This is a genomic window from Microcoleus sp. FACHB-SPT15 (assembly GCF_014849525.1).
Taxonomy (GTDB): Bacteria; Cyanobacteriota; Cyanobacteriia; order Cyanobacteriales; family Coleofasciculaceae; genus Symplocastrum; species Symplocastrum torsivum.
The window spans coordinates 57,672-115,342 of the sequence record NZ_JACJNU010000047.1; the positions used below are offsets into that span (position 1 = coordinate 57,672).

General features: G+C 46.9%; 41 protein-coding genes (2 of these 41 cut by a window edge). 23 read left to right on the forward strand and 18 right to left on the reverse strand.

What is annotated here, in order from left to right; translation table 11 throughout:
• On the reverse strand, positions 1 to 628 hold the beginning of the coding sequence (locus tag H6F98_RS32790) for a non-ribosomal peptide synthetase (protein WP_199348538.1). It extends 4,883 nt beyond the left edge of the window; only the first 628 of its 5,511 coding nucleotides appear in the window; the start codon lies at positions 626 to 628; its stop codon lies beyond the left edge, outside the window.
• Between the two features lie 885 nt (positions 629 to 1,513).
• On the opposite strand from H6F98_RS32790, the gene H6F98_RS15435 reads away from it, so the two are divergent.
• The 4 genes from H6F98_RS15435 (at position 1,514) to H6F98_RS15450 (ending at position 9,036) form a co-directional block, all read left to right on the forward strand.
• Positions 1,514 to 4,252: a TonB-dependent receptor domain-containing protein gene (locus tag H6F98_RS15435; RefSeq protein ID WP_192219588.1), complete on the forward strand. Its 2,739-nt coding sequence runs from the start codon at positions 1,514 to 1,516 to the stop codon at positions 4,250 to 4,252.
• Positions 4,230 to 5,492 carry an ABC transporter substrate-binding protein gene (locus H6F98_RS15440; protein WP_192219589.1) on the forward strand — a complete coding sequence of 421 codons (1,263 nt, stop codon included), beginning with the start codon at positions 4,230 to 4,232 and terminating at the stop codon, positions 5,490 to 5,492. The genes H6F98_RS15435 and H6F98_RS15440 overlap by 23 nt, the downstream gene beginning before the upstream one ends.
• On the forward strand, positions 5,492 to 6,817 hold the full coding sequence (locus H6F98_RS15445; RefSeq protein WP_242058555.1) for an MFS transporter: 1,326 nt from the start codon (positions 5,492 to 5,494) through the stop codon (positions 6,815 to 6,817). Before H6F98_RS15440 ends, H6F98_RS15445 begins: the two co-directional genes overlap by 1 nt.
• 89 nt (positions 6,818 to 6,906) lie before the next feature.
• Positions 6,907 to 9,036: an acylase gene (locus H6F98_RS15450; protein WP_192219590.1), complete on the forward strand. Its 2,130-nt coding sequence runs from the start codon at positions 6,907 to 6,909 to the stop codon at positions 9,034 to 9,036.
• Here the strand turns inward: H6F98_RS15450 and H6F98_RS15455 are convergent.
• The 5 genes from H6F98_RS15455 to H6F98_RS15475 form a co-directional block, all read right to left on the reverse strand.
• Complete coding sequence (locus H6F98_RS15455; protein WP_192219591.1) at positions 9,014 to 10,669, reverse strand: AarF/ABC1/UbiB kinase family protein; 1,656 nt, start codon at positions 10,667 to 10,669, stop codon at positions 9,014 to 9,016. The two genes, H6F98_RS15450 and H6F98_RS15455, sit on opposite strands and share 23 nt — an antisense overlap.
• A 122-nt stretch (positions 10,670 to 10,791) precedes the next feature.
• A complete protein-coding gene (locus tag H6F98_RS15460; protein ID WP_192219592.1) occupies positions 10,792 to 12,168 on the reverse strand; it encodes an aldehyde dehydrogenase in 1,377 nt (458 codons plus the stop codon).
• A 233-nt stretch (positions 12,169 to 12,401) separates the two neighbouring features.
• On the reverse strand, positions 12,402 to 12,611 hold the full coding sequence (locus H6F98_RS15465; RefSeq protein WP_192219593.1) for a hypothetical protein: 210 nt from the start codon (positions 12,609 to 12,611) through the stop codon (positions 12,402 to 12,404).
• A gap of 134 nt (positions 12,612 to 12,745) precedes the next feature.
• A complete protein-coding gene (locus H6F98_RS15470) occupies positions 12,746 to 13,000 on the reverse strand; it encodes a hypothetical protein (RefSeq protein WP_192219594.1) in 255 nt (84 codons plus the stop codon).
• 246 nt (positions 13,001 to 13,246) lie between these two features.
• A complete protein-coding gene (locus tag H6F98_RS15475; protein WP_192219595.1) occupies positions 13,247 to 14,422 on the reverse strand; it encodes a PAS domain S-box protein in 1,176 nt (391 codons plus the stop codon).
• Between the two features lie 442 nt (positions 14,423 to 14,864).
• Between H6F98_RS15475 and H6F98_RS15480 the strand changes: the two genes are divergently transcribed.
• Complete coding sequence (locus H6F98_RS15480) at positions 14,865 to 15,119, forward strand: DUF1830 domain-containing protein (protein ID WP_192219596.1); 255 nt, start codon at positions 14,865 to 14,867, stop codon at positions 15,117 to 15,119.
• Positions 15,120 to 15,330: 211 nt separating this feature from the next.
• Positions 15,331 to 15,669, forward strand: coding sequence for a hypothetical protein (locus H6F98_RS15485; protein ID WP_192219597.1), 339 nt, complete (start codon positions 15,331 to 15,333; stop codon positions 15,667 to 15,669).
• A 67-nt stretch (positions 15,670 to 15,736) separates the two neighbouring features.
• Here H6F98_RS15485 and H6F98_RS15490 read toward each other — a convergent pair whose 3' ends face one another.
• Positions 15,737 to 17,113 carry a proton extrusion protein PcxA gene (locus H6F98_RS15490; protein WP_192219666.1) on the reverse strand — a complete coding sequence of 459 codons (1,377 nt, stop codon included), beginning with the start codon at positions 17,111 to 17,113 and terminating at the stop codon, positions 15,737 to 15,739.
• A gap of 115 nt (positions 17,114 to 17,228) precedes the next feature.
• On the opposite strand from H6F98_RS15490, the gene H6F98_RS15495 reads away from it, so the two are divergent.
• The gene (locus tag H6F98_RS15495) at positions 17,229 to 19,418 is read left to right on the forward strand and encodes a recombinase family protein (RefSeq protein WP_192219598.1); all 2,190 of its coding nucleotides are present in this window, start codon (positions 17,229 to 17,231) and stop codon (positions 19,416 to 19,418) included.
• Here H6F98_RS15495 and H6F98_RS15500 read toward each other — a convergent pair.
• Both H6F98_RS15500 and H6F98_RS15505 read right to left on the reverse strand, forming a co-directional pair.
• The gene (locus tag H6F98_RS15500; protein ID WP_192219599.1) at positions 19,411 to 20,745 is read right to left on the reverse strand and encodes a serine/threonine-protein kinase; all 1,335 of its coding nucleotides are present in this window, start codon (positions 20,743 to 20,745) and stop codon (positions 19,411 to 19,413) included. The two genes, H6F98_RS15495 and H6F98_RS15500, sit on opposite strands and share 8 nt — an antisense overlap.
• Before the next feature lie 164 nt (positions 20,746 to 20,909).
• The gene (locus tag H6F98_RS15505) at positions 20,910 to 22,100 is read right to left on the reverse strand and encodes a serine/threonine-protein kinase (protein ID WP_192219667.1); all 1,191 of its coding nucleotides are present in this window, start codon (positions 22,098 to 22,100) and stop codon (positions 20,910 to 20,912) included.
• 286 nt (positions 22,101 to 22,386) lie between these two features.
• On the opposite strand from H6F98_RS15505, the gene H6F98_RS15510 reads away from it, so the two are divergent.
• Positions 22,387 to 23,613: an RNA-guided endonuclease TnpB family protein gene (locus H6F98_RS15510; protein ID WP_192219600.1), complete on the forward strand. Its 1,227-nt coding sequence runs from the start codon at positions 22,387 to 22,389 to the stop codon at positions 23,611 to 23,613.
• A 148-nt stretch (positions 23,614 to 23,761) separates the two neighbouring features.
• On the opposite strand, the gene H6F98_RS15515 is transcribed toward H6F98_RS15510, so the two are convergent.
• The 3 genes from H6F98_RS15515 to H6F98_RS15525 all read right to left on the reverse strand — a co-directional run bounded on the left by H6F98_RS15515 (position 23,762) and on the right by H6F98_RS15525 (position 27,397).
• A complete protein-coding gene (locus H6F98_RS15515; protein WP_192219601.1) occupies positions 23,762 to 24,961 on the reverse strand; it encodes a serine/threonine-protein kinase in 1,200 nt (399 codons plus the stop codon).
• 125 nt (positions 24,962 to 25,086) lie between these two features.
• The gene (gene trpD / locus H6F98_RS15520; RefSeq protein WP_192219602.1) at positions 25,087 to 26,148 is read right to left on the reverse strand and encodes an anthranilate phosphoribosyltransferase; all 1,062 of its coding nucleotides are present in this window, start codon (positions 26,146 to 26,148) and stop codon (positions 25,087 to 25,089) included.
• Between the two features lie 160 nt (positions 26,149 to 26,308).
• The gene (locus H6F98_RS15525) at positions 26,309 to 27,397 is read right to left on the reverse strand and encodes an acyl-CoA desaturase (RefSeq protein WP_192219603.1); all 1,089 of its coding nucleotides are present in this window, start codon (positions 27,395 to 27,397) and stop codon (positions 26,309 to 26,311) included.
• Between H6F98_RS15525 and H6F98_RS15530 the strand changes: the two genes are divergently transcribed.
• The 3 genes from H6F98_RS15530 to H6F98_RS15540 all read left to right on the forward strand — a co-directional run bounded on the left by H6F98_RS15530 (position 27,396) and on the right by H6F98_RS15540 (position 31,173).
• On the forward strand, positions 27,396 to 27,575 hold the full coding sequence (locus tag H6F98_RS15530; RefSeq protein WP_192219604.1) for a hypothetical protein: 180 nt from the start codon (positions 27,396 to 27,398) through the stop codon (positions 27,573 to 27,575). The two genes, H6F98_RS15525 and H6F98_RS15530, sit on opposite strands and share 2 nt — an antisense overlap.
• An 84-nt stretch (positions 27,576 to 27,659) precedes the next feature.
• On the forward strand, positions 27,660 to 27,815 hold the full coding sequence (locus H6F98_RS15535) for a hypothetical protein (protein WP_192219605.1): 156 nt from the start codon (positions 27,660 to 27,662) through the stop codon (positions 27,813 to 27,815).
• Positions 27,816 to 28,221: 406 nt separating this feature from the next.
• The gene (locus H6F98_RS15540) at positions 28,222 to 31,173 is read left to right on the forward strand and encodes a PAS domain S-box protein (protein ID WP_192219606.1); all 2,952 of its coding nucleotides are present in this window, start codon (positions 28,222 to 28,224) and stop codon (positions 31,171 to 31,173) included.
• A gap of 72 nt (positions 31,174 to 31,245) precedes the next feature.
• On the opposite strand, the gene H6F98_RS15545 is transcribed toward H6F98_RS15540, so the two are convergent.
• Positions 31,246 to 35,355, reverse strand: a complete 4,110-nt coding sequence (locus H6F98_RS15545) for a filamentous hemagglutinin N-terminal domain-containing protein (RefSeq protein WP_192219607.1) — start codon at positions 35,353 to 35,355, stop codon at positions 31,246 to 31,248.
• Positions 35,356 to 35,362: 7 nt separating this feature from the next.
• On the opposite strand from H6F98_RS15545, the gene H6F98_RS15550 reads away from it, so the two are divergent.
• Positions 35,363 to 35,638: a hypothetical protein gene (locus H6F98_RS15550; protein WP_192219608.1), complete on the forward strand. Its 276-nt coding sequence runs from the start codon at positions 35,363 to 35,365 to the stop codon at positions 35,636 to 35,638.
• Between the two features lie 26 nt (positions 35,639 to 35,664).
• On the opposite strand, the gene H6F98_RS15555 is transcribed toward H6F98_RS15550, so the two are convergent.
• Positions 35,665 to 36,138 carry a hypothetical protein gene (locus H6F98_RS15555; protein ID WP_192219609.1) on the reverse strand — a complete coding sequence of 158 codons (474 nt, stop codon included), beginning with the start codon at positions 36,136 to 36,138 and terminating at the stop codon, positions 35,665 to 35,667.
• Positions 36,139 to 36,403: 265 nt separating this feature from the next.
• Between H6F98_RS15555 and H6F98_RS15560 the strand changes: the two genes are divergently transcribed.
• The 3 genes from H6F98_RS15560 to H6F98_RS15570 all read left to right on the forward strand — a co-directional run bounded on the left by H6F98_RS15560 (position 36,404) and on the right by H6F98_RS15570 (position 43,942).
• A complete protein-coding gene (locus H6F98_RS15560; RefSeq protein WP_192219668.1) occupies positions 36,404 to 40,219 on the forward strand; it encodes an ATP-binding protein in 3,816 nt (1,271 codons plus the stop codon).
• Entirely contained in the window at positions 40,212 to 43,625 is a 3,414-nt protein-coding gene (locus H6F98_RS34460) for a PAS domain S-box protein (protein WP_192219610.1), read from the forward strand. Before H6F98_RS15560 ends, H6F98_RS34460 begins: the two co-directional genes overlap by 8 nt.
• 155 nt (positions 43,626 to 43,780) lie before the next feature.
• Entirely contained in the window at positions 43,781 to 43,942 is a 162-nt protein-coding gene (locus H6F98_RS15570; RefSeq protein WP_192219676.1) for a hypothetical protein, read from the forward strand.
• A 270-nt stretch (positions 43,943 to 44,212) separates the two neighbouring features.
• Here H6F98_RS15570 and H6F98_RS15575 read toward each other — a convergent pair whose 3' ends face one another.
• Complete coding sequence (locus H6F98_RS15575; RefSeq protein WP_192219669.1) at positions 44,213 to 45,580, reverse strand: TldD/PmbA family protein; 1,368 nt, start codon at positions 45,578 to 45,580, stop codon at positions 44,213 to 44,215.
• A gap of 309 nt (positions 45,581 to 45,889) precedes the next feature.
• On the opposite strand from H6F98_RS15575, the gene H6F98_RS15580 reads away from it, so the two are divergent.
• From H6F98_RS15580 to H6F98_RS15610, 7 genes are all read left to right on the forward strand, one after another.
• The gene (locus tag H6F98_RS15580; RefSeq protein ID WP_192219611.1) at positions 45,890 to 47,107 is read left to right on the forward strand and encodes a DUF563 domain-containing protein; all 1,218 of its coding nucleotides are present in this window, start codon (positions 45,890 to 45,892) and stop codon (positions 47,105 to 47,107) included.
• Positions 47,108 to 47,212: 105 nt separating this feature from the next.
• Positions 47,213 to 47,884: a DUF1361 domain-containing protein gene (locus H6F98_RS15585; RefSeq protein ID WP_192219612.1), complete on the forward strand. Its 672-nt coding sequence runs from the start codon at positions 47,213 to 47,215 to the stop codon at positions 47,882 to 47,884.
• 16 nt (positions 47,885 to 47,900) lie between these two features.
• Complete coding sequence (gene gntK, locus H6F98_RS15590; RefSeq protein ID WP_192219613.1) at positions 47,901 to 49,460, forward strand: gluconokinase; 1,560 nt, start codon at positions 47,901 to 47,903, stop codon at positions 49,458 to 49,460.
• Positions 49,461 to 50,067: 607 nt separating this feature from the next.
• A complete protein-coding gene (mraY, locus tag H6F98_RS15595; protein WP_192219614.1) occupies positions 50,068 to 51,183 on the forward strand; it encodes a phospho-N-acetylmuramoyl-pentapeptide-transferase in 1,116 nt (371 codons plus the stop codon).
• A gap of 62 nt (positions 51,184 to 51,245) precedes the next feature.
• Positions 51,246 to 52,235: a glycosyltransferase family 2 protein gene (locus H6F98_RS15600; protein ID WP_192219615.1), complete on the forward strand. Its 990-nt coding sequence runs from the start codon at positions 51,246 to 51,248 to the stop codon at positions 52,233 to 52,235.
• Between the two features lie 55 nt (positions 52,236 to 52,290).
• On the forward strand, positions 52,291 to 52,977 hold the full coding sequence (locus H6F98_RS15605; protein WP_192219616.1) for a response regulator transcription factor: 687 nt from the start codon (positions 52,291 to 52,293) through the stop codon (positions 52,975 to 52,977).
• A gap of 496 nt (positions 52,978 to 53,473) precedes the next feature.
• Positions 53,474 to 54,481: a GNAT family N-acetyltransferase gene (locus H6F98_RS15610; RefSeq protein WP_192219617.1), complete on the forward strand. Its 1,008-nt coding sequence runs from the start codon at positions 53,474 to 53,476 to the stop codon at positions 54,479 to 54,481.
• 19 nt (positions 54,482 to 54,500) lie between these two features.
• Here the strand turns inward: H6F98_RS15610 and H6F98_RS15615 are convergent, their stop codons facing one another.
• On the reverse strand, positions 54,501 to 55,370 hold the full coding sequence (locus H6F98_RS15615; RefSeq protein ID WP_199348544.1) for an FAD-binding domain-containing protein: 870 nt from the start codon (positions 55,368 to 55,370) through the stop codon (positions 54,501 to 54,503).
• A 334-nt stretch (positions 55,371 to 55,704) separates the two neighbouring features.
• Complete coding sequence (locus tag H6F98_RS15620) at positions 55,705 to 56,364, reverse strand: ferritin-like domain-containing protein (RefSeq protein WP_192219618.1); 660 nt, start codon at positions 56,362 to 56,364, stop codon at positions 55,705 to 55,707.
• Between the two features lie 203 nt (positions 56,365 to 56,567).
• On the opposite strand from H6F98_RS15620, the gene H6F98_RS15625 reads away from it, so the two are divergent.
• Positions 56,568 to 57,518, forward strand: coding sequence for a type II secretion system F family protein (locus H6F98_RS15625; protein WP_192219619.1), 951 nt, complete (start codon positions 56,568 to 56,570; stop codon positions 57,516 to 57,518).
• Positions 57,519 to 57,580: 62 nt separating this feature from the next.
• Here the strand turns inward: H6F98_RS15625 and nagA are convergent, their stop codons facing one another.
• Positions 57,581 to 57,671: the end of an N-acetylglucosamine-6-phosphate deacetylase gene (gene nagA / locus H6F98_RS15630; protein ID WP_192219620.1), read on the reverse strand. Its footprint extends 1,127 nt past the window's final position; 91 of the gene's 1,218 nt are visible here — the last part of the coding sequence; its start codon lies off the right edge, out of view; it ends in the stop codon at positions 57,581 to 57,583.

Here is a 57,671-nt window from a genome sequence, read left to right on the forward strand (position 1 = left end):
GCTCCATTACGCGGTAAGTCATGGCGGCATTGTGTAGCAAATTGCCATGACTCAGCATTACCCCTTTGGGTGTTCCTGTAGAACCCGATGTGTATTGCAGAAATGCTAATGTATCTTTTTTTATAAACGGCTCTTGCCAATTCTCTTCTATCCCACTCGCCAGGTTATCCGTCGTCAGCCACTGTAAATTCCCCAAGTCAGCTTTTTCAGTGAGGAGGGATTGCACCTTGGAGTGAACTGCTGTTGTCGTGAGTGCGATCGCCACCTGTGCATCTGCCAAAATCACTTGTATTCTGGGCGTGTTGCGTTGGTTCCGAGGTGGGTAAGCTGGAACCGCGACGACTCCTGCATACAAACACCCGAAAAATGCAGCCAGATAATCGAGTCCTGGGGGATAAAGCAATAAGGCAGGTTCGCCACTTAAACCCAAAGCCTGAAGTTGAGATGCAATCGCTCGACTGCGCCGATCCAATTCTCGATAGGTTAGCTGTTCGCCTTCTGTTTCTCCATCCGGCAAAAAGGTAAAAGCCAGTTGTTCGGGTTGGTATAAAGTTCTTTGGCGCAGAAGATCCACCCAAGTTGAGCCGTTGTGGAGGATTTCTGGATATTCATTGAAAGATTGAGTCATATTACTTTCCGTACTCGACTCGATGCAATCCTGACGTTTTGAATCCGGCGACCTAATTCAACCCAATTCCGTCAAGGCTAAGAAGTATTGATTTAGCGATAGCGAAGCGCTGCTGCGTTCGCGTAGCGTCTCCGACAGGAGAAGCGCAGATCACATTCGCTGGCAGTTATACTATTTCACTTTTAGTGCGCTATACATTTGTCTCGTCAATCCCTTGTATTAAAGGAAAATAAGAAAAGTATCTACAGGAAGTATTTAGTGAATTTGTATCACTGAGCGCAGTGGGAAAATGCCAGAACTGTTAGCAAAAGCTTTTAGCTAAGGCTCCCTACTAGGAACCTGGATGCTTGAACCAGCATTCGGAACAGGTCTTTGTTCACTTCAATATGCTTTAGCTTGGCAGTGTGAGTCTGCAACTCTACGGGGTTGCACTACTGTTGTACTGTTTTTTAGTCTTGTGAACCTATGCAGTCAAGGAAAAACTTGCAAGATAGTGACCTCAGGGTCAAGGTGTTTCCTGATGAGGTTTTTAGTTGAGGTCTTCCATGAGCTTGTTGATAGTTATTTTCGATTAGACTTCGTTAAGATACAGCAATTCTTTTAATCTCGTCAAGGAGTTATCAGAACTTTTATTTTTAACCTATTCAAATTTAGACAAGAAGTTACCGCAAAAGGCAATTGGTACAAGCATTACACACTTTCAAAGGCTGGGTGTACAGATTATAGTTCTTGGCAAAGTAGGGATACTATACAAATCTTCATATCCTTCTCTTGACCTTAGTAACATTACCGTTTTATTCTGAGCGGGTGCTATTGAGAATAATTATTAAAACCTTTAGGGAACAATCAACACTCGATTGCCCCTATTGGGGGTGAGGAGAAGTCATGAAACTGTATCTACCGTTTTCAATCATTGCACTGCTCAGTATTGGCATTATGCCGCCAGTGCTGGCAGAGCCTTTGAGCGTTTCGGCTCAGCCTAATCCCAACCAAGCTTTAGGGACAGCAGTGCCAGATGGGGAGATGGAGAAAAGTTCTCCCCATGCTTCCAGTTCTCAATTCCCAATGACGACGATTCCCCGTCTTAGCGAGATAGAGTTTCCCCTTACCCGTGCGGAGGGGTTATTTCAGGAGTCTGTGCCAAACTCAGCAGGTTCATCACCAGTCGCTCAGGTCGAGTCGGGTGTTGCACAAGTAACAAGTGTACGACTTAACCCAACAGACATCGGCTTTGAAGTCATTTTAGAAACCCAAGATGGAGACTCGCTAGAAGTCGAAACCCGAAGTGAGGGCAATAGCTTAATTGCTGATATCCCCAATGCCGTGCTAGTGCTTCCAGAGGGTGACGAGTTTCGCGCAGACAACCCAGCAGAAGGAATTAGTTCTGTCAGTGTGACTCAGCTCGATGCGAATAGTATCCAAGTTGCCGTCATTGGAGAGACGGGAACGCCGACGGTGGAGGTGATTTCGACTGAGAGCGGTTTGGCTCTAAGTTTGGCTCCAGTGCTAGAGGATGGGGAAGAAGAGCTTATCGGAGATGGGGAAGAAACAGAACTTGAGATTGTAGTCACTGCAACGCGCACGGCACAAGAGTTACCAAAAGTGCCGCGATCGGTGACGGTAATTACCCGTGAGGAGATCGAGCAACAAGCCACCCTTACAAGGGACGTACAAGACATTCTCGCTCAAACCGTTCCTGGCTACGGACCCCCTACGGAAAGGGCTTTCACTGATACAACCGCTTCTTTGCGAGGTCGTGCCCCTCTAGTTTTGATTGATGGTGTCCCTCAAAATACGAATTCTGGTAATTTTGGCAGACAGCTACAAACAATCGATCCAGCTTCCATCGAGCGCATTGAGGTGGTGCGCGGACCAAGTGCGATCTATGGTCAAGGAGCAACTGGGGGTGTCATTAACATCATTACGCGAAAGCCCAATGAGGAGCAACGGCTGAGAACTACGGTAGAAGTTGGTGTCACGGCTGCATTAGGAGAGTTGGAAGCAGAAAGTTTTGGTAACTACCAAGAGTATGGTCTTGAGGTCAATGAAGGCGATGTTGACTTGGTGATTAATCTATCGCGGGACGATGTTGGAGCAAGTTTTGATGCCGAAGGCGATCGCCTTGCCATTAGACAGGGGATAGATGAAAGCGAAACCTTCAACCTACTCGGTAAGGTGGGATGGGACATTAATGACCAACAACGCTTGGAACTGAGTGCTAGTCACTACTCTACTGAACGAGATACCAACGCGATCTCAGACCCTAGTATTAACAATATTCCTGGCATCCAAAAGCCTCGTGCCATCGTTTTTGAAGAGGGCATCGACTTCATTGGAACTTCCCCGCAAAGCGATCGCAATTCTGCCCTCAACCTCAATTACACGAACGAGAATATATTGGGCAGTCGGCTTGGGTTGCAAGCTTACTTCCGAGATAACAAAGTTTACGCAGATGCCCGCGATAGCCGTAGTGCCGATCAGGGTATTAATCAAGGGGTTGTCGAAGCCGAAAATTGGGGAGCACGGTTGCAGATTGAGACACCTTTTAACTCAGAGGAAACGATCAGCCTGCTTTGGGGTGCTGACTACGCAAATGAGGAAAACTTCTTTTTTAGGAATCTTTTCGACCCTGAAGAGTTCGATAGCAGTGGCGGACGGGTATTAGAAAAAATTGGTGAGGTGACTGTCGTTCCCCCTTATGATGTCGAAAACCTAGGTTTGTTTGCCCAACTGCAATGGGACGTGAGCGATCGCGTCGCTCTAAGTGGGGGGGCGCGTTACGATCGTTTTGATGTTAGCGCTCCTAGCTACACTACTCTTTTCGGTGACCAGGCTGAAGGCGGCAAACGTAACTTTGATGATATTGTCTTCAATGTCGGTGCAGTCTATCAAGCCACTGATGAAGTAAGTTTGTATACCAACTATGCTCAGGGCTTTTCAGTTCCCAATCTGGTCGATGTTCTATTTGCTCCACCTGCCGGATTTAACTTTGAAAGCAGCGTGCGGGATCTGGAACCGCAAAAGGTCAACAATTACGAAATCGGGGTACGCGGCAACTGGTCTGAGGTGCAGGTGTCTTTAGCTGGGTTTTTCAACGAATCCGATTTGGGCGGAGTCATCATACCTAACGGTAATATCTTTGAACTTATCCGTGCTCCAGAGCGAGTTTACGGCGTAGAAGCAACTCTCGATTGGCAGCCCGGTGGCGGTTTTTCACTAGGTGGTACGTTGGGTTGGTCAGAAGGAGAGGTCGATCTTCCTGATGATGATGAAGGGTACTTAGCTCTCGGAACCGATCGCATCCAACCGTTGAAGCTGACGGCTTATGTCGAGCATCAAACTACTCCAGGTTGGCGGAATCGGCTTCAGGCTTTGTTAGTTGGCAGTCGTGATCGCGCTTTTGACGACGGAATCGATCGTTCACCCGTCGAGAGCTATGTCGTTTTGGATTATCTTGGCAGCATCCAAATTGGTCCTGGAATGCTCCAAATCGGCATCCGGAATTTGCTCGACAATCAATATTTCCAAGCCTACGACCAATCACTAAGGAGGATCGGTTTTGAGAGTTTTGTCAGTCCAGCCAGTGGCAGAACCATAAGTGTTGGCTACCGCGTTAGCTGGTGATGCAAGGATTGATACCGAGTTGCGTTCAAAGATAGTAGATGGGGATATGGGGAGAAAGAGAAAATTCACGAGAGGTCTGACCCCTCCCCTAGCCCTTCCTCTAAGAGGAGAGGGGAGTTCTGCTCCCCCTTCCCTGCACGGGAAGGGGGTTGGGGGGTTAGGTTTTTCAAATTCGCCAACGGCTTCATGCCATTCGCCAGAGCCTAAATTGACCCTGAGGATTATCCAACTGTGCCTGTTTGCACTGCTTGCCTTTGGGCTAGTCTGTGCTTGCAGCGGCAGTTTATCCCAAGATTCTGTTTCTACTGGCTCGCAGTTATCTGAATCCGTGAAGGCTGCACCCCACGATGGCGATTCTCCAAAGACACAAGAGCGGCTGGAATCTTCCTGCCGAATGGTCAAGCACGCTCTGGGTGAAACTTGTGTCCCCGCTCATCCCCAGCGAGTTGTGGCGCTGGTTAGTAATGCAGTCGTTAATCTTTTGTCTTTGGGCGTTCAGCCTATCGGTGCAGTGTCAAATGTGCCATCATTTGTACTCGACAAACTCAAGGATGTTGAGATTCTCGGCTACAGCGAACAAGTAAACCTTGAGAAAATTCTCCTTTTGAAGCCTGACCTGATTCTGGCTCAAAAATGGAACGCCGAGCCAGTTTACGATAAGCTCTCGAAAATTGCGCCCACTGTTATTACCGATTTCAGAATTGGTGAATGGAAGGAAGCGTTGGCGCTACACGCCGAGGCGCTGGGAATGACCGATAAGGCAAAACAATTGATGGCTCAGTACGACGAGCGTATAGAACGCTTTAAAGCTCAGATGGGAGAGCGGCTGAAGCAAACAAGCGTTTCACTCATCGGTGTTTATCCGGAGGGGATATTCATCTTCTTCCAGAATTCCTTTGGCGGCACAATTTTGCAAGACATCGGTTTACCTCGTCCACCTGCTCAAGTTCGGGACAAGAGCAGATTGATTGGCGAGAGGATTAGCAAGGAGCTGATGCGCTATGGCGATGGGGATGTCATATTGGCGTGGAGTTACAGCGATACTCTAGCAACCGTGCGATCGGCGCGAGAGAATCTGAATCGGCTTAAGTCAGACCCTCTCTGGTTGAAATTGGACGCAGTTGAGCAAGGTAGGGTTTATCAGGTGGAAGACCATTGGACTATTGGTAGCCCTCTGACAGCCAACCTCGTCCTCGACGACTTGTTTAAGTACCTAATCGAGGAGCGAAGCAAGATGTGATGAGGATAACAAGACAGCTTGCTAGTCTGCGTACCTTCCTCATCATCTGGAGCGGTCAGACTGTCTCAATTGTCGGTAGCTACATGACCACCTTTGCCCTTACCCTGTGGGCTTGGGAACTCACGGGGCAAGCAACAGCATTAGCCTTGGTTTATTTCTTTAACCGTCTAGCAAACGTCTTGATTTCGCCCTTGGCTGGGATGATTGTCGATCGCTGGAACCGTAAATTACTGCTTGTTGCTTGTGACGCGGCAGTAGGACTTTCCACACTTATCATCCTCCTGCTCTATCTGACAAACAACCTGCAAATCTGGCATATCTATGTAACCAGCACAATCAACGGTGCGTTTAGTTGCCTTCAGTTACTTGCCTACTCGGCCTCAGTCTCGCTGCTAGTTCCCAAGGAGCAATATAGTCGCGCCAGCAGCTTGGATTTCCTAGCGAGTTACGGTGCCGATATTATTGCCCCTGCTCTGGCAGCGTCTTTCTACTATGTCATTGGTCTGAGCGGAATTTTGTGCATTGATTTCATAACATTTGCGATCGCAGTTACAACACTACTCCTCGTGCCAATTCCCCAACCTCCCCGCACTCCGACAGAACCGCACCCCCAAAAGAACATCCGAAAGGAACTTTTCTTCGGCTTCCGCTACATCTTGGCGCGTCCCAGTCTGATGGCACTGGTTGTAGTAATGTCGGCGTTCCAGCTAGCTCATGACTTTGGCGCTGCTGTCTATTCGCCAATGGTTCTTGCCCGCTCTGATAATAATGCCACCGCATTAGCAAGCGTGTCGATGGCAGCAGGTGTGGGTGGCGTGTTTGGAGCGTCGCTCATGAGTACTTGGGGGGGACCAAAGCGCCGAATCCATGCCGTACTCATGAGCATGGTGGGGGCAGGCTTGAGCAAAACCGTATTTGGATTGGGTCAGAACCTGTCGATTTGGGTTCCAGCACAGTTCTGTTCCTCTTTTAATTTCCCGTTTCTTGGCAGTTGCTCTCAAGCGATTTGGTTGAGTAAGGTAAGACCTGATTGGCAAGGGCGAGTGTTTGCTGCGAGTTCCATGAGCGTGATGGTTACTTCACCCATCGGCTACTTGCTCGGCGGCTCTCTGGCGGATTACGTCTTTGAACCAGCAATGAAGCCGGGAGGAAGTCTCGCTCCCGTGTTTGGTGGACTATTCGGCACGGGGGCAGGTGCAGGGATGGCACTACTATATGTGTTCTGTGCTATCTGCATGTTGCTAATTGGCTTGGCCGGGTATGCTTTCCCAGTGTTGCGGGATGTGGAGAAGGTAATGCCTGACCATGATGCTGCTGTTGGCTAGTGCAGGCTCTTGCCTAATTAATTTCGACACGTAGCTACTGCACAGGAAGTTTAAATTGTCAATTTATATCAAAGATTGTTTAAAAATAAATGTTCTCTGTACTGTCAAAACAAACTGGTTTTAGAAGGCGATCGCTTCGACTCCTCCTGCTTTTTAGTCTCGTCTTTACCTTACTCACAGGCATCCACAGCCTTGCTGCTGAGTCGAAAAAGACAAAAATTCTTTGGGATACTTACGGTGTACCTCATATCTACAGCCAGAATTCAAAGGAACTGTTCCACGCCTTTGGGTGGGCGCAGATGCAAAGTCACGGGAACCTGATTTTGCGTCTCTACGGGCAAGCACGGGGACGAGCAGCAGAATACTGGGGTGAAGATTACTTAGAGTCAGATCGGTGGGTTCAAACAATGGGAGTTCCCGATCGCTCTCGTCAATGGTACGACAGGCAAAGCCTAACCTTTCGCGGCTATCTAGATGCCTTCGCCAACGGGATTAACGCCTATGCCAAAGAACATGCCGAGCTAATTGATGATGAAGTTGAGACTGTGCTGCCAGTGAGTGCAGTGGATATCCTGGCTCACCTCCAGCGGGTGCTTCATTTCACGTTTGTTGTCAATCCCGATGACATAGAAGACATTAGCGAAGAGCAGTCTGCTAGATCTGCGTCTGAGCAAAAAATGGGTTCTAATGGTTGGGCGATCGCACCTTCCCAATCTGCCAGTGGAAACGCGATGCTGCTGGCAAACCCACACCTGCTTTGGTCTGATTTATTCCTTTGGTATGAAGCCCAACTGACTGCCCCAGGTATCGATGCCTATGGAGCATCACTGGTCGGTATCCCCGTTTTAAACATTGCATTCAACGATTATCAAGGCTGGACTCACACCGTAAACACCCATGATGGATGGGATGCCTACGAACTGACACTAGCAAATGGAGGATACCAGTTTGACGGTAAGGTTCGAGCCTTTGAGACAGAAGAAAAACCCCTTAAAGTTAGGCAGGCTGACGGCACTCTACGTCAAGAACCATTAATAGTACGACGCTCCGTTCATGGGCCAATTGTTGCCGAGAAAGACGGCAAAGTCATTGCCTTACGGGTCGTCGGACTTGACCAGCCTGGGGCATTGGAGGAATGGTGGGATATGGCGCGGGCCAAAAACCTGGTTGAATTTGAAACTGCTCTCCAGCGCTTACAGATTCCGATGTTCACTGTGATGTATGCAGATCGAGACGGACACATTCTGCATCTATTTAATGGTCAAGTGCCAGTCCGAAGTCAAGGCGATTTTGAATCTTGGTCGAGCATCATTCCTGGCAACACATCGGCTACGTTGTGGACGAAACTTCACCCCTACCGCGATTTACCCCGCGTAATCGATCCACCAAGCGGCTGGCTACAGAATGCCAACGATCCACCCTGGACAACAACATTCCCATCCGCAATCAATCCGGATAACTATCCAGCCTACATGGCACCACACAGTTTCATGGGGTTCCGACCCCAACGTTCTGCTCACATGCTTGCTGAGGATAAACAAATTTCCTTCGAGGAAATGGTCGAGTACAAGCACTCGACACACATGGAACTAGCTGATCGCTTGCTCGACGATCTAATTGCTGCTGCACGACAGCAGGGTGGAGAGTTGGCGCGGCGGGCGGCTGATGTACTCAGCGATTGGGATCGTAAGGCTGATGCCAATAGCCGTGGTGCAGTACTTTTTGCCTTCTGGCAGCAAGCTGTAGATTTCTCCAACTTGTTTGCCATTCCTTGGGATGAGAATGCCCCATTTGCGACACCTGATGGTCTTGCCGATCCAACTAGCGCTGTGGCAGCACTGGAAGCCGCAGCTACTAAGGTCGAGGCTGCTTATGGAGCGTTGGATGTACCGTGGGGAGACGTTTTCCGCTTACGTGTTGGCGACATGGATTTGCCTGCTAATGGGGGTGCCGATGACCTCGGTCTTTTCCGAACGCTTTGGTTTGTGCCATCAGAAGACCAGCGTTTTGAAGCTATTGGCGGAGAGTCCTATGTTGCCGCGATCGAATTTTCTAACCCAGTCCGAGCAATGGCGCTGACGAGTTACGGCAATGCCACTCAACCTGGCTCAGTCGGTAGGAGCGAGCAGTTGAAGCTGTTTGCGAGTAAAAAGTTGCGTCCTGTTTGGCGATCGCGTCAGGAAATAGAAGCTCATCTTACTTCACTCGTCCGCTTCTAATCATGCTGATTATCAACCACAAGCCGATTACACTAGCCACCACAAAGAGACTACCGCTCACCCAAAAGAAAATTGGATTACTGGGAGCTTGGGAAAAAATCATTGCAGCACCAATCAGGATAGCCGCTGTCACGATCCCGAAGGTTAGTTGATTACCTACACTATGGAGACTACGGCGAATTGGGTCAAGTCCTCGCACTGCTATGTTCCATTGCAATGTTTCAGAAGTCACCCGATCTAATAACATCTCCAACTGGCGAGGAGCCTCTAGAGATAGGGATTTGATATCGAGCGCTGCTCTTAAAAGGTCTTGCAGGGGAGCATGTCCAATTAATCGTTGCCGGAATAAATCTGCCATTAGGGGTTTAACTTGCTCGATTAAATTGAAATCAGGGTCGAGTTGGCGAGCTACCCCTTCTAGATTGGCAAGAGTCTTGGCATACAATCCCATGTTGCTGGGAACACGAATTTTGTGTTTCTGGGCAATTTGCAACACTTGATAGGTCAACTGGCTAAAGTTAATTTCCGCTATGTTTAGGTTGTAGTAACGTCGTAGCAATCGGTCAAAGTCATTTTCTAAGTGAGCAAGATTCACAGGGATAGTAGACTCTGCCAGTTCCAGCGTTAATTGGCTACACCGCTTGCTATCCAAGTTTGCGATCGCCAAAATCAGTTCTATCAAAATTTGTTGAGTGCGGGGGTCTAAACGACCCATCAAACCAAAATCAATTAGAGCAATACGCCCTGGTTCAATGTAAAACAGATTTCCGGGGTGAGGGTCAGCATGAAATATGCCGTCGATATAAAACTGTTGAAAATAAGCTCTAACAATTAAATCGGCAAGGGCTTGGCGTTCGGCTTTGGCATTGCCCCCATAGTTTGTCCCTCTCATGTCTGCCTGTAACAGGGGAACGCCAGTCAGCCACTCCATAACGAGTAACTTTTCACTCGTCAAATCCCAATAAATTTCTGGAAGAACGAGCTTTTGCGGATCGAACCAAAAACTCTTGGAGAGATTGCGTCGTAGTGTGTCAGTGTAACTGGCTTCTTGGGTAAAATTTAGCTCAGCCCGCAAGGCACTCGCGAATTCCTCAACGACAGAGACTAGATTGTAATACTGCCCCACAGCCGTGCGATTGACCAATCGTGCCAAGCCGCGAAGCAACCTAATATCTTGCTCAACAACTCTATCAATGCCTGGGCGTTGAATTTTTAATGCCACCTCACGTCCATCAATAAGCCTAGCGCGATGAGTTTGTGCGATCGATCCGGCGGCAACAGGTTGGTGATGAATAATGCTAAAAATTTGCTCTATTGGTTGAGAAAGCTGCTTGCGGATAATCGCTTCTACTGCTTCCCAAGCCACTGGTGGGACTTCAGCTTGCAGGGATGTTAAGGCTTCAATATAGGGTGGGGGTAACAGGTCGGGGCGCGTACTAAGCAGTTGTCCAAGCTTAACGTAGACAGGGCCAAGCTCCACCAATATATTACATAGCACTAATGGGGGGGGTAGTGAAGGTTCTTCAGTTTTCCCCCCAAGGAGAAGTCCTCGCATATAACCCCAACCGTGCCGGAGGACAACGTTAACAATTTTTCTTTGACGAGAGCTAGTTTGGGAAAGACCTGAAAACACACACCTCTACCTGAATGGGGTTTCATTGGGATGAACAGGTGAAACATAGCCTGTTTGCTCCCGCGAGAGCGAGATTCCCCTTTAAGACTACCCGGAAATAACAAGACCTTTCCTTAAAACTTTTACCCGATAATCCGCTTGATGAGTTTTAGCTTGCCTTGATAAGGAGCATAGCGCCAATCTAGATCAAGTAAAAATGATCGCTTCAATACACTCTTCGGGTGTGAAAAGGTATCAAAACTTGCCTTGCCATGATAGCTGCCAATACCGCTAGAACCAACACCACCAAACGGCAGTTCCGAGACACCCACCTGCATCACCGTGTCATTAATACAGACTCCCCCAGATGAGGTTTCCCGTAAGACTCGTTCCTGCTTCTGCTGATCTTTGGAGAAGAGATACAAGGCTAAGGGTTTTGGACGCTCATTAATTTTAGCGATCGCATCTGACAAATCTGAGTATTCCAGTACTGGCAGAATTGGCCCAAAGATTTCTTCTTGCATTATTGGTGTATCCCAATCCACCCCATCAATGACAGTAGGAGCAATGTATCGTTCCTCTGGATTAATTTGACCCCCGATGTAAGGTTGACCCTCGTTCAAAAATGAAGCAAGCCGTTCAAAGTGCCGTTGGTTAATAATCCTGCCATAATCAGGACTTTTGGCAGGGTCATCGCCGTAAAATTCTTGGATGCACTGTTTGATGCTAGTCAACAGGTCATTTTTAACGGTGCGATCCACTAAAAGGTAATCCGGGGCAATGCAAGTTTGACCCGCATTGATAAACTTGCCCCAAGCAATCCGTTTGGCAGCGTGTTCTATATGGACATTTGAATCCACAATACAGGGACTCTTGCCACCTAATTCTAGAGTTACAGGTGTTAGGTGTTTGGCTGCCGCCTCCATGACGATTTGACCAATTTTCGTGCCACCTGTGAAAAAGATGTGGTCAAACTTTTCGGCTAGGAGTTGTTGGCTTGTTTCCACATCACCTTCAATAGAGGTGATATAGCTAGGGTCAAACGTTTTTTCGGTAATCTGGGTGACGATGCGGGAGGTATTCGCTGCAAGTTCTGAGGGTTTAAGAATCGCGCAATTACCTGCTGCGATCGCACCCACTAAGGGAGAAATCATCAACTGAAACGGGTAGTTCCAAGGGCTGATGATCAGCACGACTCCCAGCGGTTCAGGATAAATGCAGGCGGAGGAGGGAAATTGCTCAATAGACGTGCTGACTTTTTTGGGCTTAACCCAAGACTTGAGATGCTTGATGGCGTAATCAATCTCTCTAACTACACCAATCTCAGTCGCATACGCCTCAAATTCAGGTTTGTTGAGGTCAGCATTAATCGCTGCAAGGATTGCGGCTTGGTTGTCTACAATCGCTTGCTTGAGACGCTTAAGCTGTTCTAAGCGAAAAGCAACATCTTTCGTTATGCCAGTTGCAAAGAATTGGCGTTGTTGTTGAATGATGTCACTGATTGGTGAGAGCGTTAACATCTTTGTCTCCTAAATCTGACCTACAGCTATGGACGCAGCGTATTGCCCAGCACCACCAATGTATCACGGTGTCCATCATCCAGATTTTAGGAGAAAACTCAGAGAATGCAAGTTGATAACGCAAGTGATTAAGTGAGATGCCTCGTGCAGCCCACCAGAAATAAGTAACCCGTTAACAACGGAGCCAAAAGTAGAAAGTATAAGTCTTTGTTCCTTCTGCCCTCTGCCTTTTTTTAATACCCATTAATGTCTGCTTCATCGAGGAGAATGCTTGCCTCGTTGCCAACTCTATCAAAATCAGGGTTTTGTTCCATCTCCATCTCAACAACATAAGTCCAGGTATTTGAACCAGCCTGATAGCTTTTGATTCTGCCTAAGCTGCCAGCAAAGCGGATTCTTTGATTCCTTGTAAATTTTGGTGTTGCTATTAAACTTGAACTCATTGATTTTCAACCTCCTTATTACTTATTTAATTTTTGCGATCGCCTATTATTTCCTTGCGCTAATCCTCCCCTGTGCCAAATAAGCAGCTTAACGTTTTCTTGAAAGCCAAGCTTTTTGAGAGAAACAGTAGGAACTAGACTTTCAATTCGAGTTCTGCTGATTTTTGTAAACTATAGGCTTGGGCATTGGGCACTATAGTCCAGCCATTCTTAATTAATCTTTGATAGGTTGCCCATCCTTTAGAACCCTGTGGCATCGTGTAGTCAGAAACGAAATAGCTTGAACAAGCTGTGTAAGGTTTCCAAGGTTCATTGGGATAATTCCGTAAGTGTAAGACCTTTTCTTCACCTGCTCCAAGAACAGGTAACCAACACATTTGACCAGGCATGTTGAACTCCTTCTATTCAAATTTAGAAAATATTTAGCCTTTCCTAGCGAGACTGAGTACTTAGGAAATCCTATACTTATAGTTTTAGTTAAAAGCTCATTTGTTTTAACTCTATCTAGAGATTTGCTTTCTGTACAAGTCCATCTATCTAAAGGATAAAATTAGTCATATAAATCTGTATAGAAGAACACTCAGAGGCTTGTTAACTATGACCTGTTAACGGTTCACCGATAACAAGCACTTCCGTTAAATTTCATTCTTTATAATCATGTGCTGCTTAGAATCAAAAGTAATCTTACCTTCTCGGCGGAACTTACTAAGCAGCCGTGTGATTGTCACCCTCGTCGTGCAGCAGGCATCTGCTAAGTCCTGATGCGTTATCCGAACAGTCAAACGAGTACCTTGACTAACACTTTGACCAATTTCCTTTTTTAACAACTGCAATAGGTGATATAGACGGTCTTTCACTTGTCGCTTTCCAGCAATGGCTAAAAGTAATTCAGTTTGCCGTAAGCGTGCGTTGATAGGCGACAAAAGAGCTTGCGTCAGATGAGGAGAACCTGCAATTTCTGATAGGGAAATGTTAACTAACTGAACTTCATCCGAAAATGCAATGGCTTGGTATATCGGCAGTGAGGTCAGGCTAGAGCCAAAAGGCATTGATGACCCGACCAACCCCATCAATATCTCGTCGCCGCTTTCGCTCATTGTGCTTAGCTTTACCAGACCTTGACGAACAATGTATAACAGCGAAGGTTCTAGGTGAATCAGCTCACCTTTGGAATAGCAATGCCAAGGACGATCATGGTAAGAGTTATACTCACTAGTATTAAGCGCCTTAAGTGCCCGCTTGCGCTCGCTGATGTCCCGTACTATCCAACGCAGGGTAACCGCTTGGTCTAGAACCTCGCGAACAACGGATATATTCACAGCCGCCTCAAAGGCTTCACCATGACGGGGTTGTAGACTCAGTGCCGACTCCTGTACCCATTCAGACCGATGCATCTGGAGAAGCTTGTTGCGAAATGCTCGACGTTCTTGGGGAGGAATGAAGCTAACAAGCAGTTTACCAGGTAAAAATGATTGCTCAATGTTGAGGAGAGTAGCCGCAGCACGATTAGCTTCCAGAATTTTCCCTTGGTCATCGGTTACCAAGTAAGCATTTGGCATGAACTCAAAGAGTTCTTTGTAGCGTTGCCGTTCTGCTTCAACCTGCGCTCGTGTTGTGGCTAGTTCTTCAGTCTGCTCAAGCAGTTGTTCTGCAGCTACCTGTAGTTCTTCTGAGGCTGTACCGAGTTCTTTGAAGGCAACGGGTAGCAGTAAATCTGATGTTGGCTGTAGCGCAGTATCTGCGCCTCGGTACATCTCAGCTAAGCGCCAGTGAATTGCTTGTACTTGCTGAGCAAACCTATCTACGTTCATATTAAACCTTGAATATTCTTTCGACTTGAGGTGAGCATAAAGAGTTTGCTTCCTCTATACACTACCCAATTGAGAGATTAGTAAGGAATTGGCTGTTTGTACTTTAATCCATTATCGCGAAACGATGGACAGCTAGGTTGAGGAGCATTAATGTTGTTGTGTAGAAAATTAAAATCTTCATAGATAACCTTCCCTCCCTCGGCGGCGTTGTAACTGAGGTTACACAGATAGTTAACATCAGTTCTGTTGCTAGGTAGAAGTGCAACGTATACAGAAGTAGTTATCTTTTTAATGACCAACTCCTATGCCATACCTGGGAGTACCGAATAAATGTAAACGGTAGACATTTTAATGTGTATGTCTTCTACGCCAACTGCTACCTAACTTGCCTATCGGTCTATCTCCCAGGTGCTTTCTTCTACTCACTCTCACTAGAACCCTGATGTCGATACTTACTGCCTCTGAGAAAGCCACCGCTTCTAAAAGCGATCGCAAAATTTTATGTTTTTACATCAACACCACTAGTCAAGTTCAAGTTATCCGAATTACAAATAGTCCCAAGTTTAATTTTGAGCGAGTTATCTTTCCCGGTCAGCGTGAAATGTTTGAGGCTGGGCTAGAAGGTTTTTTAGAAGTTTGCACAGAGACTAACAGTTTTTTTATTCCTTGCCAACAGCTTAGTGTTATTGAAAGCTGAGTCAGCGCTAATAAATTTCTATTTTTAGCTATTACGACCTAGGGAAGGCTCCAGAAAAATCATCATACAAATCACAACTATAGCGGTTCTCAAATAAGTAGAGTACCCTCAGCTTCTGCCCTTTGCCCTGGAGCCTTGTGCCTTAAAGCCAACGACTTTGTCTCTCAGCAAATAGAGAAACGCTATAAATCATTGAAACTTGAGGTAATGAATGCTTCCTAAGTTAATTAACTTAACCTTGTATCTAGTAATTAAAGAAGTTGACAGTGTCTTAGAAGATTGCCCTAAGCAAGCCTATCAAGCAGCTTTTTCAATCCAGCAATGGCGGCATAAGTTGATTAATTGTGTCCTCAACCAAATCCCCAATTACTATACGATTATTAAGGATATGAAAGACCTACCAGAAGACCCTACCATTCTCTACCGTTGTCCAGAGGAACAGTCAATTCTCAAAGCTTTAATTTATAAGAGTATGGCTGAAGTTTTGCAACAAAACTCAGAGTCAATCAGTGGTGATATTGTTCAAGAACAAAGTTCCAATAATTACTGACTGACCATCTAAGCAGAATGGCACTGACTTAGAAAGAATTGGTAAACGGTTTATTAGCCTTACCAGCTTATTCATTCATATTGCGATAGGTAGCCACTGCCGAAGGGGACACCCGATTTAGATAGCGGAAAATCCAGTATTTAATAACTGAATCCAAAATAACTGGGAACGTTGCAATAAACAAAAATATGAAATCTCGGCTTTCTGGAATTCCTAGATGTTCGGATACACCTTCAAGGATAACTTCCCATCCATGAGGTGAGTGGAACCCCACAAACATATCAGTAAACAAGATAATTATAAACGCCTTGGCACTATCACTGAGACCATAGACAATATCATCCATAAAAGATTTTAAAACTACAATATCTTGCCTACTGCTAAAAATAACCAAACCAAACGCGGCAAGGGAAAGGATATCTGAGAAAATATTTTTAATAGCATTGGCACTTCTATCTCTATATTCTTTTGCCATTTCAACGGCTTTTTCTCTCACTTGCTCTTCCCTTTTCTCTTGAGACAATTCAGGAGAAAAACCTAGCAAACTCTTAAACTTTAGTTCTTCTTCAAACCGCTGTAATTCGACAAAAGCTTCCTCTTCCATATCAAGATTTAAGAAGATAACTGGATTGTCCTCGCTTCTGAAGTGGTCAACAACCGGGCCAACAATTAAAGTTTTTGTGACTTGATGGGTTAGAATGGGAACAATAATTAAGGTAAGGATAAACTTAAGGGAAATTATTGTTTTAAGTTTAGAGTTGCGGAAGTTTTTAACGACTTCTTCTTCAGCTTTTGGGTCTAATTCACTCTGAATTCTATTAAATGTCCTTAAAATTGACCTGGGTAATACACCTGTTTTGTCAGAAACCGTCTCAACATTAGTTACTACACCCCTTTTGGTTACAGCTTCTTTTTGCAAAGACTTGGGTTGTTTAGGGGTTTGGTCAGTAACAAGTTGATTGGAGCTAGATTGGATAACTTGATTGGCTTTGGGTTGAGGGATGGGGATTAAAGAAGCAGAAGGTACAGGAGACTTCTTTTCTGTATATTTGCCGACTATCTCATCAATAAAATTTAGTTTCTCAAAAATGATTGACTGCTTTTCGTTGAGGTCACTAGGATAATATTGACGGGGATTATTACTACCATCTATACGATTAATGTTGAGCATCTTTTGCTCAGAGTTGCTGAAAATAGAACGACTGCCTCTAAACTCTGCAAGCCTGAATTTAACAGTTTTCAAGTATTTCTTCAGCTCTGACTCGAAATAGGAAATTACACTATCACCGTAGTCAGCAGATTCAGCGGATATTTTTTTGCCATTAAAATGTTCATCTTCAATGGCTTTAATCATTAAGGCAGCTTTGTAAGCTTGGTCTAAGGCTCTTTCTGGTGTATCGGAGAACCATCGATTGGCAGTGCGGAAGAGAAAGTTTAGCTTCATCGAAACAAAGGTTTCAAAATAGAAGGCAATTCCGGTAAGTTCTGACATTCTGTAATGCCAGAGATTTTAGATACCATGTACGTGGTATGTTAACAGATTTACACAAAAGAGATTGGTGCTTCAACATTCACTTTGGATCACTGGAGCAACGCGCAGTGGTAAGACAACTCGCCTTGTGAGTCAATTTTGCCAATGGATTGAAGCGGACATCGGTAAGTCACGATCGCTTTCTCGTCCCTTCTCGCGGATGAGCCGTCGCGACAAAAGACTTGCCCCAGGAATATTAGTATTTGCCGCCAATGACGATACGCGGCGGGATTTGGCTGATCGGCTGACAATGGCAATCCAAGGACGGTACCCGATACTGTCTAAAACACCATTAGGTTTTTTTCAGGATGAGGTGATGCTGTTTTGGCCGCTATTAATTCAGCGGTTGAATCTCAGGGCACAGTTTCCCTTGCGGCTGCGTCCCGAAACTGAGCAAGAGTTGGCAACCCAATTGTGGCAGGCTGAGTTGGAACGCTGGGGAACACAGCTACCAGGGGCGAATGAGGATGCGAAAGTGCGTCGGATTTTGGACTTGTTGCAGTTGGCGGCGGTGAGTGGGACAGCCGTTGGAGATATTCCAAGCATTCTCGAAACGGGTTTCCTGGAGGATCAGGGGACACCGGAACTTTGGGAGTGTGTTGGACAGATGCTCCTGAACTGGCGGCGTTGGTGTCTCGATCAGGGGTTTCTGACGTATGGAATAATTTGCGACTTGTATTGGTCTGAACTGTTGCAAGATGCAACGTATCAACAGCATTTGCGACAGCGATGTCAAGCAATACTAGCCGATGATGTAGATGATTATCCTGCGATCGCACGCGACTTATTTGAGCTTCTCTTAGACCAAGGAGCGGTTGCCGCATTTACCTACAACCCTGATGGTAAGGTACGCTTGGGCTTGAATGCTGACCCCAACTACCTGGAAGGCTTGGCAGGACGTTGCCAGATTGAAAGCTTGGATACACTACCGATTGGTTCCCTAGCAGAACCGTTAGGAGGTATTGCTGTAGATTTAGTCAGCGACTCAGTGATTTTGTCTACACTACCGGAGTCATTACAGTCCATGCAAACCACCTCTCGTGCCGCACTGTTAAGGCAGACGGCTGAGGTGATTATTGAAGGCGTACAATCGGGACAAGTGCAACCCGGAGAAATTGCCGTTATTGCCCCTGGTTTAGATGCGATCGCGCGCTACACCCTCACCGAAATCCTCACCAGTCATAACATAGCCGTAGAACCGCTGAACGACCAGCGTCCCCTGATCAGTTCGCCAATGATTCGTGCCCTCCTAACGCTCTTAGCCCTGGTTTATCCGGGTTTAGGACGCTTAGTTGACCGGGATGCCGTTGCCGAGATGCTAGTGGTTCTAAGTCGCAAGCAAGAGGTACCGCTAGACGAGGGGGAATCACCCATCACCACACCTCATATTGACCCAGTTCGGGCTGGGTTACTCGCTGATTACTGCTATTCCCCTAACCTAGAACAACCCAACTTGCTACCCGTGGAATCCTTTCCCCGTTGGGACAGATTGGGGCATCGCGCAACAACCGCTTATACAGAGATTGTGCAATGGTTAGAAATACAGCGATCGCAACAACAACAACGGCTGATTCCCTCCTGCGTTGTCGTTCTTGACCGAGCCATTCAGAAATTCTTGTGGAATGGTAGTAACCTTCCCTACGACCAACTAGCCGCACTACGGGAACTGATGGAAACCGCGCAACACTACTGGGAAGTCGATGGACGCCTCCGGAAAACGCCCTCTGATGCCGCAAACCAAGCCGGGATAACGAGGAAAGATACCCCAGCCCACACAACAATTGGTCAATTCATCCAACTGCTGCGTCGTGGTACCGTTACCGCAAATCCTCACCCCGTCCGTCGCCTTGCCCCAGCAGCGAATAACACCGTCACTCTCGCCACCATCTTCCAATACCGCGCCAATCGCCGCTTCCACCGTTGGCATTTCTGGCTCGATGCGGGTTCTCCTCTCTGGGACAAAGGCGGTGCCGCGACTCTGTTTGGAGCTAACTTATTTCTCCATGAGTGGTCAGGACGCCCTTGGACAGAAGACGATAAAATCGCGGCGGATAGTCAACGGTTGCAGCGGATTTTGCGAGACTTATTGGGGCGTGCCGGTGAGCGGATTTACCTGTGTCACAGCGACTTGGCGGTGAATGGTACCGACCAAGCAGGCCCATTGTTACCGTTAGTCAATGCGGCAGTTCCCCGTAGTTCTGAAGCCGTCTTTACTTAAGGTTTAGCCAGCTTTGGATTTCTTGCGCCAACCAAGCACATTCCAGTTCCGTTAATCCGTGACCAAAGGAATAGGGTTCGGTGCCAGTAAGCAGGACTTTTGCGCCATCCTTGCTGCTGTAGCAACACGTATACATAATGTCAGAGAGTGACCCTTTATAGCGAGTAATGACGTAGTTAAACCATTGCCATTGCAGTTCAAAACGACTCGTATTGCGGTTGAAGTCAACTTGAGTACGTTGGTGGCGAAACTGTGTGTATTTAATTGAGAAGATCAAGAGGGCTGTCAAAAATGGCAATCCGATTAATGGGATTCCCACATTAGTCACTATCCAGAGAATGCCAACGAGCGCAAACATAGCATAACTGCCTAACAGCGCAAGCCCTTGCTTACCTCTTGGGCTACGCTCAGGGATAACAATTCGTAGCCGTTCGGGAGACTGACTCACCTGAACGCGAGTCCCAAACGGTGGGCGGAGTCGTCCAGTACTAACAGGAGCAGACAATGCCGCGTTCTCAGGAGTTTGAATACCAAAGCTGAGAGCTTTCATGGCTTCGTCAGCCGTGCTAAACCGACGTTTCAAGGATGGCTCGGTGAGTTTTTCCAGCCATTCGCTAAAGCTGGGTGTCAGGGTTACCTTATCGCTAAACTGAATTCGTAAATCATCTTGGGGCAAGTCAGCCGGAGCAGTACCTGTGAGCAGATGAATTAGACTGGCTCCCAGTGCGTAGAGGTCAGATGCTGGAACTGCCCTCCCACCAAATTGTTCCATTGGTGCATAACCATAGGTTCCGACTACCGTAAACGTTGCCCCTTCTTTGACGGCTCGGTCTTGTACGGCTCCAAAATCAACTAAATAGACCTGTTTATCCTCACCCAAAATCAAATTACTCGGCTTAATATCCCGATGCAGTACCTGCGGCTTCAATTCATGCAGATAAATCAGAATGTTCAAAACATTGATCGCAACTTGGCGAACTTGCTTCTCAGTAAACCGTTTCCCCTGATTCAGCAATTCCTTCAGGGAGGCACCGGGGATAAATTCTTGGACTAATCCAAACCAAAGCGATCGCTCATCAATTGAAAAATAATCATAGTACTTGGGAATCCGGGAATGGTTGAGCTGTTTGAGAACCTGGGCTTCCCGTTCAAATAGTTTCAGGTCATCCCACTGCACCTCACCCCCAAATGCCAGCAGCTTGACAATCACCAATGCGGCGGGAATGGCTTGCAAATCCTCTGCTAGCCAGGTTTGACGCCCTGCATTTTGTCCTAATTTTTGTTTAAGTTGATAGCGATCGTGTAAGATTTGTCCTGCTTCTAGCATTTGGTTCTTGATGGTTTTAAGCCAAATATCTTTAGTGAAACTGAATTCTCTTTCCTACTCCTTTTAAGGGTAGGTTTCTAATAACTATCCTTGACAATGGAGTGATGAGGTGATGGGGAAAAAACTCCCAAAGTTCATGCGTATTACCTCTTAACCCAGAGTTTTTAAAGAGAACCTAGGAAACCAGCGATGATCGCGATATAGATCCAAGCCATTGGTATCCCAATAAAAAGCCCAGCCATCGTCCAGCCTCGTTGATGGGCTTTGAACTGTTCAATGCTTCGCCACTTTCTACTTTTCCAAGCCCATTCATTGCCTTTTGCCCCCAATGCGATCGCAACTAACCATCCAACTTGCGGCACTAAGGCAAGTAGTCCAATCCAAACTTTGTTTGTGAACGGCCAGAAGTAAGGCATCAAAAAAGCACCCCAATTCCAACCCTGAATTTCATCAGGTACTGGCACTGAGGAATCAAATAAATCCCCACACCCTGAATTATTCACGACGGTGACTACGGCTGGCTTCATGAGCTGGCTGTCTCTAGGTTTGTCAGGTACCATGCCGGATTCCAGAGCAGAAAGTGCTTGTGAGGCGCTTTTAAATCGTTGCTCTGGAGCTGGTTCTGTTAGCTTTTCGAGCCACTGCACCATACTACGACTGAGGTTTACCTGCTCTTGAAAGCCAATCCGCAGATTCCGTTGCGGCAAGTCTCCAGGCGCACACCCAGTGAGCAAATGAATTAATGTTGCCCCCAAAGCATAAAGATCGGAAGCAGGCACTGCCCTGCCGCCAAACTGTTCCATCGGTGCATAACCATAGGTTCCCACGACGGTAAACGTCGCTCCCTCTTGATGCGATCGCTCCTGCACTGCCCCAAAATCGACCAAATAAACCTGCTCATCCTCACCCCAAATCAGATTGCTGGGCTTGATGTCACGATGCAAGACGGCAGGGTTCAGGTGATGGAGAAACTCTAGTATTTTCAGAATATCAACCGCGATTTTGCGAACTTGGCTTTCTGTAAAGCGTTTACCCTGAATTAGCTGTTCCTTTAATGATGAGCCTGGGATATACTCCTGCACTAAGCCAAACCAAAGCGATCGCTCATCAATGTGAAAATAATCCCGATACTTGGGGATACGAGGATGGTTGAGCTGTTTGAGAACCTGGGCTTCCCGCTCAAATAGTTTCAGGTCATCCCACTGTACCTCGCCGCCAAAGACAAGAAACTTGACAATTACAAATTCATCTGGTACAAGCAAATCCTCTGCCAGCCAGGTTTGACGCCCCGCATTCTGCCCCAGTTTTCGCTTGAGTTGATAACGCTCTTGTAATACCTGTCCTGCTTTTAGCATTTGGTTCTTGATGCTTCTAAGCCGAGTTTTCTCTAATTTAGCTAATCGCCGGAAGCCCCACACCATACCTGTACCCAGGTTGGTGTGGGGTGGAGCTAGCGGTCAATCAATGGGGTTCAATACCCCTTTGATTGACAATCTCCTAATAAGTTCTCGGAGTACGTCATTTTGAGTTCGTCCTTTGGTTTTGCAGTACTTCACTAGATGCTCATACTCGCTATCAGATGGGCGGATTGTTATTTTTGTCATACCATCATATTGCCGTCACTTCTGGTATGATTATGTCATGAGAATAGCCTATCAGTACCGATTACGTCCAACTCGCCAGCAGTCCACAGTGCTAGACAGATGGCTATCCATGCTGTGCGCTCAGTACAACTATTTGTTGGCTGATAGGTTTAATTGGTACGAGCAAAACCGTTCTCCTGTTAATGCTTGCCCTCTTATCTGTCACCTACCAGAACTACGAGACAACCCTGATTACTACAGTCAAAAAAAGACGTTACCTCAACTCAAGGAAACTCATCCTTGGTACGGCGAAATCTATTCGCAAGTCCTTCAGGATGTAGTCAAGCGAGTTAAGGTAACATTTGACCGTTTCTTAAAGGGTGACAGTAACGGTAAACGTAGTGGCAGACCGAGATTCAAGGCTCGTAACCGTTATCGCACGTTTACCTATCCTCAGATGAAAGAAGGATGTTTGCAGAGCAATCTGATTAACTTACCAATGTTCGGAAAAGTTAAGGTTATTCTGCATCGTCCTATTCCTGACGGGTTCAAAATCAAAATCGCATCTGTCACCAAGAAAGCTGACGGCTTCTATCTAACACTCTCTTTAGAAGATAAAACTGTTCCTGAAATTAAACCAGATTTCAATCCAGATAAAATCACTGGAATTGATATGGGGTTGAAGGAATTCTTGACAACTTCTGAGGCTGAAACGGTTGCTATCCCTCAACACTACCGTAAATCTCAGAAGCGTCTGCGGGTTATCCAGAAACGGGTATCTCGTCGCAAGAAAGGGAGTAATGGCAGACTGGAAGCCATCAAGCAACTAGGTAGACAACACAAAAAGGTTGCAGACAAGAGAAAAGATTTCCACTTCAAAACAGTGAATTGGCTGTTATCGAAATATGACGTAGTTGCTCACGAACAGTTGAACATCAAAGGACTTGCTCGTACCCGATTGGCTAAATCTGTTTTGGACGCTGGGTGGTCAAGCTTTCTGTCGATACTGACAAACAAAGCCGTAAATGCTGGTTTGATGGTTGTCCCAGTCAATGCCCATAATACATCACAAGATTGCTCTGGTTGCGGTGAGAAAGTACCAAAGAAGCTGCACATTCGTTGGCATAGTTGTTCATGTGGATGTGAACTAGACCGTGACCACAACGCAGCAGTGAATATAAAAAATAGAGCGGTAGGGCAATCCGTTCTTAAAGCTCAGTCAATGTCCGAAGCAATAGCTGGAGTCGCTGAGAAGCCTACACCAACTGAGTACAGTATGGTGTAGGAGTTGTCACCTTTTAGAACTCCGATTAGTAGATAGGTAGCAATAAAAGCATCTCCCTAATTCAGGATATCTTTGCCCTAGGGGCGCAATTAATTGCACCTCTAGAAGCTGGTGATTAACAATCAATGTATTATCGGAATCTCTAACGCTAATCAAGAACTTCGGCAAGAATCGATAAAATCATCGGTAGCCAAATAAAAATTCCAGCAATTGTCCAACGGCGTTGGTGCATTTTGAACTGTTCAATACTCTTCCACCGTCTACTCTTCCAAGCCCATTCGTTGCCTTTACCCCCTAATGCGATCGCAACAATCATTACCCAACTAGGAGAAGGTACCCAAGAGGACAGCCCAATCCAAACATGATTGGTGAGCGGCCACAACCACGGCATCAAAAACGCACCCCAATTCCAACCCTTAATTTCATCAGGAACGGGTACTGAAGAATCCAGTAAATTACTGTTCCCAGAATTATTGACAAATGCTAGGGATTTCATCGGGGTGAGTTCTAAAGGCACCTCTCGACTATCCTCATGTTTGTCAAGTACGATACCGTATTTCAGCGCAGAAAGCGCTTCTGCCGCACTCTGAAAGCGTTGCTCTGGTGCAGGTTCTGTCAGCGTCTTTATCCAGTTCACCATGCCACGACTAAGGTGTACCCGCTCTTCAAAGCAAATTTGCAAATTTCGAGAGGGCAAGTCAGCAGGTGCTGTCCCGGTGAGCAGATGAATCAAGCTTGCACCCAAGGCATAAAGATCGGAAGCGGGTATCGCCCTGCCACCAAACTGTTCCATCGGTGCGTAACCATAGGTTCCCACCACAGTAAACGTTGTTCCTTCTTGATGCGATCGCTCTTGTACCGCCCCAAAATCTACCAAATAAACCTGCTCATCCTCACCCCAAATCAAATTGCTGGGTTTAATATCGCGATGCAGCACAGGGGGAAGGAGTTGATGGAGAAATTTTAGAATCAACAGAACATCGACAGCGATTTTACGAATTTGTTCTTCCGTAAATCGCTTACCTTGGGTTAGTTGTGCCTTTAGAGAGTTCCCTGGAATATATTCCTGCACCAAGCCAAACCAAAGCGATCGCTCATCAATGTGAAAATAATCCCGATACTTAGGGATACGGGGATGATTGAGCTGCTTGAGTATCTGCGCTTCTCGCTCAAATAGTTTTAAATCATCCCATTGCACCTCACCACCAAAGGCCAGCAGTTTGACAACCACTAATTCAGTCGGTGACACCCCGATATCCTCAGCCAACCAAGTTTGACGCCCTGCATTCTGTCCCAGCTTTTGCTTGAGCTGATAACGCTCATGTAATACTTGTTCTGCTTGCAGCATAGGAGTGGCTATTCCTTGAACCCGTCTTCCCTCCAATGTAGCCAGAACTCAGCCGGTAGGTGTATTTAGCCCAGTAAATAAAATTCTCTCGTTAAATCTTTTTATAACTGGAGCATTGGCTATCTTTAGCTTAAAAATTCTACTAGCTGCTCCAGCTTTGACCAAGCCGCACCACTATTCATGACCTCCCTCGCTAGCTCAATCCCGGCTTTATGGTCTTCTAGGGGAATAATACCACCGACTTGAAGCGCGAGTGAGGCATTTAATGCCACAGCATCCTGCTGTGCCTGTGTTGCTTTACCTTGCAAAACATTCCGCAAAATCAAAACATTGTCTTCAACATTCCCGCCTTGCAAGGCGCTTGTTGGTGCTGGAGTTAAGCCTAGCTGTTGGGGATCTAGGGTTGCTAGCCGCACATCACCCTCCGAAAGGAGTGCCATGTCAGTTTTGTCGGCTAAACCTGCCTCATCAAGTTTTTCCCGTCCATGCAGGACGATCGCTTTTGGAGTTCCCATCTGGCACAACGCTTGAGCAACAGTTGCGACAACCTTGGAATCAAATACCCCAAGTACTTGTCCTGTAGGGCGCAACGGATTCACCAGTGGCCCTAAAAGGTTAAACACTGTTCGTACCTTCAGTGTTTGTCGCAGTGGCGCAACGGCTTTCAGCGCTGGGTGCCAACCACGAGCAAAAAGAAATGTGATACCCACTTCATCCAGTGCCGCTTGCACCTTCTCGGCGGACGCGGATAAATTAACACCCATAGCTTCCAGGACATCCGCTGAACCAACGAGGCTTGAGGCAGAACGATTACCATGCTTCGCAACCCGGACACCAGCCGCTGCCGCAACAAAAGCAACAGCTGTTGAAATATTAAAAGTTAATGCACCATCTCCACCTGTGCCACAGGTATCAATGACAGGTGTTTTGTGGTTGATTGCTGTCTTTTGTAACGATTGAGATTGCAACACATCTGCCATCCCTGCTAGTTCTTGGGCAGATACGCCTTTGGCTTGGATAGCGGCAAGAATCGCACCTGATAAAGCTTCAGGAATTTCCTCATTCAACCATCCTTGCATTAGCTGTGATGCTTGATTGATCGATAAAGATTCTCGATCAAGTAACTGTTGCAGCAAGCTAGACCAGTTAATTGTGGTTTGCGCGATCGCAGTAGCCAAGTCACTCATGAAACGTTAGTAAGTTAGGTGGGCAGCACTAAACATAGCTCGTAAGGGGAATTTATGATTAGTGATTATTAGACATTTTTCTAGCTAACCACTAACCATTACAACCCTTCCGACGTTTATTATTGTCGTAGCCAAAAACTGCCTAACTTCAGTTGGAAGATTAGGCGCATCCTAACAACCGTAGCCAACGGGCATGGGAGTTTATCGCAGCGAGAAAAGTTGGGTGTGAAGCGTACTTAACCCCAAACTGGGAACACACCGATTCAACAATTGGGGCAAGAGCGGGATAGTGGATATGACAGACATCTGGAAACAGATGATGTTCCACTTGGAAGTTCAGTCCACCCACATACCAAGTCAATAAACGATTATCACGAGCAAAGTTAACAGTCGTTGCTACCTGATGCATTGCCCAGGAATTGTTAACGTGGTTCGAGTTTGCTGGAAGGCTTGGAAAATCTGCTTCCTGAACACAGTGGGCTGCCTGAAACACAATGCTCAGTACAAAACTGGCAATAAACGCAGTCAGCACATAGCAAACAACTACCTGCCACAGTGGATGAAATAGAGCAGGAATCAGGAAAGCCCAGCTAAAGAACATTACCTTTCCCAGCACGAACACCACTAAATCTCGACCTTGGGGTCTGGGAAAACGATGTTCCCCAATCCGACCTTGTATAAGTATTTGGAAGTCTGAGTAGAAATGCCAGTTAAACGCTAAAAGACCATATATCGGCCAGAGGTAGATATGTTGAAAGCGGTGAAACCAGAGGTGTCGTTGCTGAGGAGCGAAACGACACAAGATTCCCAGGTCAATATCATGGTCAACTCCCACAAGATTGGTGTAGCTATGATGAATGACATTGTGCTGCCACTTCCAAATGTAGGAACTGCCGCCCAGCAGATCTAGGCTCATTGCCATTAGCTGATTGACGAATTGTTGCTTGGAGTAAGCCCCATGACCGCCATCATGCTGTATGCTAAAACCAATTCCTGCCATCGCCAAGCCCAAAGAGACTGATAACACTCCAGCTTGCCACCAGTTACTTGCGACAAATACGAGCAATACCCAAGAAATCGCAAACCACGACAAGATAACGGCAGTTTTACGAAACATTTGCGGCGGGTCGCGTTGTGGTAGCTCAGTTTGTTGAAAGTATTCTTCGACACGGCGCTTTAACTCACGATGGAACGCTAAGTCTTTGGAGTACTTAACTTTTGTTGTGTGAGAACTCGCACTGGCGTTCATGACTTCGGGAGCGGGATGGCTTGAGTCCGGTTTCCCCTTGGTTGTGGAAAGCTTGGGGGATGTCAAAATCCTTTGGGTTTCGGTCTGCCTCGGAAACGATGTTGGAGGCTTAGGTGATGAACTAGAATTGATGCTCAATGTCACGATGCTTGTGTATCCTGCAATTGCTCTTTTTTGAGAATCCCACAGCTTGAAGCTTATGGAATTTTTTCTATGAAAAGGGAGTTGAGTAAGCCTAGAGGAGAGTTAGGGAAGGCAGGAGATGTGGAGGAAAGTTTTTCGGGGAGATATCTATGCAGAAATCACCTCTTTTGCTCCATCTGTTACTTTTAGTGCCCGTCCCTTGCTTTGCCTCCTCTTTGATGTTGACCTTGTCAAAGGTGTGCATTTTGACTTATCCTCTCTTGCGATCGCTTGACGCTGCCATTGCCAATAGGAATATTACCTGTACAGGAAACAAGAACGCACATATTTAAGCTTAATTTCTAGAAGTGAGGAAATTGGTATTCTATTCCCACATCTTGACAAGATCATTCTTTAGTTACATCAAAACTTGTTGCAACATTCAAGTATGTACCCATTGGAAATTCCTATCAATCATCTCATAAAGGTATTCACAGTTACATCAAGCCAAGAAACCGACTGAACGACGTGATCTATCAAGTCATCTTGCTCGTATGACAGATAAGGAAGGCTTTGAAAAAGATTTAATCCTTCCAAATCCTATGACCTTGCAGTTCAATGTACTAACTTATAAAGGTCAATCAGTTTGTCTTTGTCTCTCGTACAAGCTGCCCAAGAGAAAAAAATTGAGCGTTTGATCAATGCAACTTGGAAATTTATCCGCTGACGTAGCCAATTTAGAGATATTTTCTGCATTTGTGGAACATACGCCTGCTGCCGTTGCTATGCTTGATCGCGACATGCGTTACCTGCTTACATCTCGTCGGTGGCTGACGGATTACGCGCTGGATAACCAAAACCTGATTGGTCGATCTCATTATGAAGTCTTTCCCCTATTTCAAGAGAAACAAGCGAGAGTTGGAGAGCAGGAGAATATTACCCAACTCTCTCATCATCCCATTACCGCTTACTCTCTGAAACGGTGGCAGAAAATTTATGCCTTGTGTTTAGCTGGACAACCCCAGCGAGGTGACTCCGATTATTTCATCAAACCTGATGGCTTTTGGCAAAGGGTAAAGTGGGAACTTCAACCTTGGTATACCAAGACAGGTGAAATTGGTGGAATCATGATGTTCACTGAATTTCAGGAACATCGTAGTCTAACAGAGGAATCCCCGCCAGACAGCGAAGAAGACTATCGTTGGCTTAGAGAAAAAGCAAGCGAAGCAATTTGGGGAACCGCTTCACTGACAAAGACGATTGAGCAGTTACAACAAGAATCAGTAGAGCGTCGGCAAGCGCAAGCGTTGCAAAAGGAATCGGAGGAACGCTATCGCTCTTTGGTTGCAGCGATGGCAGAGGGAATAATCTTACTCGATGCTAATGGGATAGTTTACACTTGTAACTCAGCAGCAGAAAGCATTTTGGGACTGACAGCGGAGCAATTAATCGGGCTAAGTTGTCTTGATTTTTTCAGATCTGCGGTTAAGGAAGATGGTAAGCTATTTCCCCCTGAGGAATACCCAATCCACGTAACACTCCGGACTGGACAATCCTTTACGGATGTGATTATGGGAATCCCCCAAACCGATGGAATCCTGACTTGGCTAAGCATTAATTCACAACCATTGTTTCACCCTAATGAAACAAAGCCCTATGCCGCTGTTGCTTCTTTTATTGATATCAGCAAGCGCAAACAAGTTGAAGCTGAGTTACGTGAGAGTGAAGAACGCTTCCGCACTACCTTCGACCAAGCAGCGGTTGGGATTAACCATTCTGAACCAGATGGCAGATTTGTGCGGGTTAACCAGAAGTTTTGCAACATCATGGGTTACTCCCGTGAGGAATTGTTAGAACGCACATTCCAAGACATTACCTATCCTGACGATTTACTAATCGATATGGAGAATGTGCGATCGCTTTTAGCAGATGAAATCCCAACGTATACGCTAGAAAAGCGCTACATTCGCAAAGATGGGCAGTTAATCTGGGTGCAAATCACTGCCTCGCTGGTGCGTACTCCCCAAGGTGAACCGAAGTACTTCCTGAGTGTTGTCCAAGACATTAACCTACGCAAAGCGGCTGAATCAGCCCTGCGCGATTCGGAAGCACAACTGCGAGAACTCTTTGCTAGGGAAGCATTACTCAATCGTTTATCGAACCAAATCCGTAATTCCCTGGAACTGAATACGATTCTCGAAACTACAGTCCAGGAAATTCGCCAGATTTTGAACGTTGATCGTTGTCAATTTGCTTGGTATTGTCCCTATGAGGCTGAAGCGTACTGGGAGGTCGTTAAGGAAGCGAGAAATCCTGATTTACCCGACCGTCGGGGTTGCTATCCAGCCGAGGTGGTAGGGCAGCTAGCTGAGCAGATTTTAAATCTAGAAGTCCTCCAGGTTGATGATATTGAGACGGTGAGCGACCCGATTTTTCAGCAGTTTGTTCGCTCTCTTGGCTCTAGTTCCGTTTTGGTGCTGCCGATGCAGACACCTTCAGGTACTATCGGTGTGATTAGCTGTAGTCAGAGTCGTGAACCACGTCCTTGGACGGATAGCGAAGTAGAACTTCTACAATCGGTGAAAGACCAACTCCTGATTGCGATTAAGCAAGCTGATCTCTACGCAGCTAGTCGCATGGCAACTCAGAAAGCCCAAGAGCAAGCCACGAAACTGGAACAAGCCTTACGGGAGTTGCAACGTACTCAAACCCAGTTGATTCAAAGCGAAAAAATGTCGAGCTTAGGTCAGTTAGTTGCTGGTGTAGCTCACGAAATTAATAATCCAGTTAACTTTATCTACGGCAATCTGATCTACGCCCAAGAATATTTCCAAGACATCTTAGGTCTGTTGCAGCTTTATCGTACTACCTATACTAAGCCTCCAGCAGTGATTCAAGAGCGGATAGACGCGATTGATTTAGACTTTTTAGTTAGCGACTTAAGTCAACTCCAGAACTCGATGAAAGTGGGTGCAGAACGCATTCGGGAGATTGTGCGATCGCTACGGACATTCTCTCGTGTCGATGAGTCAGATAACAAGCAGGTAGACATACATACAGGGATTGAAAGTACCTTAATGATTCTCCACAGTCGGCTCAAGGCGAAGCCTGGTCATCCTGCTATCTCTGTCATCAAGGAGTATGGAGATTTGCCCTCAGTGGAGTGTTATCCAGGACAGCTAAATCAGGTGTTCATGAATCTGATTAGTAATGCGCTCGATGCTTTAGAAGAAAAGATGAAGTGTGAGCCTTTAGAAATAACGACTAATCCCTCAGAAACAGTTACTAATTTCTCACCGACCATTACGATCAACACTGGCATCATTGGTAGAGATAATCCTACCATCAGCCTTACTCCCCACGCTTTACTTGAGCCAACTATAGGGGAATGTCTGCCAAAAAAAGAGTCTGATGTGGAAGCGAGTCACATCTTCATTCGGATTGCTGATAATGGTGCTGGTATGACGCAGAAAACTCAACAACAACTGTTTGAACCCTTCTTCACAACCAAGCCAGTGGGAAAAGGCACAGGCTTGGGGTTGGCAATTAGCTATCAGATTATTGTTGAGAAACATGGCGGGAAGTTGTGGTGCCATTCTGCACCGGGACAAGGTACTGAGTTTGTCGTTGAGATTCCGATTCATCATCACTAGAGCGCCCGTTCACGTACTAGTAATAAACATAAAAGCCTTCTGCCTTTTGCCTTCTGCCTTTTGCTATAACCGTTATGAACGAGGTGGGTTTTTAGCAGCAGGAGCGTTGCATTTTAGCGCCTGGAAACCACTCTCATGAGGACTTACTGTCGGCACTTGCTCAGTCAGGACAACGTCCCCTTTCTCATTAATTACCCACCCTTGTGCTTCCACCAATGGTCTTTGAGCTGAACGACTAGGCGTTGTTGAAGTAGCAGGAGTGTGGTTCTCTACCTCAGAGTCAAGCGCCACCCAGTTAGTGACTACAGCTTCACCCTGTAGAGTGTCATTAGGACTAGTTGGTAAGCCTCCACGACCCGTAACAGTAAATCGGCTGTTGTCTGCTACTTCACCCGGAGTACAACGGCGGTCAATCTGCCTTGAGGCATCAACCACGTCAGTCGGTAACTCAGCTAAGCCTCGCGTTGGGTCAACACCAGGTGTGTTTTGTTCAAAGTCGCCAGCCAACCCAAATTCGGAAGTGACAGTAATATCGTTGTCAGGGGTAAGCTCAGGTCGAAACTCGATCCCGAAGAGTCCTTGAGTCGTAATGCTAACTTGACCGCCATTACCTTCGAGAGCATTGGCAGTGATGTCGCTCCCTTGAGAACCTGTAGGGGGTGTAGCAACGATAAAGGTAGAGTCAATCGTGACGTTGCCACCCTTGGCTTGGTCGCGAGCATTGGCAGAAATTAGGCTTTCGTTGTCCAAGCGTAGAAAGTCCAAGCCAGTGAGCGTGATGTTTGCTCCACTTTGTGTGCCACTTTTAGCGGTTTCAGCGGAAAGATTGCCTTGGTTAAGGAGTAAGGAATTCGCTTGAACGGTCAGGTCACCCGCCTGCCCTTCGGGACTACTTACCGTGACTTGGGCTTCATCCAAGACAGACATTGCGCTAGTTTCAACCGTCAAGTCCCCGGCTGTGCCACCAGCCGTGGCATTTACCAATAGACCGCTACCTGCACCGCTCAGTTGCACTGAATCAGATGCCTTGATAGTCAAACTCCCCCCGTTGCCTGAGCTTTGCGTCCTAGCACTGATTATTGCCCCATCTCGCACGAGCAATGAGCCAGTGTTAATCGTCACGTCTCCAGCATTCCCGCTCGAACCTTCGCCAGCTCCAGCCCCCAACGCACTAGGAACACCATCGGCAGAGTGACCAATCAGTTGCACACCGTGGGAGGCATTGACCGTCAAATTCCCCCCATTACCTGCACCAAACGTACTAACACTGACAAATCCACCATCCTGCGCTAGCAATGTCCCTGTGTTAATCATCACATCTCCCGCATCTCCTTCACTACCTGTGTTTGTAAAAACTGTTGCTCCATCCCGCACTAGTAACGCAGGAGTGTTAACTGTCAAGTTGCCACTATCTCCAGTACCTTCCGTCCCCGCATAAATACCGCTAGGAAATAGACCGCTTCCTATCAGTTCAACAAACTCAGAGGCGTTAACCGTCACCTCGCCGCCCTGTCCAGCAAGATAGGTGTAGGTCGAGGCATAGGCTCCACCCGTAGCGATGAACCGTCCTGTAGTAATGCTCACATTACCAGCCGCTCCCGTTCCGGAAGCTTCACTTGTCAAGCTGCTGGCACTCAGACCATCTGGCGATTCTCCAAACAGTTGCACTTCTTGGGAGGCGTTAATCGTCAAATTCCCCCCATTGCCTGCACCAGCCGTGCTAGCATCAACTGTTGCTCCATCCCGCACTAGCAAGGCAAGAGTGTTAACTGTCAAGTTGCCACTACCTCCAGTACTGCTACTCCCAGCCTCAGTATAAAGACCACTGGAAAATTGACCCTTTCCTATCAGTTCGACAAGCTCAGAAGCGTTAACCGTTAGTTCGCCACCCCGTCCAGTACCGTAGGTAGAGCTAGAGGCATAGGCTCCATCCGTAGCGATGAACCGTCCTGTGGTAATACTCACATTACCAGCCGCTCCCATCCCGTAAGCTTCACTTACCAAACTGCTACTAGTCCGACCATCTGGCGATTCTCCAAGCAGTTGCACTTCTTGAGAGGCGTTAATCGTCAAATTCCCCCCATCCCCTTGACCGGAAGTGTTAGCATTCACCTTTGCCCCATCCTGCACCAGTAATGTAGCAGTGTTAATTGACACGTCTCCTGCATTACCCTTCGAGTCTTGACCGGACAAAGCGAACAAGCCGCTGAGAAACCCATTGGTACCAAGCAGTTGCACGTCTTGGGAGGCATTTACTGTCAAATTCCCCCCATTTCCTTCACCAAAAGCGTTAGTAGTAACCATTGCCCCATCCCGTACCAGCAATGAGCCAGTGTTAATCGTCACGTCTCCTGCCTTGCCGCTCGATCCTGGAAGAGCTGAAGTAGATAAGCCGCTGCTACGCAAACCATCAGCAGAGCGACCAATCAGTTGTACGTCATGGGAGGCATTCACTATCAAATTCCCCCCGTCGCTTTCACCATTAGTAAAAACATTGATAGATGCCCCATCCCGTACCAGCAATGAGCCAGTGTTAATCCTCACGTCTCCTGCCTTGCCGCTCGATTGTTCGTCTGAGGAAGTAAACAAGTAACTCATGCCAATAAGTTGTACGTATTGAGAGGCATTGATCGTCAAATTCCCAGAGTCTCCTTCACCAAAAGTGGAAGCATCGATAAATGCCCCATCTACCAGCAATGTAGCTGTGTTAATCGTCACGTCTCCACCCTTCCCGATCGATCCTGATTCACTGGAAGTATACAAGCCGCTGCTACGCCGACCATCAGCAGAGCCAATCAGTTGTACGTATTGAGAGGCATTGACCGTCAAATTCCCAGAGTCCCCTTCACCAAAAGTGCTAGCCGTCACTAGTGCGCCATCCCGTACCAGCAATGTGCCAGTGTTAATCGTCAAGTCTCCACCCTTCCCGCTCGATCCTGATTCAGTGGAAGTAGACAAGCTACTGCTACGCCGACCATCGGCAGAGCCACCAATCAGTTGCACACCTTGGGAAGCATTGACTGTCAAATTCCCAGAGTCCCCGTCACCAAAAGTGCTAACACTGACAAATGACCCATCACGCACCAGCAACTGCCTCGTTGTGATGTTGATGTCACCTCCCTTACCTGTAGCTCCCTGTAACACCGAATTGTCGATCAGACTCCCATCAGTTAGGTTGATCGCTCCTGTCGCATTAATGTTAATATTGCCTGCAATTGAATCCGCAGAACCCAACCCGGAACCTATCCCCGCCAAAAGCGCACTTCCTCCCGCCATTGTTAAGTCAAAGGCATTGATGGCAATACTCCCACCACCGCCAGCCTCCACAAATGCGATCGCACGATTAGTCAGCGATATATCGGTAAGTGCCACTCCTTGAGGAAAATTCAAACTCAGGCTAGAACCCTCGCCATTCAGCCTTACAGTACCCGTTCCTGCTACCGCCCCCAACTCGACTCGACCACCAGGCGCCGCCAAAATAGCACCATCTAAGCTAACTTCGCCACCTAAAAGGGCTAAAGTTTGACCATTGGGAACTTGAAGTTGAGATTGCTGCACGGCAATACTTCCCGGATTCCTCCTGAATTGCAAACCCAGAGGAACATTAATAGTTAGCAAGGGGGGAGCTTGTGGATTAGTGGCACTGAACTTTATGCCATTAGGAAATATCACAGCACTTGCCGTACTTGCGACAAATGAGCCTCCTACATCTAATAAGGCATTCGCTCCAAACCTAATCCCATTAGGATTGAGCAAAAATAGATTCGCGCCCCCATCCACACCCAATATCCCTGATAAGTTCGACAGGGTATCGCCCGTTACCCGTGTCAGAATGTTCTCAATACCCTCAGGATTTGCAAAATAAACCCGCTGTTGCTCGTCAATATTAAATTCTGAGAAACTGTGGAAGAGGTTCACGCCGCGAGTTGCTCCACCTTCAATCAAGTCAGCAGGAACCCCCCTAACATTATCCGGTGTAACAAGAGAGCTTTCAGAGCCGAGAGTGGCATCAGGTGTAAGCTGAGCTACGGTGGGTTCGCCCGTGTACGCGATCGCACCAACTAGCCCAAACACCAACGCTATCCCCAACCGCGAACTGAGACACCGTCTAATAGCACGTCTAGTCAAGTCTTTCTTATCAACAGTCAGTTGCACGCAACCCTGAACAAATCTAGCCATCATTAAATTTATGAAATATTTAGTTGGGTTAATAGTCTTTTCAGGTATTGGCTCATTTCTTATTTCAGATACGATTGATTTTTGGAGAGAATTAAGAAGAAGTGATAGCCGAAGCCAATTAGGGATGGACTTCCTAAGACTTGCCGTTTTGGCAGGGATGGCAAGCATTGGATATTGGGTGGCAACAGATACCTTTCATAAACCTAGTGATGGGATAGTTTTTTTAGTTATCGGAATAGTTGGAGCCTTTTCAACACACATAATTTCTTCAAGCCTCAGAAAATAGCGCGATCGCAAGTTGTTGCTCTAAACCTAAACCCAGCCAACAACTTCCTTGATTTGAGAAATTGCTATTTCCCGATCAATATGTGCCTTAGCCTTCGCGATAGCCGTATCGGGTTGCTTGTACCAGCGTTGTGAGCGAAAGCAATGTCCACTGGCTGTCAGTATTTCCCAGGTGTAGCGCTCACGGTCAATAACAAGCCAAAGCTCACAACAGCGGTAAGTTTGCTGTGGAAACTTCAGTAAACCGATTTCCGCCAAAACGCTTAGTTTCATTCGTGAGCGTTCCAAACGCTTCAGCAGTTCCAGAAAACAGAATGCCGCACGTCTAGCCGCGTCATGCGTAGGGTAGCAGTAGCGATCGCGTGGTTCAAATTTGAAGTCTGTTCCACTCAGACGAAACTGAAACTTACCAGAAGCATCCTCAACGAAGATGACACGCCAAGGCGTTTTGGGGTATTGAACACAAAATCCTTGAGGCTGAATCCTTACCGTAGCTGTCATCGTTCGTTGGCTAATAGGGCGAACATATCTTAGCTTTTAAGAAAGGCAATCCGCTTGCATAAATGGCTAACACAAACTGTCTTGAGATAGACATCTGGCTGAACTTAACCAAAAGTCATAGAAATATAATTGATACCCTATTAAGTCAGGTGGGAGATCGTGGTGAGGCACTGCGAGTGAAATATTTTCCAGAAAGGACATCAGAGTTGTGAGTGCAGAGCAAGAAGTGACGATTTCTGAAAAGCTTTTTGCTGGTGGCGGAGAAATGGGCGCACGGATGCGAGAAAGGGACTGGGCGAAAACACCGCTAGGTTCTCCAACGCAATGGCAACAGAGCTTGAAGACTGCCGTGCGGATTATGTTGACTTCCCGTCAGGCGATGTTTGTCTGGTGGGGTGAGGAACTAATTAACCTATACAATGACGCTTACAAAGCGATCGTGGGTGGCAAACATCCAGAAGCCCTCGGACAGCCAGCTTCCTACGTGTGGCGAGAGATTTGGGATCAGGTTGGACCTCGTGCAGAATCCGCCATCCTCAAGAATGAGGGCACCTACGACGAGGCGTTGCTGCTGATCATGGAGCGCAACGGCTACCCGGAGGAAACCTACTATACCTTTTCTTATAGTCCGGTTCCAAATGACGAGGGCGGTACAGGTGGCATCATCTGTGCGAACACAGACGACACACAGCGTATCATTGGTGAGCGTCAATTGGCACTGTTGCGGGAACTGGCAGCGAAAACAGCGGACGCTCGAACATTTGATGAAGCCTGTACGCTAAGTGCTGAGTGCCTGAAAACCAATCGGCATGACCTACCCTTCGCAATGATCTATCTGGGCGATCCAGAGCAGCAGCGCGTTTTTCTGACTGGAACCAGTGGTATCGATCGCACTCACGTCGCCGCGCCTGAAACTGTCGATCTTAATACCGATTCGGTTTGGTCGTTTGCAGAAGTACTCAAAACGCAGAAGACAGTCGTTATTTCCGATTTAGCAGCAACGTTTGACCGTTTGCCGACAGGAGCCTGGGATCGAGTGCCCCATCAAGCCGTTGCTGTACCGATTGCGCCTTCTGGACAGACAGGTCGAGCCGGGATATTGATCGTTGGCTTAAACCCATACAGGCTCTTCGACGACTCTTACCAGGGATTTATCGATCTAGTTGCGGCTCAGATTGCCGCCAGTATTGCCAACGCCCAAGCTTATGAAGAAGAGCGCAAACGTGCCGAAGCTTTAGCAGAACTCGATCGTGCAAAAACGGTTTTCTTCAGCAACGTCAGCCACGAATTTCGCACTCCCCTGACGCTGATGTTGGGTCCATTAGAAGATTTGTTGACCCATCAAAAAGAAGCCTTGTCAGTGGGGGGACGCGAACAACTAGAAACGGTGCATCGGAACTCCCTACGCTTGCTGAAGTTGGTCAATACCCTGCTTGATTTTTCCCGCATCGAAGCGGGACGCATTCAAGCTGTTTACGAACCCACGGATTTATCAGCCTTTACCACCGAGTTAGCCAGTGTGTTTCGCTCTGCGATCGAACGGGCAAGAATGCAGCTAATTGTCGATTGTCCTTCATTGCCAGAATCGATATATGTAGACCGGGAAATGTGGGAGAAGATTGTGTTCAATCTGCTCTCAAATGCCTTCAAATTTACGTTTGAGGGTGAAATCGCTATCTCACTACGGTGGATGGACAACCATGTTGAGTTAGCCGTTCAGGATACGGGTACGGGCATTCCGGCTGAGGAAATTCCCCATCTGTTTGAGCGGTTCCATCGGGTGCCAGGGGCACGAGGACGCACCTATGAGGGTTCGGGAATTGGTTTATCCCTCGTACAGGAATTAGTCAAACTGCATGGCGGCACGATTTCGGTCACTAGTGAAGTTGATCGCGGTACGCGCTTTGTGGTGTCGATTCCAACAGGCTCGGCTCATTTGCCTAGTCATCAGATCAACGCAACTCGCACCCTAGGATCTACCGCAACGGGTGCATCTCCCTACGTTGAGGAAGCACTGCGCTGGTTACCCGAAGGAGATGGGGAGGTAGGGAGATGGGGAGATGGGGAGATAGAGAATAATAGCATCTCCTCACCCCCTCACCCCCTTACCCTCTCACCTTCGTCTGCCCGCATTCTCCTGGCGGATGACAATGCCGATATGCGCGACTATGTCAAGCGGCTCTTAAGCCAGCACTATGAAGTAGAAACTGTGGCAGACGGAATGGCGGCACTGGAAGCCGTTCGACGACAACGACCGAATCTCGTGCTGACGGACGTGATGATGCCCAGGCTCGACGGTTTTGGATTGCTGCGGGAACTACGGGCTGATCCAACCACGAAAGAAATTCCGATTATTTTGCTGTCTGCTCGTGCCGGGGAAGAATCTCGTGTCGAAGGGCTGGAAGCCGGAGCGGACGATTATTTGATTAAGCCCTTCGCTGCCCGTGAATTATTGGCGCGGGTGGAAGCGAATTTGAAACTGACGCAAATTCGTCAGGAAGCTACCGCCGCCCTCCGAGAGGCGCAAATACAATTGGAATCGGCTTTGGTGGCAGGAGCGGTTTATACCTGGCGGTGGAACATTCCTGAAGAGCGCCTCATGGTCAATGCAGCGTTTGCTCAGTTGTTTGCCGTAGACCCGATAGAAGCCGCTAAGGGATTGCCGCTCGAAGTGTTTGTGAATGCGATTCATGAAGAAGACCGCTCACAAGTCTCAGCCGCCATCGACCGGGCGATCGCATCTGGCGAAGAGTATGTTGCTGAGTACCGTGTCCGTACTGCGACGGGTGAGGAGCGGTGGCTTTTCGCACGCGGTCAGGTCGAATATGATAGTGCTGGCAATCCCGTGGCGTTTCCAGGTGCCCTGGCAGACATTACCGATCGCAAACGTGCTGAGGTAGAACGGGAACAGCTTTTGGCACGGGCACAGGCAGCACGGGAGGCAGCCGAGGCAGCGAACCGAGTTAAAGATGAATTTTTGGCAGTGCTGTCTCATGAATTGCGATCGCCTCTCAACCCAATTCTTGGTTGGTCAAAGCTGCTCCAGACTCGTAAGCTTGACGAGGCAAAGACTGCACAGGCTCTCTCTACGATTGAACGAAACGCTAAGCTGCAAGCCGAACTGATTGAAGACCTTTTGGATGTCTCCCGGATTTTGCAAGGGAAGCTCAACCTGAATGTCCGCCCCGTTAATTTAGCAACGACGATCCAATCCGCCCTAGAAACCGTGCGTCTAGCAGCACAAGCCAAGTCAATTGAGGTAGATGTCAGCCTTGACCCCCAAGTGGGGCGGGTTTCGGGTGACACAACTCGCTTGCAGCAAGTGGTGTGGAATCTCCTCTCCAATGCCGTCAAATTTACATCAGCAGGCGATCGCGTTATGGTGCGATTAGAGCAAGTTGACACTCAGGCTCAAATTACAGTTCGTGACACGGGCAAGGGCATTCACCCGGATTTCCTATCTCATGTGTTTGACTACTTCCGTCAGGAAGATGGTAAGACCACGCGCCAATTTGGAGGGCTAGGGTTAGGACTAGCGATCGTGCGTCATTTAGTCGAACTGCATGGTGGAACCGTCTCGGCAGATAGTCCCGGCGTTGGGCTAGGCTCAACGTTTACTGTTCAATTGCCTCTGATGGCGGCATCTTTAGAGGTGCAACAGAGCAAACCACTCGCTGCAAATATTACTAATTTGAGTCAGTTACAAATTTTAGTGGTGGACGATGAAGCGGATATGCGGGAGTTAGCCCTCACCATTTTAGAGGAGTATGGGGCAGTGGTGAGGGTTGCTGCGTCGGCAACTGAGGCATTAATGGCACTCGCTCAATTCAAGCTAGACGTTTTGATTTGTGATATTGGGATGCCCGATGTGGATGGTTACATGCTGATGCGTCAAATAAGAAGCCGTTCGCCTGAACAAGGGAGGGGAATTCCGGCGGTTGCCCTCACTGCCTATGCCGGAGAGTTAAACCAGCAGCAGGCACTTGCGGCAGGATTTCAATTGCATATTTCCAAGCCAGTAGAACCAGCAGAGTTAGCCAAGGCGATCGCAACCTTAGTTGGAAGGAGTGGTGATGTCTGAACCGATGCCTGGAGATAAAACCGCAGATTGGCTTGCAGGGGGTGGTGAGATGCTTATGAACAACCTCCTAGAAAGTATCACAGATGCCTTTGTTGCTCTAGATCGCGAGTGGCGCTACACCTACATCAACAAACAAGCAGAGACACTGTTGCGAAAACAGCGATCGCAACTACTGGGTAAGACGATCTGGAATGAATTTCCCGAAGTGATAGGCTCACCCTTGGAGACAGGCTTACGCCAAGCTAGCGAACAACAGCAAACCATTGAGCTAGAAGCGTTTTACCCTCCTTTCGAGGCTTGGTTTGAAGTCCGATTCTACCCTTTTGAAGAGGGTTTATCTATTTACTTCCGCGATATTACTGCTCGCAAGCAAACGGAGAAAACCATTTGGGCCCTCAATCAAGACTTACAAAACCGAGTCAACGAACTACAAACGTTATTTGATGTTGTCCCTATTGGAATTCTCATCACCAACGATCTAGAGTTCAGAAACATTAAAGCAAATCCTGCCTTTGCTCAAATTTTGGGTATCTCACCCGAAGCAAACGCCTCTAGCACACTAGTTAATAGCAGTTTCCGCCCTTCGTACAAAGTCTTGCGTAATGGTAAGGAAATAACACCGGATGAAATACCTCTGCGATATGCGGCTATTCAGGGTGTCACCTTGGAAGGAGTGGAGGTTGACATTGTGCGGGGTGATGGCGCGGTGTTTAATCTATATGGTTATGCTGCACCCTTATTGGATGAACAGGGTAATAGTACAGGGGCTGTTGGTGCCTTTTTGGACATTAGCGATCACAAACGAGCTGAGGAAGCCCTGCGTCTGAGTCAGGAGCGTTATCGCTCATTAGCAGAATCTCTACCGCAACTTTTATGTATGGCTGGTGCGGATGGGATGACCCATTACTGCAATCAAAGCTGGATAAACTACACGGGGTTAACCCTAGAGCAAACGCAGGGTACAGGTTGGCAACAAGCCATCCATCCTGACGATCTGCCCTTAGCCATTGAGCGATGGACACAGACGCGAAAAACGAGCAATGACTACTCCCTCGAATTGCGGGTAAGACGAGTCGATGGAGTCTACCGCTGGCACTTGAGCAGAATTGTCCCCATCAAAGCAGAAGAAGACAGGATTGTTGGTTGGTTGGGAACTGCAGCAGATATTGATGACCGAAAACGCACCGAGCAACAAGAGCGTTTTCTCGCTAAAGCTTCGCAAACCTTTGCGGCGGCAAGTTTGGATTTACAGACTGTTTTGGATACCATCACGCAGCTTGTCAGTGAATTTACAGGTGATGTGTGCGTGCTGAGCCTGCTTTCGGAAGATAGACAATGGCTTGATCCGGTTTCCTGTTACCATGTTGACCCACAGGTACTCCAGTTCGTCAGGGAACTGCTGAAAAATTATCCTCGCCGTGCCGATGAGGGGATTAGTGGGCGAGTGATACAGACAGGAGAGCCACTTCTGATGCCAGTGACATCCGAGGAGGAGTTGCGTGCCGCCATTAAACCAGAGTACCAGGTTTACTTAGAGCGCTTCCGGGTATACAGTACCTTGCTTGTACCGCTGAAGGTGCGAGGACGAACAATTGGAGTATTGAGCCTGACTCGCAATCATCCCGGAGAACCCCACAACACCGATGACCAGAGTTTGTTTCAAGACTTAGCAGATCGGGCGGCGATGGCGATCGCAAATGCGCGACTCTATCAACAGGCTCAACAGGCGCGTCAGCAGGCGGAGCAAACGGCTGATCGTACCGCTCGTCTCCAGGCGGTAACGGCCGCTCTATCCGAGTCTCTCACTCCTACTCAAGTTGCTGAAGTGATTGTGGAACAGAGCCTCGCTGTGCTGAATGCTGCCTCCGCAATGGTCGTGATTGTCAGTGAAAGTGGCACTGAACTTGAAATCGTACACCACGTTGGCTATCAGCAGGATATAACCCAAGAGTGGCGCCGCTTTCCAATTAGTGCACCAGTACCCTTGGCAGAAGCTGTACGAACTGGAGAACCGATTTGGGAAGAATCGACCCAAGAGCGAATCGCTCGATATCCTCACTTAGCCCAGAACTATGCAGAGTTGAACTATGCGGCTTGGATTTCGTTACCGCTAATGGTTGAGCGTCGAGCAGTTGGAGGAATATCTCTCAATTTTGTTGAATTCTCACCCTTGAGTGAGGATGAGCGTGCGTTCATGCTCGCACTCGCTCAGCAGTGCGCTCAGGCGATCGCTCGTTCTCAACTCTATGAAGCAGAACAACGAGCTAGAGCAGATGCCGAAGCTGCCAACCGTATCAAGGATGAGTTTTTAGCAGTACTATCTCATGAATTGCGATCGCCTCTCAATCCCATCCTCGGTTGGACGAGACTGCTACGAACTCGTAAATTTGACGAGCAGGCGACTAACCGAGCATTAGAAACCATCGAACGCAATGCTACCTTGCAGACGAAGTTGATTGAAGACTTATTAGATGTCTCTCGTATCCTACGCGGCAAAATGGTCTTGAATGTAAGTCCAGTCAACCTAGCAACGACGATTGAAGCTGCGTTGGAAACGGTATGGTTAGCTGCCGAAGCAAAAGGCATTGAGATTAAAACAAGTCTTGCCCCAAATGTAGGACTCGTGTCAGCAGACTCGGCTCGTCTTCAACAAGTGGTTTGGAACTTGCTTTCCAATGCCGTCAAATTCACACCATCAGGCGGACGGGTGGAAGTCCATGTCGAACAAGATGCAAGCTGTACTCAAATCAGTGTCAGCGATACAGGCAAAGGCATTAATCCAGAATTTTTACCCTACGTGTTTGAGCGCTTCCGCCAGGAGGACGGCAGGACAACGCGAAATTTTGGTGGACTCGGATTGGGATTAGCGATTGTGCGTCATTTAGTCGAACTGCATGGTGGCACAGTTCAAGCCAAAAGTCGAGGCGAGGGACAGGGGGCGACTTTCAGAGTGAAATTACCCTTAACAAGGATTGGAAAAGAACCAGATTTTGAAAGGGAGTCACAGGTTACAGCCTTTAATCTGAACCAGTTGCGAATTTTAGTGGTAGACGATGAAGCCGATATGCGAGAGTTACTCCTTGCGATTCTCTCAAAGTGTGGGGTAGAGGTGAGTGTGGCTGCCTCAGCAGCAGAAGCCTTAACCCTTCTAGACCAATTCAAGCCCGATGTGTTGATTAGCGATATTGGTATGCCAGGGGTTGATGGCTACATGCTAATGCAGCAGGTGAGACAGTTAGCGCCACAACAAGGGGGGCTTGTTCGGGCGATCGCGCTGACGGCTTATGCAGGAGAGTTGAACCAACAGCAGGCTCTTGATGCAGGATTTCAAAGGCATGTTACCAAGCCAGTCGAACCCGATGAGCTAGTGAAAACAATTGCAGCCTTGGTAGGAAGGAGTCTCTAGAGCAGCAGCCCAGTATTCAGAGTTCGGCTATTACTCTAAATTGTTCGCTAATTTCTGTATCAAAATACACGCTTTGTCTATGCATTCCAATTCTGCCCATGTTATGTTTGAGGAGTGGATAAAATACCTTAATGAAGCGGAAAGGAATGTTTAAAGTGAACAAAAATCAAAATAGCAAGGTGCAAAAAGCTGCTTCTGCTCACCGCGATAGCCTGCAAAAAAGCTTAGAGCATCGTCTAGAAGTCGCTAGAGCCAACGGAGATGAGGACTTGATTCGTCAGCTAGAACAAGAAGCAAGCTACCTCCGCCTGAACTAAATTTTTCAGAAGCAGAATCCTGACACCTTAGATGCTATGCTGTGTAGCCCATAATGTCATGAAACGCTAACAATTTTGTAGGATGTCATAAAAATTTAACAGGGATGTCAGTCGAAGCTTGTGACATCCCTGTTTTTGTTATGACTCAATTATGTCTAACAAGTTATAACAGTCACCTTGGCGAGTATTGACTCTTACCAAATGCTGAAACCAAGACCAGTCAATCAATTCCCTTCTGCCCTCTGCCTTTTGCCATAAGTTGCGATCGCACTAACGTCCACCGACAACGACACCGTTAATCCGCACATGAGGCCCACCCACACTTACTGCTAGGGGTGACTGTCCGCCCTTACCGCACCCGCCACTAACATAGACAGAATCATTCCCGATCGCTTCAATGTCTTTGAGGGTTTGGAAAACATTACCACTGAGCGTAACATCACTCACAGGTTCAGCAATCTGACCGTTGCGAATCATATAACCTTCCGCTGCCGCAAAGGTGAACATCTCGCCATTCGTCTGTCCGCCTAACATCCGTACTGCGTAGACACCCTCTTCAATATCGCCAATCATCTCCTCAAACGAGCAGTCTCCTGCTTCAATCCCCGTGTTTGTCATCCGCACAATCGGCGGATACGTTGCACTAATTGCCCTAGCATTGCCAGTGGGTTCCTCGTGCATCTTCCCTGCCGTTTCACGAGAATGTAGACGTTGCTGCAAAATGCCGTCTTTGATTAGATACTTCCGTTGAGCAGGTACGCCCTCATCGTCATACTTAAGAGAGCCAGGTAAACCAGCGAGAGTTGCATCATCAACAACGTTTAACTGCTCGATCGCTAAGGGCTTACCCAAAGTCAGTAAGTCTTGCATCCTGGGATTTTCGTAGACAAAATCTGCTTCCGAAAGATGCCCAAATGCTTCGTGAATGAAGACTCCTGCCAGATAGGGGTCTAAAACTACCGTATATTGTCCCCCTTTAACGGGTTTGGCTTCTAGCTGACCAACAGCCCGTTTCGCCGCACCAATCACTTGGTCTTCAATACCAACGAGAGCATTGTAATCAGAGCGAGAATGGATAGACTCAAAGCCTTGGCGAACAACACCCGCATCTGTGCGGGCAATTACCCCAAATCGTCCCGATACATCCAGTCGTTCTTGGGCAATGCAGGTGCCAGTGGAGTTAACAAAATAGGTAATACCAAAGCGATCGCGTAAACCCACCATTGTTGTCTGAATTCGAGGGTCAAAATCCAGCAACAGTTGGTTATATTCTTCCATTAACCGTCGCTTGTCTGCTAGTGAAACGCCACGAGGGTCACGACCCAGTTCCACAGCGACATAATCTTGAATAGGCTCTAAGGGAGCGAGTAACGTCTGCTCTTTACCGACCAAGTGGGCTTGAGAGATGGCTTCCGAAATTCGGTCTTGTAATTCTGCCAACCCATTAAACGTCACAAAACTCCAGCCGCCTTTATGACAAGCGCGGATACCACCAGCCAGGTTGAAACTACGGTCTACTGCATCTAGCTGATGCCCACGAAAGGAAATTGCCGTTGACTCACTCTGCTCAACCCGAATTTCTAGGTAATCAATCGCATCACGAGAAGAAGCGATCGCAGCTTGTAACTGTTCCTGCATTGAGATATCCACGCTCTTAACTCTTCCTGGTTCTTTTTGTTAGACAGATTTAGATAATGATGCGAACTTTGAAATTAATAATCCCTGTTTTCAGTATTGTAGCGAGTTAATCAGCCTTGTCAGCAGGGGCAGTAACGATGCGATCGGGCTACCAACACAGGCTGTAAATACGCTATTGAACTGACATCGAGCTTTTGCTTAGAGCTAATCCGAGAGAATTTACTACGTCGAAAGTATTTATAACCTTCGTTTAAGCAAACTATTATAGAAAAATCTTTTTGAATTTATCTACTATATTTAGCTGCTCTGATGAACTTTCTTAAACTTTTATATCGGTTAATCCCAGACATTCCCCGCGATGAAATCAACTATATAAGATTTGAAATTTTAAGAAAACTAGGCTATATCAGCCCATTAAGAAAAGCTGGGATTCTTACTTGTAGAAGTAATATACAAATTGGGATTGATAATGTAGAAGAAATTCTCAAGAGGCATGACATAAATCTAAAATTTTACAATCTAGTAGAAGAGAATAAATCGACAACTAAGTCTGTCGCTCATCTCGCTAGTCAAGAAATAAAAGAAATAAAACAACTTAGTGCTAGAAATGAAATTACTATCCTAGATATAAATAATTCTCGCTTCTCTTTCCGCAACAATCATTTATTAGATGAGGACATGAATGTTATTTATGAACGCTATGTCGATTTCCAGAAATTGCCAATATATAGAGAGATACTTCCAAGGAAAATCAAGAAGATTCAAGGGACAGTCGCTTATCTATCTAATACCGAAATTTCCAACTACGGTCACTGGATGTGTCTAACCCTACCACTATTAAGAATATACGATAATTTTTTTCGTTTAAGCCAAATTGACTTTTTTTATGTCGGCTCATCTCCTTTAACTAGCTGGCATCAAGAAAGCTTGGAAAAAGCAGGTATAGCCATGAGCAAAATAATTCAGGAACCTTGTACCGCCGACAGGATACTTGCAGTAATTAATAATCGAATAGCGACAATTAATCAAATTGAGTATATTGAATACGCTCCTATCATCCAAGAAGACTATCTCTTTGTAAGAAATCTATTTTATGAAAAATATGATACAGAAATCAAGAAGAAAAAACGTATCTATGTAAAAAGAGGAAAAGTAATCAGAAGGAAAGTCATCAATGAATCATCTGTCCTTGCTGTACTTGATAAATATGGGTTTGAACCAGTAGATATGAATGACAAAACGCTGCCAGAAGAAATAAGTATCTTTTATCAAGCAGAAGCAATAGTTGCCCCTCATGGTTCTGCACTGGTTAACTTATTATTTATACAACCAGGAGTAAAAGTTCTTGAATTGATTCCTCATGGATATGTAAACAGTTTCTTCTATGCAATGGCAAGCTACGGGGAAGCTGAGTACTTTTGTCTGCAAGGGGAAAATACAATGCAAGATAATGTTGCCCCACAGTTTCTTGATATATATATTGATATTCAAAAACTAGAGGAAATTTGTCAAAAAGCATTTGGATGAAGCTTAAATTGTATAGAAGTCACCATACAGACGTGGTAGCTATACTAGTAGTTCAACTCCACTAATCAAACACACAATTGTAGATTCAAAGCCTAAAAAATGCCTATGAGAGCGCTAATTACTGAAGCCTGGAAGGCTTGGAGCATTCACAGTGGTTGGATTGTTTGGAATCTGTTTCTTGCCTTCATCCCTTTAGCTTTGAGTTTTTGGCTATTCCGTAGACGTTCTCAATCACGCTCTATCCTGTGGTGGGTTGCGTTTTTGGTCTTCATTGCCTTTTTGCCCAATGCGCCTTACCTGCTAACCGACATTATTCACCTGATTGAAGCGATTCGTGATTACTACTCAGTGTGGATCATTACGTTGGTGCTGATTCCCCCACACCTGATCGCGATCGCGGCTGGGTTTGAAGCCTATGTCCTGTCGTTAATTAACTTAAGTTACTACTTGCAGAGGCAAGGTGCTGCTAAATTTGTCATTTGGGCTGAGTTGATGACTCACGCCCTATGCGCGATCGGTGTCTACTTAGGGCGGTTCAAACGGTTCAACACTTGGGACTTTATAACTCAACCGAATGATTTAGCAAGAAGTGTAATGGACGATTTAACGGCTAAACGTCCAGTGCTGGTGATGGCAGTAACGTTTGTGGTGCTTACTGTCTTGTACTGGTTGATGAAGCAGGTAACATTGGGGCTTGTACTCTTAATCCGTTATAGACGCGGTAGCATTACCTCCGGAGACACTAATCAAGATACAGACACTTCCAGAGTTCTTTAAACTATGCCTCGTTTCGATGAACACTCTGCGTTATGTGATTGGGATCGATATTGGCACCACCAGTACAAAAGCTGTTCTGTTTACAGACAAAGGCAAGACGGTTTGTAGCCATGCCCTTGGATACCCGTTGTATGCACCAACAACTGCTACTGCCGAACAAGACATTGAAGAAATCTTTTCAGCGGTAGTCACTACGATTAGGGAAGTTGTTGCTAAAAGTGGGATTAATTCGGCTAGCTTGATGGCTTTGTCCTTTAGCGCTGCCATGCATAGCTTAATTGCTGTTGATGCCGGGGGACAGCCGTTAACAAGAAGCATTACGTGGGCGGATAATCGCAGTGCCAAGTGGGCAGAAAAAATTAAGCGAGAACAGTATGGACATGAGATTTACCTGAGGACAGGTACTCCAATCCATCCCATGTCCCCATTTGTAAAGCTCGTTTGGCTACGCAACGAACAACCTGAACTCTTTGAACGAACAGCGAAGTTCATTTCGATCAAGGAGTACGTTTTTTATCAATTTTTCCAGACCTATGTCGTCGATTACTCGATCGCGTCCGCAACAGGCTTGCTGAACCTTGAAAGACTTACCTGGGATCAAGAAGCACTGGAGCTTGCTGGCATTACAGAAGCCCAGCTATCGGAATTGGTGCCTACAACCCACGTACTACAGCCAATTCAGGCAGAACTGGCTCATTCTATGGGTATTAGGGCAGATACGCCAACGGTAATTGGGGCAAGTGATGGTGTGCTGTCGAATCTGGGTGTGGGTGCGATCGCACCTGGTATTGTTGCGGTTACTGTTGGTACGAGTGGTGCGGTTCGTGCGGTTGTTGATCGCCCAGTTACAGACCCCCAAGCACGTCTCTTTTGCTATGCCTTTACTGAAAACAAATGGGTAGTCGGTGGGGCAGTGAATAACGGTGGGATCGCCTTGCGGTGGGTGCGGGATCAACTTACGGATACGGAAGTAAGAGCAGCCCAACGGCTGGGGAAAGACCCCTACGACCTAATAACCATGCTTGCCGAAACCGTTCCCCCTGGTTCAGAGGGACTGATTTTTCACCCCTACTTAATGGGAGAGCGATCGCCACTTTGGGATGCCAACGCTAGAGGCTCGTTTTTTGGTCTGAGTTTGAACCATACGAAAGCACATCTGGTTAGAGCTGTACTAGAAGGCATTGTGTTCAATTTATCCCTTGTTTTACAAGCACTGCAAGATTTCACGGGTAAAGCCAAAAGAATCCAAGCCACTGGTGGCTTTGCCCGCTCGAATCTTTGGCGACAAATGATGGCAGATGTATTCGAGCAAGAAGTCACTGTCCCAGAACAGTATGAGAGTTCCTGTCTGGGTGCGGCTGTGCTAGGGCTTTATGCCCTTCAAGAAATCTCATCACTCGATATCGTTTCCGAAATGATTGGCGCAACCTATCGGCATCACCCCATCGCCGCTAATGCCCAAACTTATAGAAAGATTCTCCCCATCTACACTCGTGTCCTGCAAAATCTTCAAGTAGAGTACGAAAGTATTGCCAGACTCCAAGCCGAACTAACCCAGGAGCAATCCAGACAGTAGCCTGCCAGCCTGTAGTAGACCTTCACCGTGAAAGTTTCCTACCAATTCCCAATTCCCGAAAACCCAGAACCTTGTACCCCATCCTTGAGGAGAACGCCATATACTACTTACCTTTTTTGAACAGAAAATTTTTGTAAACCATCAGGAGTAAGTGGATTATCGCTGAAAGAAGTAAACATGACGGCTTACTCGCAGCAACTTGATTCATTGTTTGTTGCAGGAAGACATTACTCAGCGGAGTAGATTTGATCCACCGAGCAACATGGTGCAGTTGCCTGAGCTTTTATAACAGATGAGCGATGAAGATTGATTGGGTTTTACAGCGATTTATACTCTCCTAAAGCAGCACAGCCATCGTGCCTGTAGAACCGGGTAAGGTCATAGCTGAATTACTACTAGCGGTAGTTTCCCGCTATTACATTGCTCTGCTGTTATGTCTGTGGTTACTTATTTAAGAAAAATCCCTGAGTAAATTTGCTTGATCAAGTGAATGAAAGTGCCTCATTGATGCTACGATTCCCCTGAGTACCGTAGGTCAAACGGGAATTGTCGAGGCGCTGTGCATCGCGTTTGTGTGAGGAATGTTCGACAAAGGAATGGAGAGTCTGTGGTAGACGCAAAAATATCTTCTGGGCGGTCGTTCAGCTTGACCGGACCCAGACTTCTGACGTTACTAACAGTCGGTTTGAGCCTAGGAGCATTAATACTTGATTGGACAGCAGGACGAATGCTCTTTTTAGGTAGCTCAATAACCTTGCCGTTGTTAGTTTGTTCTCTAATTACTGCTGCATTAGGATACTGGGCAGTCCCGCTTTTACAAGCCCTCAAACTGGGGCAAATTATCCGCGAGGATGGGCCACAAACCCATTTACAAAAGGCTGGCACTCCAACAATGGGTGGAGTGTTTTTTGTACCAGTGGCGGTGGCTGTTGCTCTAGTATGGTCAGGGCTTTTCATGCGGGGGCAAGACTTTATCCCTGTCCTGGCGGTGTCTGTGGTAACCCTGGCTTATGCCGGAATCGGCTGGTTGGATGATTGGCAAATTGTCCGACATCGGTCGAATAAAGGGATGTCGCCCCGAATGAAACTAGCGCTACAAGTAAGCGTTGGCTCTCTATTTTGCTTATGGTTAGCGTGGAGTCAGCCAGTAAGTATTACAACTATTAACCTGCCTTTAAACTTAGTCTTACCCTTGGGATTACTGTTTTGGCCTCTAGCTGTATTCGTGCTGGTGGCAGAAAGTAATGCCACAAATCTCACGGATGGTGTAGATGGACTAGCGGCTGGGACTTGTGCGATCGCATTATTGGGACTCGCCGCCCTCGTTGCCCCAACCTCAGCAGGTTTAATGGTTTTCTGTGCCTGTTTGAGTGGCAGTTGCTTGGGTTTTGTTGTCCATAACCGCAACCCAGCAACCGTGTTTATGGGTGATACGGGTTCCCTTGCCTTGGGAGGCGCACTCGCAGCAGTCGGGCTTTTAAGTCAGAATCTCTGGGGCTTATTTATTGTCAGTGTAATTTTCTGTTTTGAATCAGTCTCAGTAATTGCCCAAGTTAGCTACTACAAAGCGACAAAAGGCCCTAATGGAATCGGTAAGCGTTTGTTTAAAATGTCACCGTTTCATAACCATCTTGAACTGACGGGTTGGTCAGAAACGCGGATTGTTGGTGCGTTTTACCTAACTAATGCGATTCTGGCTTTGTTGTGTTTGACAGTTCATTAGTAGAGTTGGCTGATAGCTAGCGGCTAATAGGACAATGAGCAATGAACTACTAGCCGTTAGCAATGAACCAGAAAGTCTTGCCCAAGACGAGCGTGATTGTCCCGGTCTACAATGGCGAAGCTGACGTACCTGATTTAATTCAGTGTTTAAAGGCGCAGACTTACCCAGTTGACCAGGTAGAGTATTTGTTGGTGGATAATGCTAGTTGCGATCGCACAAGCCTTCTCCTCCAAACGGCTGTCCAAGAGGCAGCAGCTCTTGGGATAATATTTCAATACCTTTGGGAAACAGAAAATCAAAGCTCTTACGCCGCTCGTAACGCTGGAATCCGAGCGGCAAGTGGTGAAATTCTTGCCTTTACAGACGCTGATTGTCGTCCCCAACCGAACTGGTTAGACGCTCTCATTGCGCCCTTTACTGATTCAAACATCGGTGTCGTGGCTGGAGAAATTGTTGCTCTACCAGGTAAAACTTTGCTAGAACAACACGCTGAGCGTCATCAGGTTTTATCTCAACAACATACCTTAAATCACCCCTTTTGCCCCTACGGTCAAACGGCTAACCTAGCAATTCGGCGGCAGGTATTTGAACAGGTTGGGTTGTTCCGTCCCTACCTAACCTCAGGTGGTGATGCTGATATATGTTGGCGCATCCAACAGCAGAGTGATTGGACATTAAACTTTGCCCCAACTGCTGTTGTTCAGCATCGGCACCGTTCTACTCTTCAGGAATACCAAAAACAATGGCATCGGTATGGTCGCTCTAACCGCTACTTACACGAACTGCACGGTGTCGAGTTGATGCGTGACCTGACGAACAAAGAATATTTCTATCGTCTCAGTCGTTGGTTAGTGAAGGAAGTACCGATAAATACGATAAAAGCGATCGCTCGTAAAAGCCCTCCTATTGATATCATCAGTACACCCATCGGTCTTTTTGGAGCTTGGGCACGAACCACTGGACAACGACAAGCCAAGCTACCAGAAAAAGCAAAAGAGATTGAGTGGCTGCAAAATGTGCAAGGCATCGGTTTTAATCAGCCCACCCAGTAACAGAAGCTGACGATTTTCGTTACAGTTGGAATAAATAACAATAAAGTAAAGATAGATGTCAGCCCAAGTATTATTGGTAGACGACGAACCAGGAGTACGGTTATCCGTCAAAGAATATTTACAGGAAATTGGTGATTTCAAGGTACGGGTTGCCAGTAGTGCCGATGAAGCTTGGCAACTGTTGCAGCAACAAACACCTGACCTTGTAATCTCTGATGTCATGATGCCCCAAGTAGATGGGTATCAGTTCCTGAAGAAGCTGCGAGAAGACCCTCGTTTCAAGTCGCTGCCAGTAGTATTTCTGACGGCTAGAGGGATGACATCTGACCGTATTCTGGGTTATCAATCAGGTGTTGATGCTTACCTCGCCAAGCCGTTTGACCCAGATGAACTCGTCGCCATTGTTGAGAATTTATTAGAGCGTCGTTCCCCCAACTCCGGAGATGCCAGTAGTACAGAGCTTGAGAAAATTGCCCAGCAGATTGCTGAAATCCGGGGGTTGATTACCAAAGGGAATGGTATTGTCCAAACGCCTGCACCGATTCGTATTGACTTTACACCACGAGAGCAAAGTGTCTTAGATTTGGTGGCAGAAGGGCTGATGAATAAAGAAATTGCCCGACGTCTAGAGACTAGTGTCCGCAACGTCGAAAAGTATGTCAGTCGCTTGTTTAGTAAAACAGGAACCAATAGCCGCACAGAATTGGTACGCTATGCTCTTGAACATGGTTTGACCAAGTAGCAATTGTCTTATAGCGGTTCTAGGATATAATCTAATCAAGTAATATTGCATACTCTCAACGGGCAGACTTTGCTGACTTAGATAAATTAGCAAAGTTAAATGTGCAAACCTTACCACTGATGGTCGTTTGAAATTAACCCTGAAGTGAAATTTTTATGTTTTACCCAAGGCGAGAGACTTCGCCTGAATCCAACGGTATTTTCTTCTTAGAACCCCAGTTACACCGACTTCAGGTGTGGCAAATCGGTATGTACAAGCTCTATTAGCGTGAGTAAAAAGAGAGCTTGTAACTGATACAAGACTGAATTAAAAAATAGCCCTCTTTGGGTTGATTTGGTTTACAAGATTTTTGTCAAACTCAAACTCAAAGTCAAAGTTTCCATTGGGCTTGTACAGGATTGAGCCAACTTTTCATCCTGTATTCAGTCTTCTTTTGCTGTTTTGCAATACCTAACCTGAATGTCAACAGTCCTCAAAAACGGACTGCCAATTTTGTATGACTACTTTAACAATACGCCCCTCAATTCGTGGCGCTAAACACCGAGCATTCGCATTTACTGAGCCTGGTGCAACCACAACCAAACTCTTTGCAGATATTGCTGATTTAGTGAAGCTCAATGAGCCAACGGGTCAGTTAGATGAAGACACCTCTGTTTATGATCTGCAAAGGTTCTTTGAGGCACCCAATGTAGATAAAGCACATGATTTGCGGTTGTGGACAGATTCCAATGGTAAACTTCTCGGTTTCGGACAACTATTGATACCTGAGCTGAGTCATGAGATTGAGGGTTATCTGTACTTTGACGTTCACCCAACTCAATGCCGCAATGCCATAGAAGCCGAAATTCTTCAGTGGAGCGAACAGCGAATGCGGGAAATCGCAAAACAGGCGGATTTGCCTGTCAAACTACGCACTCGTCTCCGGAACGACAAAATTTTGCGTCAGATGCTTCTAAAAAAACAAGGTTTCACAACTGAACGCCGCTTTCTAACAATGGGTTGTACACTCGCTCAGCCATTGCCCTCATTTAAACTTCCAGATGGCTTCACGTTGCGATCGCTTCGAGGAGAACGAGATATTAGAGCTTGGGTAGAACTATTCAATGAATCATTCATCGATCATTGGAATCACCAGGATGTAACGGCTGCGTCAGTAAGGCATTGGCTCAAGAACCCACACTATAAACCTGAACTCAATTTAGTTGCTGTAGCACCAAACAACACATTTGCTGCATTTTGCGTTGGCTACATCAACCAAGAAGAAAATGTTCGTAGTCGGCGCAATGAGGGCTGGATTAAGCTCCTCGGTACACGACGCGGCTTCCGTAAACTGGGACTCGGACGAGCAATGTTACTGGCTGGGATGAGACAGCTAAAGGCAATTGGTGTAGAGCGAGTGAAGCTCGGTGTTGATGCCCAAAGCCTGACCCATGCAACACGACTTTATGAGTCTTTAGGCTTCCAGCCAATCCACACTTGGTTATCCTACGTCAAGGAGATTTAGGTCGAATGGCACTGATGACTTAAGGCTTCTGCTTTTTTGGGCGCTGAAAGCTCTTGCTTCCACCGCTACGGTCAAATGGCTCAGCTTTAGGAAACAGCCGTTGCTCGATTTGTTCATAGCTGCCCTCGAAGTCGCACTTGCCATAGAGTGGACAGGCTTTGCAGTATATCCCATTACTATATTTTTCAAGGTTCTCACGATTGAAGAAATAGGGTTTGTGGCTGAAGGTACTAGCGACCCACTGCCACGAGAGGATATTGCTAGCAGGGTCACCATCCAGTAAATGTTCTAAAAACCAACGCGCACCCGTCTCCCAACTAACGTGCCGCCAGTGTACTAGGTAAGCTGCCATCCACATTCGTCCGTGGTTGTGCAGATAGCCAGTTTCCCGCAAATCATGGCTAAAGCGATCGATGCAAACCATTCCTGTTGTTCCCGTTTCAACATCCGTTGGGAGTTCGGATGTATAGTTCTTCGCTGTGTAGCCTGTCTTATAGTCTTCTTGGTCTTTCCAGATGTCATCACCTTTTTGGGCATACAATCGTTGCCAGTAATCTCGCCAGCCAAGTTCGTTAATTAATTTTCCCGCATCGTTTAGGTTTTGTACTTTACTCAGGACAGCATCACGCACTTCTGCCAGACTCAGAACCCCATAACGTAGATAAGGAGAGAGTCGTGTTACTTGACCACTGAGAAAGTTCCGGGATTTTGCATACTGCACTGGGTCTACTTGGTTAAGTACTGCCTCTGCTGCTTTACGCCCTCCCTGTATCTCACTAACATGGTCGTCGCGGTCTACAGCATTTGGGAACTGCTCACGGACGTAAGCAATTAGCTCATCGCGGCTAGCAAAATCCTGCCGCATATTGTGATTATTTGTTTCGCTCATCTTGCTTGTCTAAGCTATTGCACCTTGTAGCACTTCTCGTTTGAGTGAACTATAGACTTAACCCCCAACCCCTTCCCTTGTAGGATACTGCTGGTGAATCAGGGGTAATACCCCTCACTTCAACGAGAAATTAAGGCTTTCGGCTGGCGATCGCATTATTTAGCTTGCCTAGTAGACCCTGTAAATTCCTTGGGGTGAGGGGTAAAACCCACCATTCGCCAGCAGTATCCTACAAGGGAAGGGGAGTAAGCCTCTCTCAAGAGTAGGAGAGAGGTTGGAGAGAAGTCAAAGTGTATTGCATCCAATTGCAAATCGCTATATGAGCAAACACGCCCTAGGCTACTGGCACAGGTGGGGTTGGCTCTTCACTCAAGAAGGAATGGGGAACAATTTTGTCATCCATTGGTAGCCCTTTCTCGTTGAGTACCGCCATCAGCACTGTACGAAAGACGGCTGCGTGCATTGACTCTACAGGCATAATTGTGGCTGCAACGTTCTTTGCCCCCTCTGATGTCAGCTTGTTAGTAATAAAATCAAGGTATGCCTTGGATGCAATCATTTCTAAGGTTAAGGCGTATCTGAGTACCTCAGCTTCACCCCCCGTCAAGACATTCTTGGGAATCGGGAAAGTACCCAGATTCTCGGTGCCTGCGGGTTCGCCTTTAAAAACTTGTGAGACAACTCTTTTGAGGCGATCGCGATGATTGGTGTGATCTTGTGCAAACTGCACAGCAACATCTAGAAATGCCTTGGTGGGAAGTAACTTATTTTCCGCTGCTGCCATGTAGGTGTTGACAGCTCTTTGTTCTAGTTGGATCGCACCGTTGATAATTTCGATATCCGCTTTAGGGTTAGGGCGTCCAGCCGCAAGGACTTTGCCAGCATTAGCTGTTGCGATCGCAACAGCGCCAGAAGCACCAGTGAGAACTCCCAGTTTGAGTAACTGGCGTCTTTGCGGCGAAATGATAGGGGATTTAGGTTGAATATCGCTCACGCGCTTGTCTCCTCTTAAAGATGACTCGAATACCAGTCTTTCTGCTGTTTCGGTATGAAGTTGCTTTAGTTTAGGAGAGGAGCTTGTTCACCTACCAGACCAAAAACTGCTCATTTTTTGCTCAACTACCCAACAGGGGTTGTTACTTTCTTTCAGTTGTTCTTCGCAACTGATAAGCGACAAAAATAAAAGTGTATTAAACAGTGGCTCTACCTAATCGCTTGAAAACCCAGGAAAAAGCTCAATTCTTTTATCAACTTGCTGCTTTGCTGAATAGCATGAGTGTACAGCAGAGCTTAATCTTGGCAGGTAAAGACTGCAATCCTGCTTTCCAGCGCTATTTACACCAAGTCAGTGTTGCGGTAGGTAGTGGCCAAGATTTGGCTTCTGCGATCGCACTTAACTCTAGCTACTTCGATGGTTGGACAATTAGCTTACTTCGATTAGCAGAGTACAGTGGCTCTCTTCCTCAGACTTGTAGACAACTTGCGATCGCGTTTGAAGCTCAAGTGAGACGGGAACGACTCTATCGCTCAGTAAGACGACTGGCAATCACAACGATTTGGAGTGTACTCATACTGGTAGCCGCAATTTTCAATCGCACTCCTACGGGTTTGGTGAAACCAGAGTTTTGGCTGAGAAGTTTGGCGATCGCTTTACTATTGATGGGGATAAGTTTTCTTACCTCTAGCTATTCCACTGAGCGATCGCAACAGCTAGCGATGAAGTTGCCTGTTCTGGGTAAACTGATTCAGGCACGGTCAATGATTTACTTAGGCAAGTTGGCATTACCCTTGAGTTGTGGAGTAACGCTTCTCACTGCTCTAGAGTTAGTGCGAGAGTATATCCCTGACCGAGTGCTTAGAGCAAATCTAGCCAGTGCTACTCGAAAAATCCGTGCAGGTCAAACCTTGAGCCATAGCTTGCAAGGTCTACCACCCATTGCGATGGAAATAATTCGCACAGGTGAAGAAACAGGTCATCTCGATACTGCCCTACAAAATTTAGTTGAATTCTATGAAGGGGATTTAGAGCGTCGGCTAAATTGGCTACAGCTTAGTCTACGACCTCTTAGCTTTTTAGCGATCGCAGGGTTGGTGGCTGTAGTTAGCGTCCGAGGACTAACAACTCTACTCGACTCATTACCTGATTAGCCGTTAGCGGTTAGCGGTCAGCTATCAGCTTTTTTTTCTCTTCTTGTTCTAGTCAATACAGATTAATTTTCCTCCAAGGTCATACGTTGCCAAGTTAGTTTATTTGTTACTGTATCCAAGTGCCAGCGCAACAATTTAGCAGGTTGACCAACA

What these genes read in the sequence shown, in the direction of transcription:
- H6F98_RS15435 (WP_192219588.1), top strand. Translation starts at nt 1,514, where the DNA reads ATGAAACTGTATCTACCGTTTTCAATCATTGCACTGCTCAGTATTGGC.
- H6F98_RS15445 (WP_242058555.1), top strand. Translation starts at nt 5,492, where the DNA reads ATGAGGATAACAAGACAGCTTGCTAGTCTGCGTACCTTCCTCATCATC.
- H6F98_RS15450 (WP_192219590.1), top strand. Translation starts at nt 6,907, where the DNA reads ATGTTCTCTGTACTGTCAAAACAAACTGGTTTTAGAAGGCGATCGCTT.
- H6F98_RS15460 (WP_192219592.1), bottom strand. Translation starts at nt 12,168, where the DNA reads ATGTTAACGCTCTCACCAATCAGTGACATCATTCAACAACAACGCCAA.
- H6F98_RS15465 (WP_192219593.1), bottom strand. Translation starts at nt 12,611, where the DNA reads ATGAGTTCAAGTTTAATAGCAACACCAAAATTTACAAGGAATCAAAGA.
- H6F98_RS15470 (WP_192219594.1), bottom strand. Translation starts at nt 13,000, where the DNA reads ATGCCTGGTCAAATGTGTTGGTTACCTGTTCTTGGAGCAGGTGAAGAA.
- H6F98_RS15475 (WP_192219595.1), bottom strand. Translation starts at nt 14,422, where the DNA reads ATGAACGTAGATAGGTTTGCTCAGCAAGTACAAGCAATTCACTGGCGC.
- H6F98_RS15480 (WP_192219596.1), top strand. Translation starts at nt 14,865, where the DNA reads ATGTCGATACTTACTGCCTCTGAGAAAGCCACCGCTTCTAAAAGCGAT.
- H6F98_RS15485 (WP_192219597.1), top strand. Translation starts at nt 15,331, where the DNA reads ATGCTTCCTAAGTTAATTAACTTAACCTTGTATCTAGTAATTAAAGAA.
- H6F98_RS15490 (WP_192219666.1), bottom strand. Translation starts at nt 17,113, where the DNA reads ATGAAGCTAAACTTTCTCTTCCGCACTGCCAATCGATGGTTCTCCGAT.
- H6F98_RS15500 (WP_192219599.1), bottom strand. Translation starts at nt 20,745, where the DNA reads ATGCTAGAAGCAGGACAAATCTTACACGATCGCTATCAACTTAAACAA.
- H6F98_RS15505 (WP_192219667.1), bottom strand. Translation starts at nt 22,100, where the DNA reads ATGCTAAAAGCAGGACAGGTATTACAAGAGCGTTATCAACTCAAGCGA.
- H6F98_RS15510 (WP_192219600.1), top strand. Translation starts at nt 22,387, where the DNA reads ATGAGAATAGCCTATCAGTACCGATTACGTCCAACTCGCCAGCAGTCC.
- H6F98_RS15515 (WP_192219601.1), bottom strand. Translation starts at nt 24,961, where the DNA reads ATGCTGCAAGCAGAACAAGTATTACATGAGCGTTATCAGCTCAAGCAA.
- trpD (WP_192219602.1), bottom strand. Translation starts at nt 26,148, where the DNA reads ATGAGTGACTTGGCTACTGCGATCGCGCAAACCACAATTAACTGGTCT.
- H6F98_RS15530 (WP_192219604.1), top strand. Translation starts at nt 27,396, where the DNA reads ATGACTTCGGGAGCGGGATGGCTTGAGTCCGGTTTCCCCTTGGTTGTG.
- H6F98_RS15525 (WP_192219603.1), bottom strand. Translation starts at nt 27,397, where the DNA reads ATGAACGCCAGTGCGAGTTCTCACACAACAAAAGTTAAGTACTCCAAA.
- H6F98_RS15535 (WP_192219605.1), top strand. Translation starts at nt 27,660, where the DNA reads ATGTGGAGGAAAGTTTTTCGGGGAGATATCTATGCAGAAATCACCTCT.
- H6F98_RS15540 (WP_192219606.1), top strand. Translation starts at nt 28,222, where the DNA reads ATGCAACTTGGAAATTTATCCGCTGACGTAGCCAATTTAGAGATATTT.
- H6F98_RS15545 (WP_192219607.1), bottom strand. Translation starts at nt 35,355, where the DNA reads ATGATGGCTAGATTTGTTCAGGGTTGCGTGCAACTGACTGTTGATAAG.
- H6F98_RS15550 (WP_192219608.1), top strand. Translation starts at nt 35,363, where the DNA reads ATGAAATATTTAGTTGGGTTAATAGTCTTTTCAGGTATTGGCTCATTT.
- H6F98_RS15555 (WP_192219609.1), bottom strand. Translation starts at nt 36,138, where the DNA reads ATGACAGCTACGGTAAGGATTCAGCCTCAAGGATTTTGTGTTCAATAC.
- H6F98_RS15560 (WP_192219668.1), top strand. Translation starts at nt 36,404, where the DNA reads ATGGGCGCACGGATGCGAGAAAGGGACTGGGCGAAAACACCGCTAGGT.
- H6F98_RS34460 (WP_192219610.1), top strand. Translation starts at nt 40,212, where the DNA reads ATGTCTGAACCGATGCCTGGAGATAAAACCGCAGATTGGCTTGCAGGG.
- H6F98_RS15575 (WP_192219669.1), bottom strand. Translation starts at nt 45,580, where the DNA reads ATGCAGGAACAGTTACAAGCTGCGATCGCTTCTTCTCGTGATGCGATT.
- H6F98_RS15580 (WP_192219611.1), top strand. Translation starts at nt 45,890, where the DNA reads ATGAACTTTCTTAAACTTTTATATCGGTTAATCCCAGACATTCCCCGC.
- H6F98_RS15585 (WP_192219612.1), top strand. Translation starts at nt 47,213, where the DNA reads ATGAGAGCGCTAATTACTGAAGCCTGGAAGGCTTGGAGCATTCACAGT.
- gntK (WP_192219613.1), top strand. Translation starts at nt 47,901, where the DNA reads ATGAACACTCTGCGTTATGTGATTGGGATCGATATTGGCACCACCAGT.
- H6F98_RS15600 (WP_192219615.1), top strand. Translation starts at nt 51,246, where the DNA reads ATGAACCAGAAAGTCTTGCCCAAGACGAGCGTGATTGTCCCGGTCTAC.
- H6F98_RS15605 (WP_192219616.1), top strand. Translation starts at nt 52,291, where the DNA reads ATGTCAGCCCAAGTATTATTGGTAGACGACGAACCAGGAGTACGGTTA.
- H6F98_RS15610 (WP_192219617.1), top strand. Translation starts at nt 53,474, where the DNA reads ATGACTACTTTAACAATACGCCCCTCAATTCGTGGCGCTAAACACCGA.
- H6F98_RS15615 (WP_199348544.1), bottom strand. Translation starts at nt 55,370, where the DNA reads ATGAGCGAAACAAATAATCACAATATGCGGCAGGATTTTGCTAGCCGC.